Source organism: Stenotrophomonas sp. 22692 (genome assembly GCF_052045015.1).
GTDB classification, from domain to species: Bacteria; Pseudomonadota; Gammaproteobacteria; order Xanthomonadales; family Xanthomonadaceae; genus Stenotrophomonas; species Stenotrophomonas geniculata.
In genome coordinates this window covers 1-52,854 of sequence record NZ_JBQEMR010000022.1, presented here as the reverse complement: position 1 = coordinate 52,854, position 52,854 = coordinate 1, and the positions used below count along the sequence as shown (strand labels likewise).

The 52,854-nt window shown below is 66.4% G+C and carries 50 protein-coding genes; 21 read left to right on the top strand and 29 right to left on the bottom strand.

The window, feature by feature from the left end:
- Window positions 1-119: 119 nt before the first annotated feature.
- Together ACTJJM_RS14895 and ACTJJM_RS14890 are read right to left on the bottom strand one after the other, a co-directional pair.
- The gene (locus ACTJJM_RS14895) at window positions 120-2,216 is read right to left on the bottom strand and encodes a prolyl oligopeptidase family serine peptidase (protein WP_262088744.1); all 2,097 of its coding nucleotides are present in this window, start codon (window positions 2,214-2,216) and stop codon (window positions 120-122) included.
- Between the two features lie 69 nt (window positions 2,217-2,285).
- Window positions 2,286-2,612: a hypothetical protein gene (locus ACTJJM_RS14890; protein ID WP_010481372.1), complete on the bottom strand. Its 327-nt coding sequence runs from the start codon at window positions 2,610-2,612 to the stop codon at window positions 2,286-2,288.
- Between the two features lie 127 nt (window positions 2,613-2,739).
- Between ACTJJM_RS14890 and ACTJJM_RS14885 the strand changes: the two genes are divergently transcribed.
- Entirely contained in the window at window positions 2,740-3,342 is a 603-nt protein-coding gene (locus tag ACTJJM_RS14885) for a lipocalin family protein (RefSeq protein ID WP_049452851.1), read from the top strand.
- A gap of 70 nt (window positions 3,343-3,412) precedes the next feature.
- On the opposite strand, the gene ACTJJM_RS14880 is transcribed toward ACTJJM_RS14885, so the two are convergent.
- The 3 genes from ACTJJM_RS14880 to ACTJJM_RS14870 form a co-directional block, all read right to left on the bottom strand.
- Window positions 3,413-4,102, bottom strand: a complete 690-nt coding sequence (locus ACTJJM_RS14880; protein ID WP_005411104.1) for a methionine ABC transporter permease — start codon at window positions 4,100-4,102, stop codon at window positions 3,413-3,415.
- Entirely contained in the window at window positions 4,099-5,106 is a 1,008-nt protein-coding gene (locus tag ACTJJM_RS14875) for a methionine ABC transporter ATP-binding protein (RefSeq protein ID WP_010481369.1), read from the bottom strand. The genes ACTJJM_RS14880 and ACTJJM_RS14875 overlap by 4 nt, the downstream gene beginning before the upstream one ends.
- A gap of 185 nt (window positions 5,107-5,291) precedes the next feature.
- Window positions 5,292-6,188: a DMT family transporter gene (locus tag ACTJJM_RS14870; protein ID WP_010481368.1), complete on the bottom strand. Its 897-nt coding sequence runs from the start codon at window positions 6,186-6,188 to the stop codon at window positions 5,292-5,294.
- A gap of 91 nt (window positions 6,189-6,279) precedes the next feature.
- Between ACTJJM_RS14870 and ACTJJM_RS14865 the strand changes: the two genes are divergently transcribed.
- Complete coding sequence (locus ACTJJM_RS14865; RefSeq protein WP_010481366.1) at window positions 6,280-6,762, top strand: YajQ family cyclic di-GMP-binding protein; 483 nt, start codon at window positions 6,280-6,282, stop codon at window positions 6,760-6,762.
- Window positions 6,763-6,783: 21 nt separating this feature from the next.
- Here the strand turns inward: ACTJJM_RS14865 and ACTJJM_RS14860 are convergent, their stop codons facing one another.
- The 3 genes from ACTJJM_RS14860 to ACTJJM_RS14850 form a co-directional block, all read right to left on the bottom strand.
- Complete coding sequence (locus tag ACTJJM_RS14860; RefSeq protein ID WP_313412796.1) at window positions 6,784-7,878, bottom strand: helix-turn-helix domain-containing protein; 1,095 nt, start codon at window positions 7,876-7,878, stop codon at window positions 6,784-6,786.
- Window positions 7,879-8,252: 374 nt separating this feature from the next.
- A complete protein-coding gene (locus ACTJJM_RS14855; RefSeq protein ID WP_043401040.1) occupies window positions 8,253-9,380 on the bottom strand; it encodes an NAD(P)-dependent alcohol dehydrogenase in 1,128 nt (375 codons plus the stop codon).
- Window positions 9,381-9,397: 17 nt separating this feature from the next.
- Window positions 9,398-10,864 carry a benzaldehyde dehydrogenase gene (locus ACTJJM_RS14850; protein ID WP_049411019.1) on the bottom strand — a complete coding sequence of 489 codons (1,467 nt, stop codon included), beginning with the start codon at window positions 10,862-10,864 and terminating at the stop codon, window positions 9,398-9,400.
- 193 nt (window positions 10,865-11,057) lie between these two features.
- On the opposite strand from ACTJJM_RS14850, the gene ACTJJM_RS14845 reads away from it, so the two are divergent.
- Both ACTJJM_RS14845 and ACTJJM_RS14840 read left to right on the top strand, forming a co-directional pair.
- Window positions 11,058-11,624: a DUF1415 domain-containing protein gene (locus ACTJJM_RS14845; protein WP_313311868.1), complete on the top strand. Its 567-nt coding sequence runs from the start codon at window positions 11,058-11,060 to the stop codon at window positions 11,622-11,624.
- The gene (locus ACTJJM_RS14840; protein ID WP_019338850.1) at window positions 11,621-12,424 is read left to right on the top strand and encodes an SDR family oxidoreductase; all 804 of its coding nucleotides are present in this window, start codon (window positions 11,621-11,623) and stop codon (window positions 12,422-12,424) included. Before ACTJJM_RS14845 ends, ACTJJM_RS14840 begins: the two co-directional genes overlap by 4 nt.
- 82 nt (window positions 12,425-12,506) lie before the next feature.
- Here the strand turns inward: ACTJJM_RS14840 and ACTJJM_RS14835 are convergent, their stop codons facing one another.
- Complete coding sequence (locus ACTJJM_RS14835) at window positions 12,507-14,537, bottom strand: M3 family metallopeptidase (protein WP_440865786.1); 2,031 nt, start codon at window positions 14,535-14,537, stop codon at window positions 12,507-12,509.
- A 170-nt stretch (window positions 14,538-14,707) separates the two neighbouring features.
- On the opposite strand from ACTJJM_RS14835, the gene ACTJJM_RS14830 reads away from it, so the two are divergent.
- Complete coding sequence (locus tag ACTJJM_RS14830; protein ID WP_010481352.1) at window positions 14,708-15,112, top strand: hypothetical protein; 405 nt, start codon at window positions 14,708-14,710, stop codon at window positions 15,110-15,112.
- Window positions 15,113-15,160: 48 nt separating this feature from the next.
- On the opposite strand, the gene ACTJJM_RS14825 is transcribed toward ACTJJM_RS14830, so the two are convergent.
- Window positions 15,161-16,273, bottom strand: coding sequence for a PLP-dependent cysteine synthase family protein (locus ACTJJM_RS14825; RefSeq protein WP_010481349.1), 1,113 nt, complete (start codon window positions 16,271-16,273; stop codon window positions 15,161-15,163).
- Window positions 16,274-16,398: 125 nt separating this feature from the next.
- On the opposite strand from ACTJJM_RS14825, the gene gloA reads away from it, so the two are divergent.
- Both gloA and ACTJJM_RS14815 read left to right on the top strand, forming a co-directional pair.
- Window positions 16,399-16,917, top strand: a complete 519-nt coding sequence (gloA, locus tag ACTJJM_RS14820) for a lactoylglutathione lyase (RefSeq protein WP_241877662.1) — start codon at window positions 16,399-16,401, stop codon at window positions 16,915-16,917.
- Window positions 16,918-17,038: 121 nt separating this feature from the next.
- On the top strand, window positions 17,039-17,467 hold the full coding sequence (locus ACTJJM_RS14815; RefSeq protein WP_049404183.1) for a VOC family protein: 429 nt from the start codon (window positions 17,039-17,041) through the stop codon (window positions 17,465-17,467).
- Window positions 17,468-17,534: 67 nt separating this feature from the next.
- Here ACTJJM_RS14815 and ACTJJM_RS14810 read toward each other — a convergent pair whose 3' ends face one another.
- Together ACTJJM_RS14810 and glmS are read right to left on the bottom strand one after the other, a co-directional pair.
- On the bottom strand, window positions 17,535-17,966 hold the full coding sequence (locus tag ACTJJM_RS14810; protein ID WP_053450852.1) for a CBS domain-containing protein: 432 nt from the start codon (window positions 17,964-17,966) through the stop codon (window positions 17,535-17,537).
- 437 nt (window positions 17,967-18,403) lie between these two features.
- Window positions 18,404-20,242 (bottom strand): glutamine--fructose-6-phosphate transaminase (isomerizing), encoded by a 1,839-nt coding sequence (gene glmS, locus ACTJJM_RS14805; RefSeq protein ID WP_071305882.1) that lies wholly within the window; start codon window positions 20,240-20,242, stop codon window positions 18,404-18,406.
- 203 nt (window positions 20,243-20,445) lie between these two features.
- On the opposite strand from glmS, the gene ACTJJM_RS14800 reads away from it, so the two are divergent.
- From ACTJJM_RS14800 to ACTJJM_RS14770, 7 genes are all read left to right on the top strand, one after another.
- On the top strand, window positions 20,446-21,723 hold the full coding sequence (locus ACTJJM_RS14800) for an efflux RND transporter periplasmic adaptor subunit (protein WP_019338855.1): 1,278 nt from the start codon (window positions 20,446-20,448) through the stop codon (window positions 21,721-21,723).
- A 35-nt stretch (window positions 21,724-21,758) separates the two neighbouring features.
- Entirely contained in the window at window positions 21,759-22,484 is a 726-nt protein-coding gene (locus ACTJJM_RS14795) for an ABC transporter ATP-binding protein (protein ID WP_010481339.1), read from the top strand.
- 10 nt (window positions 22,485-22,494) lie between these two features.
- On the top strand, window positions 22,495-23,793 hold the full coding sequence (locus tag ACTJJM_RS14790; RefSeq protein WP_049411040.1) for an ABC transporter permease: 1,299 nt from the start codon (window positions 22,495-22,497) through the stop codon (window positions 23,791-23,793).
- Window positions 23,794-23,813: 20 nt separating this feature from the next.
- A complete protein-coding gene (locus ACTJJM_RS14785; protein WP_010481336.1) occupies window positions 23,814-25,031 on the top strand; it encodes an ABC transporter permease in 1,218 nt (405 codons plus the stop codon).
- 16 nt (window positions 25,032-25,047) lie between these two features.
- Complete coding sequence (locus ACTJJM_RS14780) at window positions 25,048-25,425, top strand: PDZ domain-containing protein (protein WP_019338856.1); 378 nt, start codon at window positions 25,048-25,050, stop codon at window positions 25,423-25,425.
- A 123-nt stretch (window positions 25,426-25,548) separates the two neighbouring features.
- Window positions 25,549-26,895: a sigma-54-dependent transcriptional regulator gene (locus ACTJJM_RS14775; RefSeq protein WP_010481334.1), complete on the top strand. Its 1,347-nt coding sequence runs from the start codon at window positions 25,549-25,551 to the stop codon at window positions 26,893-26,895.
- Entirely contained in the window at window positions 26,892-28,244 is a 1,353-nt protein-coding gene (locus tag ACTJJM_RS14770) for a sensor histidine kinase (protein WP_010481333.1), read from the top strand. Before ACTJJM_RS14775 ends, ACTJJM_RS14770 begins: the two co-directional genes overlap by 4 nt.
- Window positions 28,245-28,291: 47 nt before the next feature.
- Here ACTJJM_RS14770 and ACTJJM_RS14765 read toward each other — a convergent pair whose 3' ends face one another.
- On the bottom strand, window positions 28,292-28,825 hold the full coding sequence (locus ACTJJM_RS14765) for a GNAT family N-acetyltransferase (protein ID WP_029379747.1): 534 nt from the start codon (window positions 28,823-28,825) through the stop codon (window positions 28,292-28,294).
- Entirely contained in the window at window positions 28,794-30,161 is a 1,368-nt protein-coding gene (glmU, locus tag ACTJJM_RS14760) for a bifunctional UDP-N-acetylglucosamine diphosphorylase/glucosamine-1-phosphate N-acetyltransferase GlmU (RefSeq protein WP_010481330.1), read from the bottom strand. The genes ACTJJM_RS14765 and glmU overlap by 32 nt, the downstream gene beginning before the upstream one ends.
- Before the next feature lie 83 nt (window positions 30,162-30,244).
- Between glmU and ACTJJM_RS14755 the strand changes: the two genes are divergently transcribed.
- Complete coding sequence (locus ACTJJM_RS14755) at window positions 30,245-30,631, top strand: GtrA family protein (protein WP_010481329.1); 387 nt, start codon at window positions 30,245-30,247, stop codon at window positions 30,629-30,631.
- A gap of 164 nt (window positions 30,632-30,795) precedes the next feature.
- On the opposite strand, the gene ACTJJM_RS14750 is transcribed toward ACTJJM_RS14755, so the two are convergent.
- The 9 genes from ACTJJM_RS14750 to ACTJJM_RS14710 form a co-directional block, all read right to left on the bottom strand.
- Entirely contained in the window at window positions 30,796-31,218 is a 423-nt protein-coding gene (locus ACTJJM_RS14750) for a F0F1 ATP synthase subunit epsilon (protein WP_005419509.1), read from the bottom strand.
- 113 nt (window positions 31,219-31,331) lie between these two features.
- A complete protein-coding gene (gene atpD, locus ACTJJM_RS14745) occupies window positions 31,332-32,738 on the bottom strand; it encodes a F0F1 ATP synthase subunit beta (protein ID WP_010481327.1) in 1,407 nt (468 codons plus the stop codon).
- Window positions 32,739-32,776: 38 nt separating this feature from the next.
- Complete coding sequence (gene atpG, locus ACTJJM_RS14740; RefSeq protein ID WP_010481324.1) at window positions 32,777-33,640, bottom strand: F0F1 ATP synthase subunit gamma; 864 nt, start codon at window positions 33,638-33,640, stop codon at window positions 32,777-32,779.
- A gap of 83 nt (window positions 33,641-33,723) precedes the next feature.
- Window positions 33,724-35,271, bottom strand: coding sequence for a F0F1 ATP synthase subunit alpha (gene atpA, locus ACTJJM_RS14735; protein WP_005411130.1), 1,548 nt, complete (start codon window positions 35,269-35,271; stop codon window positions 33,724-33,726).
- Window positions 35,272-35,315: 44 nt separating this feature from the next.
- The gene (locus tag ACTJJM_RS14730) at window positions 35,316-35,843 is read right to left on the bottom strand and encodes a F0F1 ATP synthase subunit delta (protein ID WP_010481321.1); all 528 of its coding nucleotides are present in this window, start codon (window positions 35,841-35,843) and stop codon (window positions 35,316-35,318) included.
- A gap of 2 nt (window positions 35,844-35,845) precedes the next feature.
- The gene (locus ACTJJM_RS14725) at window positions 35,846-36,316 is read right to left on the bottom strand and encodes a F0F1 ATP synthase subunit B (RefSeq protein WP_005419512.1); all 471 of its coding nucleotides are present in this window, start codon (window positions 36,314-36,316) and stop codon (window positions 35,846-35,848) included.
- A 106-nt stretch (window positions 36,317-36,422) separates the two neighbouring features.
- Entirely contained in the window at window positions 36,423-36,728 is a 306-nt protein-coding gene (gene atpE / locus ACTJJM_RS14720; protein ID WP_005411133.1) for a F0F1 ATP synthase subunit C, read from the bottom strand.
- A gap of 73 nt (window positions 36,729-36,801) precedes the next feature.
- Complete coding sequence (gene atpB / locus ACTJJM_RS14715) at window positions 36,802-37,602, bottom strand: F0F1 ATP synthase subunit A (protein ID WP_010481316.1); 801 nt, start codon at window positions 37,600-37,602, stop codon at window positions 36,802-36,804.
- A 31-nt stretch (window positions 37,603-37,633) separates the two neighbouring features.
- Window positions 37,634-37,999 carry a hypothetical protein gene (locus ACTJJM_RS14710; protein ID WP_006394654.1) on the bottom strand — a complete coding sequence of 122 codons (366 nt, stop codon included), beginning with the start codon at window positions 37,997-37,999 and terminating at the stop codon, window positions 37,634-37,636.
- Between the two features lie 459 nt (window positions 38,000-38,458).
- Between ACTJJM_RS14710 and ACTJJM_RS14705 the strand changes: the two genes are divergently transcribed.
- Window positions 38,459-39,277, top strand: coding sequence for a hypothetical protein (locus tag ACTJJM_RS14705; RefSeq protein WP_010481314.1), 819 nt, complete (start codon window positions 38,459-38,461; stop codon window positions 39,275-39,277).
- A 443-nt stretch (window positions 39,278-39,720) separates the two neighbouring features.
- Here the strand turns inward: ACTJJM_RS14705 and lpdA are convergent, their stop codons facing one another.
- From lpdA to ACTJJM_RS14690, 3 genes are all read right to left on the bottom strand, one after another.
- Window positions 39,721-41,529, bottom strand: coding sequence for a dihydrolipoyl dehydrogenase (gene lpdA, locus ACTJJM_RS14700; protein WP_043401095.1), 1,809 nt, complete (start codon window positions 41,527-41,529; stop codon window positions 39,721-39,723).
- 106 nt (window positions 41,530-41,635) lie between these two features.
- Entirely contained in the window at window positions 41,636-43,339 is a 1,704-nt protein-coding gene (aceF, locus tag ACTJJM_RS14695; RefSeq protein WP_338712950.1) for a dihydrolipoyllysine-residue acetyltransferase, read from the bottom strand.
- A 167-nt stretch (window positions 43,340-43,506) separates the two neighbouring features.
- Window positions 43,507-44,022 carry a DNA-deoxyinosine glycosylase gene (locus ACTJJM_RS14690; RefSeq protein ID WP_029379745.1) on the bottom strand — a complete coding sequence of 172 codons (516 nt, stop codon included), beginning with the start codon at window positions 44,020-44,022 and terminating at the stop codon, window positions 43,507-43,509.
- 186 nt (window positions 44,023-44,208) lie between these two features.
- Here ACTJJM_RS14690 and ACTJJM_RS14685 point away from each other — a divergent pair, with 186 nt between their 5' ends.
- The 3 genes from ACTJJM_RS14685 (at window position 44,209) to glpK (ending at window position 48,198) form a co-directional block, all read left to right on the top strand.
- Window positions 44,209-44,844 (top strand): OmpW/AlkL family protein, encoded by a 636-nt coding sequence (locus ACTJJM_RS14685; RefSeq protein ID WP_053443555.1) that lies wholly within the window; start codon window positions 44,209-44,211, stop codon window positions 44,842-44,844.
- Between the two features lie 245 nt (window positions 44,845-45,089).
- Window positions 45,090-46,592: a glycerol-3-phosphate dehydrogenase gene (gene glpD, locus ACTJJM_RS14680; RefSeq protein ID WP_440865785.1), complete on the top strand. Its 1,503-nt coding sequence runs from the start codon at window positions 45,090-45,092 to the stop codon at window positions 46,590-46,592.
- 106 nt (window positions 46,593-46,698) lie between these two features.
- Window positions 46,699-48,198, top strand: a complete 1,500-nt coding sequence (glpK, locus tag ACTJJM_RS14675; protein WP_197597962.1) for a glycerol kinase GlpK — start codon at window positions 46,699-46,701, stop codon at window positions 48,196-48,198.
- A gap of 100 nt (window positions 48,199-48,298) precedes the next feature.
- On the opposite strand, the gene ACTJJM_RS14670 is transcribed toward glpK, so the two are convergent.
- Together ACTJJM_RS14670 and ACTJJM_RS14665 are read right to left on the bottom strand one after the other, a co-directional pair.
- Entirely contained in the window at window positions 48,299-49,093 is a 795-nt protein-coding gene (locus ACTJJM_RS14670; protein ID WP_010481303.1) for a MetQ/NlpA family ABC transporter substrate-binding protein, read from the bottom strand.
- 26 nt (window positions 49,094-49,119) lie between these two features.
- Window positions 49,120-50,091 (bottom strand): helix-turn-helix transcriptional regulator, encoded by a 972-nt coding sequence (locus ACTJJM_RS14665; RefSeq protein WP_010481302.1) that lies wholly within the window; start codon window positions 50,089-50,091, stop codon window positions 49,120-49,122.
- A gap of 81 nt (window positions 50,092-50,172) precedes the next feature.
- Here ACTJJM_RS14665 and ACTJJM_RS14660 point away from each other — a divergent pair, with 81 nt between their 5' ends.
- Together ACTJJM_RS14660 and ACTJJM_RS14655 are read left to right on the top strand one after the other, a co-directional pair.
- A complete protein-coding gene (locus ACTJJM_RS14660) occupies window positions 50,173-50,775 on the top strand; it encodes a LolA family protein (protein ID WP_010481299.1) in 603 nt (200 codons plus the stop codon).
- 107 nt (window positions 50,776-50,882) lie between these two features.
- Window positions 50,883-51,659: a DUF481 domain-containing protein gene (locus ACTJJM_RS14655; RefSeq protein WP_010481298.1), complete on the top strand. Its 777-nt coding sequence runs from the start codon at window positions 50,883-50,885 to the stop codon at window positions 51,657-51,659.
- A 128-nt stretch (window positions 51,660-51,787) separates the two neighbouring features.
- Here ACTJJM_RS14655 and hemC read toward each other — a convergent pair whose 3' ends face one another.
- Window positions 51,788-52,699: a hydroxymethylbilane synthase gene (gene hemC / locus ACTJJM_RS14650; protein WP_019338866.1), complete on the bottom strand. Its 912-nt coding sequence runs from the start codon at window positions 52,697-52,699 to the stop codon at window positions 51,788-51,790.
- Window positions 52,700-52,854 lie beyond the last annotated feature (155 nt).

The following is a 52,854-nucleotide window of genomic DNA, read 5'->3' as shown; positions in this document are numbered from 1 at the left end:
GCCGGGCCATGCCCGGCGAGCGCGCAGCGCGGCAAAGGAGCCGCCGGGCATGGCCCGGCGCTACCGTTCAACGAATGCCCAACGAAAAACGCCGCCCGAGGGCGGCGTTTTTCATTTCATCATTTACCGCCCAACCGCTCCCACAGGAAGCTGTAGGCCAGCGCCGACATGTGTGCGGCCTGCGCGTTGTTGGCTGCACCGCCGTGGCCACCTTCGATGTTCTCGTAGTAGGTCACGTCCTTGCCGGCGTCGATCATCTTCGCCGCCATCTTGCGGGCGTGGCCCGGGTGCACGCGGTCATCGCGGGTGGAGGTGGTGAACAGCACCGGCGGGTAGTTCTTCTTCGCGTTGAACAGGTGATACGGCGAGAAGGTCTTGATGAACTCCCAGTCGCTGGTATCCGGGTTGCCGTACTCGGCCATCCACGAGGCACCGGCCAGCAGATGGCTGTAGCGCTTCATGTCCAGCAGCGGCACCTGCACCACCACCGCACCGAACAGTTCCGGGTACTGGGTCAGCATGTTGCCGGTCAGCAGGCCACCGTTGCTGCCGCCCTGCACGCCCAGGTGCTTGGCGCTGGTGATCTTGCGCTTGACCAGATCGCGCGCCACCGCGGCCATGTCTTCATAGGCCTTGTGACGGTTCTGCTTCAGCGCTGCCTGGTGCCAGCGCGGGCCGTACTCGCCACCACCACGGATGTTGGCGACCACGTACACGCCGCCCTTCTCCAGCCAGGCGCGGCCCATGCCACCGGAGTAGTTCGGGGTCAGCGAGATCTCGAAACCACCGTAGCCGTACAGCAGGGTCGGGTTGGAGCCATCCAGCTTCATCGCCTTGTCGTGCACCACGAAGTACGGCACGCGGGTGCCGTCCTTGCTGGTGGCGAAGTGCTGCTCGATCACCTTGCCCTTGGCATCAAAGAAGGCCGGCATGGTCTTCAGCGTTTCCGGCGCCTGGCCGATCTCGGCCAGTGCCAGCGTGGTCGGGGTCAGGTAGTCGGTAGCGGTCAGCCACACCGCGTCGCTGTCGTTGCTGTCCACCGCGGCCACGCCCAGCGTGCCAAAGGCCGGCGCGCCGACGAAACGGCTGGTCTGCCAACCATCGGCGCCCGGGGTCAGCACCGACAGGCGGTTCTTGACGTCATCCAGCACGTTCAGCACCAGATGGCTCTTGGTCCAGGTGGCGCTGGCCAGCGAGGTGGTCGCGGTCGGGGTGAACAGCACCTCGAAGTCGCGCTTGCCCGCCAGGAAGTCATCCAGCTTGGTGGCCAGCAGCGAACCGGAGGCATAGGTCTTGCCGCCCACGGTCCACGGGTCGCGCAGCTCCAGGGTCAGCCACTGCTTGTGCAGGCCCTTCTCGGCCGAGTTCGGCGCATCAATCTTGGTCAGCGTGCCGTCGTCGCCGCGCAGGTAGATCTCGTTGTTGTAGAAGGCCAGGGTGCGGCTGACCAGGTTGCGCTCGAAGCCCGGGGTGTCATCGTGCATCGCCGCGATGTACATGTCTTCCGGCTTGCCTTCGTACACGGCCGTGGCCGAGGCCATCGGCGTGCCGCGCTTCCACAGCTTGGCCACGCGCGGGTAGCCGGAGGTGGTCATCGAACCGGTACCGAAGTCGGTGTAGACGAACACCGTATCGCGATCGATCCAGCTGAGGCCGCCCTTCGACTCCGGACGGAAGAAGCCGTCCTTGATCCAGCTCTTGTTGGACAGGTCGAATTCGCGGGTGACATCGGCGTCGGCGCCACCGCGCGACAGCGCGATCAGGCAGCGGCTGTAGTCCGGACGCAGGCAGTCAGCACCGTGCCAGACCCAGTTCTCGCCTTCGGCCTTGTTCAACGCATCCAGGTCAAGCACGGTTTCCCACTGCGGCGAGGCCTTGCGGTACTCGGCCAGGGTGGTGCGGCGCCACAGGCCACGCTCGTGCTGCTGGTCCTTCCAGAAGTTGTAGTAGTAGTCGCCGATCTTCTGCACGCCGGGAATCTTGGCATCGGAGTCGAGCACCTCGCGGATGCTGGTCTCCATCTGCTTGAAGGCCGGGGTCTGCGCCAGGCGCGCCTCGGACTTGGCGTTCTGTTCCTTGACCCAGGTCAGCGGCTTGTCGCCGGTGACGTCTTCGAGCCAGGCGTAACGGTCGGTGTCTTCAGCGGCCACGGCGGTCCCCACCGAGGCAGCGGTCATCATGCCGGCCAGCAGGCAGGCGGAAGCGAGTCGTGACATTGCAGCTCCAGGCAGTCATAAGCCTTGGAACGCTAGCACGGAATGTCGCGGTCTCCCCCGTGTCGAAGGTCAGGCCGTGGCCGCGGGGCTGCGCCGGCCACGGGTCGTGCCGCCGGTGCGGCGACGGGCCTGTCCACCGGTACGCCGGGCCAGCCGCAGCCACGACAGTCCAGGCAGCGGGAAGCGCAGCAACGCCCACCAGGCCACCAGCGGCATGCCCACCAGCCACATCGGCAGCCAGCCCAGCCAGGCGTTGCTGCCGCGCGCGGCTGGCCAGACCAGCACCAGTGCCAGGCCGGCCAGCGCCACCTGCTGCACGCTGCGCAGCAGGCGTGGATCGGCGCGTTCAATGATGACGCGTTCAGTTGCAGGGCGGCGAACGGAACGTGCGTACATGGGGCTTCTCCGGTGGACAATGCAACACAGTTTGGGCAAGGCCCTTCTCACAGGTTGCGACACCATTGACGGATCGCGTGCACACAGTCGACCATGCGCGTGCAAGCCCACTGGAGCCCGCTCCCGCATGACTTCGATCCGCCCGCTCTGCGCCGCGCTGCTGGCCCTTTCCCTGGCCGGCCCCGCCGTGGCCGCCAGTGAGCCGCCGTCGCCCCGTACCAGTGCCTCTGGTGCAGCTGCCCTGGACGCACCGATCGACCTGAAGCGCTTCATGGGCACCTGGTATGTGATCGGCCGCGTGCCGAACTTCATCGAACGTGGCCATGTCGCCAGCGTCAACGAGTACGAGCTGCGCGACGCGCACAAGGTCGGCATCACCTACCGCTACCGTGATGGCTTCGGCGAACCGCTGCAGGAAGTGCGTGCCCGCGCCAACGTCGACCCGGACAGCGGCAACCACGGCTGGCGCACCTGGTTCTACCGCGTCGTGCCGACCCATTCGCGGGTGCTGGAAGTGGCGCCGGATTACTCGTGGGCGCTGATCGGCTACCCCGGCCGCGAAATGGCCTGGATCTTCTCGCGCACGCCGGACATGGACAAGGCGCTGTACAAGGAGCTGGCCGAACGCCTGCGCGACGAGTACGGCGTGAACACCGACAAGCTCAAGCGCGTACCGCAGCACCCGGAACAGGTCGGGAAGCTGGGCTACGAAGTGCCGAACGTGCGTTGATCGCACGTGGGATTGCCGGCCAGCGGCCGGCACTACCCGAACGAGATGCCGGGCGCCGCCCGGCATTCTGTTATCTGCGGCTGTAATGCGCGACCAGGCGGTCGCCGAGCATCTGCAGCAGCTGCACCAGGATCAGCAGCAGGACCACGGTGACCAGGGCCACATCGGTGTGCGAGCGCTGGTAGCCGTCGCGGAAGGCCAGGTCGCCAAGGCCACCGGAGCCGATCGCACCGCCCATCGCGGTGAAACCAATCAGCGCTACCGTGGTGACCGTCGCACCGGCAATCAGGCCGGGGCGCGCTTCGGGCAGCAGCACGCGGGTGACCAGCTGCCAAGTGGTGGCACCCATCGCCTGGGTCGCCTCGATCACGCCCCGGTCGACTTCACGCAGCGCGGTCTCGACCAGGCGCGCATAGAACGGTGCAGCACCGATCACCAGCGGCACGATCGCACCGCGTACACCCAGCGACGTCCCCATCAGGAACAGCGTGACCGGAATCAGCACGATCATCAGGATGATGAAAGGCACCGAGCGCAGCAGGTTCACCACCAGCGCCAGCACGCCATAGGCGAACGGCCGGCGCTTCATCTGCGGCGCGCCGAACAGATACAGCAGCACGCCCAGGGGCAGGCCGATGGCCAGGGTCAGCGGCAGCGAACCGAGCAGCATCAGCAGGGTGTCGATGGTGGCCTGGCCGATGTCGGCCCACTTGCCCGCATCCAGGTGACGGAAGAAGCCGCCGGCAGTAGCGATGATCATCGACGCAGCTCCTCAACATGCACGCCGGCGGCCACGAACGCGGCCTGCGCGGCGGACTGGTCGCCGCCCACCAGGGCGACCACCAGCTGGCCATACGGGGTGTCCTTGATCCGGTCGATACGGCCGGACAGGATGTTGTAGTCGACCCCGGTCTGGCGCGCGACGCTGCCGAGCAGGGGTTCGTAGGTGTCGCCGCCGAGGAAGGTCAGGCGCACGATGCGGCCGCCCACCACGTCGAAATCGCGGTGCAGCGCGCCCTCGTCCACATGCTCCGATTCGCTGACGAAACGGCGCGTGGTCGGGTGCTGCGGGTGCAGGAACACGCGGGTGACCGGCCCGGTCTCGACCATCTGGCCGGCGTCGAGCACGGCCACGCGGTCGCACACACGGCGGATCACATCCATCTCGTGGGTGATCAGCACGATGGTCAGGCCCAGCTCGCGATTGATCTTCGACAGCAGCGACAGCACCGAGGCCGTGGTCTGCGGGTCGAGCGCACTGGTCGCCTCATCGCACAGCAGGATCTGCGGGCGGGTCGCCAGCGCGCGGGCGATGCCGACGCGCTGCTTCTGACCACCGGACAGCTGCGCCGGGTACTTCTGCGCGTGCGCCTCCAGGCCCACGGTCTGCAGCAACTCGGCCACGCGCGCGTCGATCTCCGCCTTCGGTGTGCCGGCCAGCTCCAGCGGGAAGGCGACATTGCCGGCCACCGTGCGCGAGGACAGCAGGTTGAAGTGCTGGAAGATCATGCCGATGCGCCGGCGCAGTGCGCGCAGGCCGTCCGCATCCAGTGCGGTGACATCCTCGCCACCGATCAGCAGGCGACCACCGCTGGGCTCTTCCAGGCGGTTGATCATGCGGATCAGGGTCGACTTGCCGGCGCCGGAATGGCCGATGATGCCGAAGACCTCACCGGCCTCGATGGTCAGGTCCAGCGGCTGCAGCGCGCTGACTTCGCGGCCGGCAACGGCATAGGATTTGTGCAGGCGCTGGAACTCGATCACGGGCGTGGCTCACCGGCTGGGTGACGGAAGGGGGCGTGCAGCCTACCAGCGCAGGCGGTCGCGCGCCCGCGCCATGGGCCAGAATGTTATTCCTTTTGGTTCTAAGTCGCCCGCGCCGACGCATTGGCTGGGGTTAGAGCCCCTGCGGGGACCCGACCCCGGGGTCGGATCCTGGCCCAACCGGCTCAGGGGTGATCCAGCGGCTTCGGCGGCTCCTGCCGGTTCACCCGCTCGCGGTGCAGCAGGTACAGCCCCGAAGCCACGATGATCGCCGCGCCCACCCAGGTATAGCCATCAGGCAGCTGGCCCCAGAAGGCCAGGTCCCAGCCAATCACCCAGACCAGCCCGCTGTACTCCAGCGGCGCGATCATCGAGGCCTCGCCCAGCTGGAAGGCCTTGGTCAGGGCGATCTGGCCCAGTGCCCCGGCCAGTCCCATGCCGGCGATCAGCGGGGCATGTGCCAGCTGCAGCGGCACCCAACCGGGAATGGACAGCAGCCCGGCACCGATGGCCATGATCACCAGGAACCAGACCACCATCGACTGCGAGGTATCGGTGCGGGTCAGCAGGCTGACCGTGATCGCGGCCACGGCATAGGCGGTGGCCGCAGCAAGCACCATCAGCCCCGGCACCGAGATGAAGCCATCCACGCCCGGCCGCAGCACCACCAGCACGCCCACCAGGCCGATGCCGATGGCAACCCAGCGCCGCGGCCCGACCCGTTCACCGAGCAGCGGCACCGAGAGTGCAGCGATCAACAACGGGGCGACGAAATAGATGGTGTAGGCGGTGGACAGCGGCAGGTCGCGCAGGGCGAACACGAAGCAGCCGATCATCGCCATGCCCAGCCCGCCACGCAGCAGGTGCAGGCCCCAGCGGCGCGGGATCAGCGAGCGCGGGCCGGCGCTGACCAGCACCCACACCAGCACGAACGGCAACGAGGCCGCACCACGCAGGAAAGTCACTTCCAGCGTGGGATAGCTGGCCGACAGCTGCTTCATGCCAGCGTCCATCAGCGAGAAACAGGCGACCGCCGCGACCATCCAGGCCACCGCGCGCGAAGGGGAGCGTTGCACGTTCATGGCCCATTATCGCCGACCGCGCGCCCCGCCGGGCGCCGGGCATGGGCGCCGCGATAGAATGGCGGCCACTGAATTCCGCGGAGCCACGCCCATGCCTTCCTTCGACGTCGTGTCCGAAGTCGACACCCACGAGCTGACCAACGCCATCGACCAGGCCAACCGCGAACTGGCCACCCGCTTCGACTTCAAGGGCGTGGACGCCAAGTTCGAGCGCGATGGCGATGTCATCAACCAGACTGCGCCGACCGAGTTCCAGCTCAAGCAGATGAACGACATCCTGCGTGCCCGCCTGGCCGCGCGCGGCATCGATGTGCTCAGCCTGGAGTTCGGCGACATCGAGACCAACCTGGCCCAGGCCCGGCAGAAGATCACCGTCAAGCAGGGCATCGAGCAGAAGATCGCCAAGAAGATCGCTGCCGCGCTGAAGGAAGCCAAGCTGAAGGTCGAAAGCCAGATCAACGGCGACAAGCTGCGCGTGCAGGGCAAGAAGCGCGACGACCTGCAGGACGCCATTGCCGTACTCAAGGCAGGCAAGTTCGAGCTGCCGCTGCAGTTCAACAATTTCCGCGATTGATCTGCCCGGCGGGCTGCAACGTCAACCGCGCAGCAGCTTGTACAGCGTAGTACGCGAGATGCCCAGCTGGCGAGCGGCCAGGCTCAGATTGCCGTCCGCCGCCTGCGCCGCACGGCGCGCCGCTTCACGCTGCTGATCACGCAGCAGCGGTGCATTCATCGTCGCCGCTGGAGGGCTTTGCGCGCTGCGGCCAGCGACCTTGCGCGGCGCCTGCAGGTGCTGCAGGTAAACCGCACTGCCCTCGCCTACCCGCACCCGATGCGGCGCCCCGGGTTGCAGCAGGCGCCGCCGCTGCGCGGCACTGGCGCCGGCAAACACGCTTTCCAGGTTCAACAACGGCAATGGCCCCCGACGCGGCAGGCCCAGCAGGCGCCGCGCAACACGGTTGGCCGCGCGCAGCTGGCCATCCTCCTGCACCGCCAGCAGCCCCTGCAATGGCGACGCCAGCCAGCGCGGATCATGCTGCAGCGCCAGCAGGTGCACGTCGGCAAGCGCGTGGAACAACCGGTTCTCGCTGGCCAGCGCGGCCTGCCGGAAGTAGCCCTGCAGCAACGAGGGATCGCGCTCACCCAGGCCGGTGATATCGATCACCCCGCATACCTGCCCCTCAAGATCATGCAGCGGCTCGCTGAGGCAGAACACCGGCGCAAAGCGCTGCAGGTAGTGCTCGTTGCCGCGTACCAGCGCCGGCACATCGTCAGCCAGGCTCACCGCCGGGGCGGTAGTACCGATCTCCGTCTCCCCCAGTCGCCGACCGATCTGGATCGGTCGCAGCAGGGGCGCATCTTCCAGGCCATGGGCCTGTTGCGCGATCACCACGCCTTCGCGATTGGCGCAGAACATCGTCCATCCACGCCCACCAAAGGCGGCCCACAACTGTTCCAGCTCCGGCCGCACGCAGCGCGCCAGCCGGCGGTCGCCGGGATCGGAAAGATGCCGGCCATCACCCAGCAGCGGACGGTAGTCCGGCTCCTGCCCGGGCAGCAGGCCCGCCGCGCGCGAACGCAGCCATGACTGCTGCAGCGGCAGCGGCAACACGCCCAATGAGCGCGCATCGCCCTCGGCGAAAGCGGCACGTGCCGCCACCAGTTGTTGCTGCCCGACTGTCGTGGCCATCATGGACGCAGCGTACACCCGCCAGCGGCAACGCCACGTTACGTTCCGACAACGGAATGTTTCCGCCAGCGGTTCAAACAAGGGGTCAAACAAGGGGTCAGAGCCGTTTCCCTTTGGAAAACGGATCCGACCCCGTGCCGACCAACGGTCGGCATCCACCAACAGCAGCGGGAAATTGTCGCAGGCGGGGTGGGTCCGGTTGCGGGGGCGTGAGCGCCATGGATGGCGCGACCGAACTTACATGGACGTACTTGCAGCGGCCCCCGCAACCGGACCCACTCCGCCAACCTCAAGAATCCAGCTTCTGCTGTTGCTCTGGCGTTTGTCATTGCTTCGGCGGGTGAAGGGCGCAGCCCTGCAACCCCACCCTCTGCTCAGGCCGCGATGCGCAGGATCGGCTTGAGCGTGATTCCCTTCGTACTGTCCTCCGCCGCCTGGTTGATCTGTTCCAGCGGGTAGAACTTCACCAGCTTGTCGAACGGGAAGCGGCCCTGCAGGAACAGCGTGACCAGCTGCGGAATGAACACCTGCGGCACGCTGTCGCCTTCCACGATGCCGCGGATGCTGCGACCACCAAGCAGCAGGTTGTTCACATCGAAACTGGCGGTGGTGCCCAGCTTCGGTGCGCCGACCACGCCCATCATGCCCAAGCCGCCCAGCGCCTCGATACCCGCCGACAGCACCTCGGGGCGACCGGTCGATTCCAGCGCGAAGTCCGCACCACCGCCGGTGATCGCGCGTACGGCCTCGATCACGTCGGTCTCGCGGCTGTTCACCACGTGGGTGGCGCCCAGTTCCAGCGCGAGCTCCAGCCGCGAGGGCACTACGTCGATGGCGATGATGGTGGTGGCACCGGCCACCTTCGCCGCCATCACCGCACTCAGGCCCACCGCGCCGGCACCGTAGCTGGCGAAACTGCTGCCCGAGCGCACCTGCAGCGAATTGAGCACCGCACCGGCACCGGTCTGGATGCCGCAGCCCAGCGGGCCCAGCAGTTCCAGCGGCGCATCGTCGGGTACCTTGATCGCGTTGATCTCGCGCGCGATGGCGAAGGTGGCAAACGAAGACTGCGCGAAGAAATGGTCGTGCAGCGGCTGACCCTGCGCATCGGTGATCGCGGTATGGCCGTGGCCATCGTCGCCACCAAAGTTCAGCGCAAAGAAGTCCTTGCAGTAGGCACCGTGGCCGCCCCGGCAGGGATTGCAGTGACCGCAGGCGCCATAGGTCAGCACCACATGGTCGCCCACCTTGAGGTCGCGCACGTTCGGGCCCACCGCCTCAACGATGCCAGCCCCCTCATGGCCGAGCACTGCCGGCAGCGGCACCGGGTAGTACTGGTCGCGCACGATCAGGTCGGTGTGGCACAGGCCCGTCGCCACCACCTTCACCAATACCTCGTCGTCCTGCGGGCCACGCAGCCGGGCCTGCTCGATGACGAAGGGCTGTTCTTTGCCGCGGACCACGGCGGCGGTGATCTCGTGGGTTGTGGTCTTGTCGTTCATCGTGATGGCTCCTTCGATCAGATCGGGTAAGCGGGCGCTTCGCCCTTGACGGTCAACCACTGCCACTGGGTGAACTCTTCCCCGTTGGCGGGGCCACCGATGCTGGTGCCGTTGCCGGACGCACCGACGCCGCCGAAGGGATTGATCACCTCGTCATTCACGGTCTGGTCGTTGATGTGCAGCAGGCCGGTACGCAGGCGCTCGCCGATCTTCAGCGCGCGGCCGACGTTGCTGGACACGATCGCCATCGACAGCCCGTACTCGCTGTCGTTGGCCAGGCGCACGGCATCGTCGTCATCGTCGAACGGCACGACCACCGCCACTGGCGCGAAGATCTCTTCGTTGAAGGCTGGATTGTCGGCAGAGACGTTGCCAAGCACGGTCGGCGCGAAGAACAGATCGCGGTGCGTACCGCCTGCCTCCAGCGAAGCACCGGCCTGCAGCGCCTGCTCGACCACGCGCGCGGCGTGGTCACGCTGGCCGGCATTGATCAGCGGGCCGATGGCCACCTCTTCGCGTGCCGGATCCCCCACCTTCAGCGAATTGGCCTTGGCCACCAGCTTCTGCAGGAATGCGTCATGGATCTTCCGCTGCACCAGCACGCGGCCGGTCGCCATGCAGATCTGGCCCTGGTGCAGGTAGACGCCCCACGCGGTGTTGGCCACCGCCAGGTCGAGGTCGGCATCGTCGAGAATGATCAGCGAGTTCTTGCCGCCCAGCTCCAGCGAGACCTTCTTCAGGTGCTTGCCCGCCGCTTCGCCGACCTTGCGTCCAGCGGCGGTGGAACCGGTGAACTGGATCATCGCCACGTGCGGATCGCTGGTCAGCGCTGCACCGGCCGCGCCATCGCCGGGCAGCATGTGCAGCACGCCGGCCGGCAGACCGGCCTGTTCGAACAGGCGTGCGATCACCGCGCCGCCGCACACCGCCGTGCGCGGGTCCGGCTTGAGCACCACTGCATTGCCCAGCGCGATGGCCGGCGCCACCGCGCGCATGGCCAGGTACAGCGGGAAGTTGAAGGGCGAGATGACGCCGACCACGCCCAGCGGCCGGCGTCGCGCCAGGTTCAGCCGACCCGGCTCGGAGGGCAGGATCTCGCCGGTGCTGCGCGACGGTAGCGCCGCAGCTTCGTGCAGCGCCTTGATCGTCACCTTCGCTTCGAAGCCGGCCTTGAGCCGTGTCGAGCCGCTTTCGCGCACCAGCCACTCCACCAGGGTGTCGATGTGTTCCTCGGCCAGGCGTGCCGCGTTGCGCAGCACCTCCGCGCGCTGCTCGTAAGGCGCTGACGCCCACGCCTGTTGCGCCTGTGCAGCGGCCGCCGCCGAACGCGCTACCTGCGCCGGGTCGGCCAGGCCGATTTCGCCGAGGGTGTTGCCGGTGGCCGGCTCGATCACCGGCTGCCGTTGCTCGGCCGCCTGCCAATGACCATCGAAGAAGGCGCCGGCCCAAAGGGCATCCGGCAGCCACGGGGAAGATGCAGTCATGGGTGTCCTCCTGTGTCGTGCGTCCATTCCACGCCCGCCGTCCGCGACAGGCAATCGGCCATCCAGCGGTCGCCCGCAAGGGCTTGAATCGGCGGGAATTTCCAGCATGGCGACTGTCCAGTTCCTGCACAGTGAACAGCGCGGCAGCGGCACACTGCCTACAATGTCCGCCCCGCCAGCCGACGTGCCCGCCATGACCGACACCCACCTGCCCACCGATGACCCGATCGCCGCCACCCGCCTGTGGCTGGAGCGCATCGTCATCGGCCTGAACCTGTGCCCGTTCGCCAAGGCGGTGTACGTGAAGGACCAGGTCCGTTTCGTGCTCAGTGATGCGACCACGCCCGAAGCGCTGGTCGAACAGCTGGCCGAGGAGCTGGTGCTGCTGCGCGATACGCCGGCCGAGCAGATCGACACGACGCTGATCGTGCATCCGCAGGTGCTGACCGACTTCCTCGACTACAACGATTTCCTCGACAACGCCGACGCGGCAATCGAAGCGCTGGAGCTGCAGGGCATCCTGCAGGTGGCGAGCTTCCATCCGGACTACCAGTTCGAAGGCGTGGCCGCCAACGACGCCAGCAACTACACCAACCGTGCGCCCTTCCCCACCCTGCACCTGCTGCGCGAGGACAGCGTGGCACGCGCGGTGGACGTCTATCCGGACCCGGACGTGATCGTCGAGCGCAACATCCAGACCCTGGACCGCATCGGCGTGGACGGCTGGCATCGCCGCCTGCGTGGCGAAGACCTGACGTGAGCACGGTGCCGCCGATTGCCGCATGGCCGGCCGCGCCGCTGTCGGGCAAGGTGGCGCTGATCACCGGGGGCGCCAACGGTATCGGTCGCGGTATTGCCCAGGCCGTGCTCGGTGCCGGGGGCCGCGTGCTGATCGGCGACCTGGACGTGGAGGCCGGCGAGGCGTGCCTGGCGGAATGGCAGCGCGGTGATGACGCCGCGTTCCAGCGCCTGGACATCACCGACGAAGCCAGCGTGCGCGACTTCATCGCCGTGGCGCTGCAGCGTTTCGGCCGCATCGACGGACTGGTCAACAACGCGGGCATCGCCGGCCCGCACGGCACGCGGCTGCAGGACATGGCGTGGGATGAGTGGCAGCGCCGGCTGTCCTCGCTGCACGGCGCGTTCCTGTGCAGCAAGCATGCATTGCCCGCGCTGACCGCCAGCGCTGCCGGTGCGATCATCAACATCGCCTCCACCCGCGCCTGGCAATCCGAAGCACATAGCGAAGCCTATGCCGCGGCCAAGGGCGGACTGGTGGCCTTTACCCATGCGCTGGCGATCAGCAGCGGCCCGGCGGTGCGGGTGAACAGCATCAGCCCTGGCTGGATCGGCACCACTGCGTGGCAGGCACCCTCACGGCGTCATGAGCCTGAGTACTCGGCCATCGACCATGCGCAGCACCCGGTCGGCCGGGTCGGCCAGCCCGAGGACATCGGCGCGTTGGCGGTGTACCTGCTGTCGTCACTGTCCGGCTTCACCACCGGCCAGGACTTCGTCGTCGACGGCGGCATGACCCGGAAGATGATCTACGCCGAATAAGCACCGCTTTCCGGTGGGTGCGGACCTTGGTCCGCACCATTGCCAGGAAGTGCCAACCAAGGTTGGCACCTACCAGAGCGGTTTACGCCATGCCCGAATGGCGCAGCAGCGCGTCGATCTGCGGTGCGCGGCCGCGGAAGGCCTTGAAGTTCTCCGCCGCCGGGCGGCTGCCACCCCGCGACAGGATCTCATCGCGGAAGCGTGCACCGTTTTCCGCGAGCGCCTGCGGCGCTTCCTCGAACGCGGCGTAGGCATCGGCGCTCAGCACCTCGGCCCACTTGTAGCTGTAGTAGCCGGCCGCATAGCCCCCCGCGAAGATGTGGCTGAACTGGTGCGGGAAGCGGTTCCAGGCCGGCGGATGGTTCACCGCTACCTCCGCGCGCACCCGATCAAGCAGCGCCAGCACGCTGTCCTGCGCCGGTTCGAACTGGCTGTGCAGCAGCATGTCGAACAGGCCGAACTCCAGCTGGCGCACGGTCGCCATGCCGCTATGGAAGTTGCGTGCAGCCAGCATGCGTTCGTACAGCGCGCGTGGCAGCGGCTCGCCACTGTCCACATGCGCGGTCATCGCCTGCAGGTGCTCCCATTCCCAGCAGAAGTTCTCCATGAACTGGCTCGGCAGCTCGACCGCGTCCCACTCCACGCCGTTGATGCCGGCCACGCCCAGCTCGCCGATGCGGGTCAGCAGCTGGTGCAGGCCATGGCCCATCTCATGGAACAGCGTGGTCACTTCGTTGTGGCTGAAGGTAGCCGGCTTGCCATTGGCACCGCGACCGAAGTTGCACACCAGGTAGACCAGCGGCGTCTGCACACTGCCGTCCGCGCGCACGCGGCGGTTGCGGCAATCGTCCATCCACGCGCCACCACGCTTGCCTTCGCGCGCGTACAGGTCCAGGTAGAACTGGCCAACCAGTGCACCCTGCGCATCGACCAGACGGAAGAAGCGCACATCCTCGTGCCACACTGGCGCGCTGTCCTCCTGCACACGCAGGCCGTACAGCTGCTCGATCACCGAGAACAGGCCGCCCAGCACCTTCGGTTCGGTGAAATACTGCTTCACTTCCTGCTCGGAATAGCTGTAACGCGCCTGCTTCAGGCGATCGGCGGCGAACGCCAGGTCCCAGGCCTGCAGCTGCTCGATACCCAGTTGCTCGCGCGCGAACTGCTCCAGCTCGGCACGGTCCTTGGCCGCGAACGGTTTGGCGCGCGAGGCCAGGTCACGCAGGAAACCGAGCACTTCGGCCGGGTCCTGCGCCATCTTGGTCGCCACCGAATAATCACCATACGAACCGAAGCCGAGCAGCGCGGCCAGTTCCGCGCGCAGGGCCAGGATGCGGTCGATGTTGCCGCTGTTGTCCAGCGCGTCGTCGCCGAACTCGGACGCACGCTGCGCACTGGCGCGGTACAGGATCTCGCGCAGGTCGCGGTCCTCGCCCCAGGTCTGCACCGGCAGGTAGCACGGCATCTGCAGGGTCAGTTTCCAGCCGGCCTTGCCATCCTTCTGTGCTGCGGCATGCGCGGCGGCCTTCACATCTTCCGGCAGGCCCCTCAGTCGCGCTTCGTCCTCGATGATCAGCGACCACGCATCGGTAGCGTCCAGCACGTTCTGCGAGAACTTCGCCGACAGTGCCGACAGCTCCTCCTTGATCGCCGCGAAGCGCTGCTGCGCCTCCGGCGCCAGCTCGGCACCACCGAGGCGGAAATCACGCAGGGTGTTGTCCAGCACCTTGCGCTGGGATTCGTCAAAGCCTGCGGCTTCCGGGCTGTCGGCCAGCGTCTGGTACTGCCGGTACAACGCCAGGTTCTGGCCCAGCGCGCTGGCGAAGCGGGTCACCCGTGGCAGGTTGCTGTTGTAGGCCTCACGCAGTTCCGGGGTGTTGACCACGCCCTGCAGGTGGCCGACCAGGCCCCAGGCACGCCACAGCCGCTCGGTGGCATCGTCCAGCGGGGCAACGAAGGTCTGCCAGGTGACCGGCTGCACCTGCTCGGCCGCGCTGACGGCGGCTTCGGCCGCGGCCAGCAGCACGTCCAGCGCCGGCGCCACGTGCTCGGGGCGGATGGCCTCGAAGCGCGGCAGGCCGGAAAAATCGAGCAGGGGGTTGGCAACGGTCACGGCAGATCTCCAGGGTACGGGCCCGGCAGGCGGGCAGCCCAGTAGATATGGCGCTAGCAGGCGGGGCTGACAAGGGGGCGCGGCCCGGTATTCACGTCGGCCTTACGGTCGCGGTTCGAAGCTCTGGCTGCGGGGGAGTCCGCAGCGGTACGCACCGAACGAGGCCCTACATGGAAGGTCTGGCTGCAGTTGCATCCGCCTCACCGGCCCGGTCACTGGCATTGTCCGCCAGCCCGGCCGAACTGACCTGGATCGCCGCATTGTGCGATGCCGACGACGACGCCCCGCGTCACCTGCAGCAATTGCAGGCTGTGCTGCAGCAGGGCGGCACGTTCAGCGATGCCCAGGAGTGGTACCCGTTCGAAGTGATCGAACGCGGCGCCAGCCAGCTGCGGCTGGGCCATGAGCGCGAGTTCGTGATCTGCGTGCTGCTGTGGCTGCAGGCGCTGGCCCAAGGCCGCGCCAGCATGCTGGACCCGAGCCTGCACCTGGATGATCGCGCGATGGACATCGAGGCCTTGCCCGATGCGCTGCGTGATGCGGTGCTGGATGCGTTCACCGCGGCGGGGTATTGAGACGCCCTCGTGATCGCCGGGCGTGGCCCGGCGACAACGTCGACCGACCTACAGCGCCTCCAGGCTGCACCACGGCAGTTCCGGCAACCCCTGCCCGGCCACTGCGGCGGCCAGCTGTGCATCGGCGCCCTCAACATCAATGCCCTGCCGCGCGTACCATGCCGGGTCGTAGTAACTCTGCGCGTAACGCTCGCCGCTGTCGCACAGAATGCTGACGATGCTGCCCTGATGGCCCGCCTCGCGCATCCACTGCGCGGCCTGCAGCACACCAATGAAGTTGGTGCCGGTGGAGCCACCGACGCGGCGGCCGAGCTGGCGGCTGACATGGCGCATCGCGGCCAGGCTCAGCGCGTCGGGCACCTTCACCATCGCATCCACACTGGTCGGGATGAAGCTCGGCTCCACCCGCGGCCGGCCGATGCCTTCCACGCGCGAACCGCCGCTGCAGGTCAGGCCACGCCAGTCCTGCTCACCGGCCACGGCGGACTGGTATCCGTCGAAGAACACCGATACTTCCGGGTCTGCACAGAGGATGCGGGTGTCATGCCGGCGGTAGCTGACATAGCGGCCCAGCGTCGCTGCGGTACCGCCGGTGCCGGGGCTGCACACGATCCATTCCGGAACCGGGCTCGGCTCTTCCGCCATCTGCTTGAAGATGGACTCGGCGATGTTGTTGTTGGCCCGCCAGTCGGTGGCGCGCTCGGCATAGGTGAACTGGTCCATGAAGTGGCCGCCGGTTTCACGGGCCAGCTTCTCCGATTCACCGTTGAGGTCGCAGGCACGCTCGACCAGATGGCAGCGACCGCCATGGAATTCGATCGCCGCGATCTTCTCCGGCGAGGTCGTGGCCGGGATCACCGCAATGAACGGCAAACCGAGCAGTCGCGCGAAATAGGCTTCGGAGACAGCGGTCGAGCCGCTGGACGCCTCGATCACCGGTCGCCCTTCGCGCAGCCAGCCATTGGCCAGCGCATACAGGAACAGCGAGCGCGCCAGCCGGTGCTTGAGGCTGCCGGTGGGATGGCTCGACTCATCCTTCAGGTACAGGTCGATGCCCTCGAACCCGGGCAGCGCCAACGGGATCAGGTGGGTATCGGCGGAACGGTTGAAATCGGCTTCGATCTTGCGGATGGCGGCGGCCACCCATTCACGCTGCGACATGGCGGGCAATCGTTGTCAGGACGGAACGGTGCGATCCCCCCATTGTACGTCGCGGTGCCGTCAGGTGACGGCCGGTAGAATGACCCCATCCGGCCTGCAACGGCCCTGTCTGAAGGACCTCCCCCATGACCATTCCCGCCCTGCGCGATGTCCCCGGCGTCGCCGCCCAGGCACCGGCCGAAACCACCGGCTTCGTGTTCAACCACACCATGCTGCGGGTCAAGGACATCACCGCCTCGCTGGACTTCTACACCCGCGTGCTCGGCTACCAGCTGATCGACAAGCGCGACTTCCCGGACGCCCAGTTCAGCCTGTACTTCCTGGCCTACGTACCGGCCGGTACGGTGGTGCCGGAAGACGATGCCCAGCGCCGCCTGTGGATGGCCGGCCTGCCGGGCGTGCTGGAGCTGACCCACAACCACGGCACCGAGACCCAGGACGGTGCGGTCTACCACGACGGCAACAGCGACCCGCGCGGCTTCGGCCACATCTGCGTGTCGGTGCCGGACATCGAGGCCGCCTGCCAGCGCTTCGAGGACCTGGGCGTGACCTTCCAGAAGCGCCTGACCGACGGCCGCATGAAGAACCTGGCCTTCATCAAGGACCCGGACGGCTACTGGGTCGAGATCATCTCCAACGTCTGACCCGGAAAGGGGCACAATTCCGGTAGCGCCGGGCCATGCCCGGCGGCCTTGAGCAGGCCGCGCTGCGCGCTCGCCGGGCACGGCCCGGCGCTACCGACTCCGTCCCCTTTTTGAGGTTCGTATGGAAACGATGGAACTGCACCGTGGGCGATTGATCGACCACATCCAGCTGGTGGTGCGTGACCTGGCCGCCAGCCGCCGCTTCTATCAGGCGGTGTTCGATACGATCGGCATTCCAATCGCCGGCGAAGGCGATGATTACTTCTGGGCCGATGAGCTGTTCATTTCCAGCGCCAGCAGCGAGGCTGCCGCCGGCCAGCTGACCGGCCGCCACCACCTGGCGTTCCAAGCGCGCGACAGCGCCACCGTTGATGCCTTCCACACTGCAGCCATCGCCGCCGGCGGCACCGACAACGGTGCACCGGGCGAACGCCCCTACCATCCGGGCTACTACGGCGCGTTCGTGCTCGATCCCGATGGCAACAACATTGAAGTGGTCTACCACGGCCCAGCCAACTACAGCGCCGACTCGGTGAAGGTCACTTTCTGATTTCACCGATGCCGTGAACGAAGAAGCCGGGCAATGCCCGGCTTCTCTGCGTCCAAGGATCCAGCCCTCAGTGCGCCGCCATGTAGATGTCCTGCAGCACGGCCTTTTCCAGTTCCAGCTCGCCCAGCAGGTTCTTCACGATGTCGCCCAGGCTGAGGATGCCGACCAGACGGGTACCTTCGGTGACCATCAGATGACGGCGCCGCGAGTACGTCATCAACGACATGGCCTGCTTCAGGGTGGCCTCCGGCGCGATACCTTCCAGGCCGGTGGTCGGCACGCTGGAAATCACCCGGCGGCCCGCCTGCGGGCCGTCGTCGGCCAGGGTGCGCACGATGTCCTTTTCGGAAATGATGCCGACCGGGGCATCGTCCTTCATCACCACCAGCGCAGCGATCCTGTTCGCGCTCATCTTGTGGGCGGCGGCACCGATGGTGTCTTCGGCGTCGATGGTGATGACAGCTTCTTTCTTGGATTGCAGGAGTTCGCGGACGTTCATTCTTGTTTCCTGGTGCAGGTCACTAAGTCAAAAAGTGTGCTCTTCCGATACGCCCCCTCCCCGGGAACAGACCTTTCAGCGCACGTCTGGCGCACCCGGCTGCCGCTTGGAATGGATCGGCAGACGACGTGCTGCAACGCGAACGAGGTGGGCTCAACCCGGACCTCGCTCGAATCGATTCTACGACTGCGACCATCGGTCACTACCGGCATCGATGGGACAGTTCGTCGTGGGAACCAACTGACGATCCAGAGAATGGCACCGCGGCTGAAACCGCCGCTGAATACTGGCGGTGCCACGCGTTAAAGATTGAGTGCGCCCTGCCGAAGGCGGACAAAGCACGCGGCGGCCGTCCCACTTTCCACAGCTACCGACGCAAACGAAAGGGGCCGCGCAGGCCCCTTTCGCATACAGCATCCAACAGCGCCGGGAGTGCTTTACTCCACCGTCACGCTCTTGGCCAGGTTGCGCGGCTTGTCCACGTCGGTGCCGCGTGCCAGCGCGGTGTGGTAGGCCAGCAGCTGCACCGGGATGGTGTGCACGATCGGGCTGAGCACGCCGGCATGACGCGGCGTACGGATCACGTGCACGCCTTCGGACTCATTGAAGTTGCTGTCCTGGTCAGCGAACACGAACAGCTCGCCGCCACGCGCACGCACTTCCTGCATGTTCGACTTCACCTTCTCCAGCAGGCTGTCGTTGGGCGCGATCACCACCACCGGCATATCCTCGTCCACCAGCGCCAGCGGGCCATGCTTCAGTTCACCGGCCGGGTAGGCCTCGGCGTGGATGTAGGAGATCTCCTTGAGTTTGAGCGCGCCTTCCAGTGCGATCGGGTAATGCAGGCCACGGCCGAGGAACAGCGCGCTGCTCTTGCGCGCGAAACGCTCGGCCCAGGCAGCGATCTGCGGTTCCATGTTCAGCGCGTGCTGCACGCTGCCCGGCAGGAAGCGCAGCTGCTCCAGGTAATCCGCTTCCTGCGCCGCGTCGATGCGGCCATGCAGCTTGCCCAGCACCACGGTCAGCTGGAACAGCGCGGCCAGCTGGGTGGTGAAGGCCTTGGTCGAGGCCACGCCGATCTCGGCGCCGGCGCGGGTGTAGCAGACCAGTTCGCTGGCGCGCGGAATCGCGCTTTCCGGCACGTTGCAGATCGACAGCGTGTGCTTATGGCCCAGCGACTTGGCGTACTTCAGCGCTTCCATCGTATCCAGCGTTTCGCCGGACTGCGAGATGGTCACGATCAGATGCTTGGGGTTCGCATAGGCCGCGCGATAGCGGTACTCGCTGGCGATTTCCACGCTGCACGGCAGGCCGGCGATGGCCTCGATCCAGTAGCGCGCGGTCAGGCCGGAGTAATAGCTGGTACCGCAGGCGATGATCTGCACGCCTTCAATGCCCGACAGCACGGCTTCGGCGTTCTTGCCGAACAGCTCGGCCGGGAAACCACCGGCGTCGATCGCCGCTTCGATGGTGTCGCCCAGCGCGCGCGGCTGCTCGTGGATTTCCTTCTGCATGAAGTGGCGGTACGGGCCCAGCTCCAGCGAAGCCAGCGACACATCGGACAGATGCACGTCGCGCTCGATGGGCTGGTCATGCTCATCGAAGATGCGCACGCCGTCACGGCGGATTTCGGCGGTGTCGCCTTCCTCCAGGAAGATCACCTTGCGCGTGGCCGAGATCACCGCCGAGACGTCGGAGGCGACGAAGTTCTCACCCTCGCCCAGGCCGACCAGCAGCGGGCAGCCCATGCGCGCACAGACGAAGCGCTCCGGCTCGGCACGGCTGACCACGGCCAGCGCGTAGGCGCCGGTCAGTTCCTTCACCGTGTGCTGCAGCGCCACCAGCAGGTCGTCGCCGTCCTTCAGGTGATGGTGGATCAGGTGCGCGATGACTTCGGTGTCGGTCTGCGACTCGAAGGTGTAACCCAGCGCGCGCAGTTTCTCGCGCTGCTCTTCGTGGTTCTCGATGATGCCGTTGTGCACCAGCGCCACGCCGTGGCTGATGTGCGGATGCGCGTTGGCCTCGGTGACACCGCCATGGGTGGCCCAGCGGGTGTGGCCGATGCCCAGCACCGCGTTGAAGCCCTCGGCCTCGGCCGCAGTGGCCATTTCCGACACACGACCGGTACGACGCACACGACGCACATCGCGGCGCTCACCCTGGTCGATCACCGCGATACCCGAGGAATCGTAACCACGGTACTCAAGGCGCTTCAGACCCTCGATCAGCACCGGCACTACGTCGCGATCAGCGATCGCACCCACGATTCCACACATGTCACGCGTTTCCTTGAAGACGATCGGCGCATTCTAGCCTGCGGGCCCGCGCTCCCCCTCCTGTCCGCTTAATGAAAGTGTCCGGAAAGGTGTCCGCGGACACCCGGACACTTCAGCACGCCGCCCAACTCATTGACCTGAAAGGAAATAAACTTGGCACGCTACGTGCTTGGTACTGGCTACCACCGTCAGGCACGCACCCGATGATCCGCGACACTTCCGCACAGGACCAGATCGTTTCCTCCGCCCCGGCCGGCACCACCCGCGCCAACTGGCAGCGCTACCGCTGGCCGGCACTGGGCGCCATCGTGCTGCTCGCCGGCATCGGCTGGGCCGTGCACGCCTGGTCCAACGCCAGCCGCTCCTTCGACAGCAGCCGCGTGCGCATCGCCGAAGTGAAGCGCGGCGACCTGGTCCGCGACATCGCCGCCGACGGCCGCGTGATCGCCGCCAACAGCCCGATCCTGTACGCCATCTCGGCCGGTACCGTGGACCTGAAGGTGGTCGCCGGCGATGTGGTGAAGAAGGGCCAGGAGCTGGCCATCATCGACAGCCCGGAACTGCGCAGCAAGCTGGCCCAGGAACAGGCCACCCTGGCCGGCCTGGAAGCCGAGGCCAGCCGCGCCGCGCTGGACGCCACCCTGGCCCGCGCCAAGTCGCGCAAGGAAACCGACCAGGCCACCATCGAGCGGCAGGCCGCCGACCGCGACCTGCAGCGCTACCAGCGCGGTTACGACGGCGGTGCAGTACCGCAGATCGATCTGGCCAAAGCCAAGGACTCGCTGAAGAAGGCCGACATCACCCTGGCCAACGCCACCACCGACGCACGCCTGCAGAGCCAGGGCGCCGACCTGGATGCCCGCAACAAGCGCCTGCTGGCCGACCGCCAGAAGGCCGTGGTGGCCGAGGTGCAGCGCCAGGTCGATGCACTGACCCTGCGCGCCCCGTTCGATGGCCAGGTCGGCCAGGTGCAGGCCGTCCAGTCCACCAACCTGGCCGCCAATGCGCCGGTGCTGGGCGTGGTCGATCTGTCCAAGTTCGAGGTCGAGATCAAGGTGCCGGAAAGCTTCGCCCGCGACCTGGCGATCGGCATGCCGGCACAGCTGACCGGCGGCAATGGCCAGCCGTTCCCGGGTGAGATCAGCGCGGTGTCGCCGGAAGTGGTCAATGGCGAGGTCAATGCCCGCGTGCGCTTCGCCAGCGCGCAGCCGGAAGGCCTGCGCCAGAGCCAGCGGATGTCGGTGCGCGTGCTGCTCGATACCCGCAAGAACGTGCTGAAGGTCGAGCGCGGTCCGTTCGTCGAACAGGGCAACGGCGTGGCCTACGTGATGGATGGCCGCACCGCCGTGCGCCGTCCGGTCGAACTGGGCGTCAGCAGCCTGGGCGAAGTGGAAATCAAGTCGGGTGTGCAGCCGGGCGACCGCATCGTGGTCTCCGGCAGCGACCTGTTCAAGGACGCCGAACGCGTCTCCGTCAACTGATACCTGAACCCTGAATCCTGGAGAGAGGACACCCCATGTACATGCTCGAAATGCGTTCGGTCGCCAAGGTCTTCCGCACCGAACAGGTGGAAACCCACGCACTGCGCTCACTGGAACTGCAGGTCAAGGAAGGTGAGTTCGTCGCGGTCACCGGCCCGTCAGGCTCCGGCAAGACCACCTTCCTCAACATCGCCGGCCTGCTGGAAACCTTCACCAGTGGCACCTACATGCTGGACGGCCAGGACGTGAGCACGCTGGGCGACGACGCCCGCAGCCGCCTACGCAACCAGAAGATCGGCTTCATCTTCCAGGGCTTCAACCTGATCCCCGACCTGAACCTGTTCGACAACGTCGACGTGCCGCTGCGCTATCGCAAGATGAGCGCCAACGAGCGCCGCGAACGCATCGAGAAGGCGCTGACCCAGGTCGGCCTCGGCTCGCGCATGAAGCACTACCCGAACGAGCTGTCCGGCGGCCAGCAGCAGCGCGCGGCGATCGCACGTGCCCTGGCAGGCAGCCCGCGCCTGCTGCTGGCCGACGAACCGACCGGCAACCTGGACACGCAGATGGCCCGCGGCGTGATGGAGCTGCTGGAGGAGATCAACGCTGCCGGCACCACCATCGTGATGGTCACCCACGATCCGGAACTGGCCGCGCGCGCGCAGCGCAACGTGCACATCGTTGATGGCCAGGTGACCGACCTGGTGCGCGAGCCGGTGCTGGTCACGCCGCCGCGCCACATCGTCGCCGTCAACGAGTGAGGGCCCCACCATGTTCGCCTACTACGCCCGACTGGCGGTGCGCAGCTTCCGCCGCAACAAGGTCCTGACCGCGCTGATGGTGGTTGCCATCGCGCTCGGCATCGGCGCCTCGATGACCACCCTGACCGTGTTCCACGTGCTGTCCGGTGACCCGATTCCCGGCAAGAGCGACCGCCTGTTCTACGTCCAGCTCGACGCCGCGACCGGCGCCTACGTCGCCGGCGAGGAACCGGAAACCCAGCTGACCCGCTTCGACGGTGAAGCCCTGCTGCGCGAAGCCAAGGGCGAGCGCCAGGCGCTGATGAGCGGCGGCGGCGGCACCATCGAACCGGACAACAGCACCCTCAAGCCCTTCAGCATCGACACCCGCTGGACCTCGGCCGACTTCTTCCCGATGTTCGAGGTGCCCATGCAGTACGGCCGCCCCTGGACGCGCGAGGACGATGAAGGCCGTGCGCGCGTGGTGGTCATCTCCAAGGCGCTCAATGACAAGCTGTACCAGGGCGCCAACAGCGTGGGCCGCGACCTGCGCATGGAAGGCCAGAGTTACCGCATCGTCGGCGTGATGAAGGAATGGAGCCCGGAACCGCACTTCTACGACCTGACCACCGGCAGCTACGGCAAGAACGAAGACCTGCTGCTGCCGATCTCCACCTCCTTCGACCTGAAGCTGGGCAGCAACGGCAACATGAACTGCTTCGGCGAGAATCCCGACGGCAACAGCTATTCGCTCAACGCACCGTGCGCGTGGCTGCAGTACTGGGTGGAGATGGACCCGGCCAAGGCTGGCGACTACCGTCGTTACCTGGAGAACTACTCGACCCAGCAGCGCGAGGCCGGCCGCTTCAAGCATCCGCCGAACGTGCGCCTGCGCACCGTGATGGAATGGCTTGACTTCAACGGCGCGGTGCCCAGCGACGTGCGCCTGCAGCTGTGGCTGGCGTTGGGCTTCCTGGGTGTCTGCCTGGTCAACACGGTGGGCCTGCTGCTGGCCAAGTTCCTGCGTCGCAGCGGTGAGATCGGCGTGCGCCGCGCGCTCGGTGCCAGCCGCGGCCAGATCTTCCTGCAATGCCTGGTGGAAGCAGGTGCGGTCGGCGTGGTCGGTGGCGTGCTGGGTATCGGCCTGGCGCTGCTCGGCCTGTTCGCGGTGCGCCAGCAACCGGTGGAATACGCCAAGCTGGCCCACCTGGACGGCAACATGCTGCTGCTCGCACTGGGCCTGACCCTGCTCGCCAGCCTTGCTGCCGGTTTCCTGCCCGCCTGGCGCGCCATGCAGGTCACCCCGGCCATCCAGCTCAAGTCGCAGTAAGCACCCGAACGAGGACTCCCATGGACATCCGCCCCATCCTCAGCACGCTGCGCCGGCACAAGACTGCCGCTGCCCTGATCGTGCTGGAAGTCGCACTGACCTGCGCCATCGTCTGCAACGCGCTGTTCCTGGTCAGCCAGCGCGTGGAGAAGATCAGCATGCCCAGCGGCATCGCCGAGAGCGAACTGGTGATGCTGCGCGTCAGTGGCATCGGCAAGCAGACCGACGCCATGGCCCGCACCCGCGAGGACCTGGCATCGCTGCGCGCGATTCCTGGCGTCAGCAACGTCACCATCATCAACCAGGTTCCCTTCCGCAACGGCTCCTCCAGCAGCAGCATCTCGCGCGAGGTCGACCAGGAACGGCCGACCACCAACGCCTCGATGTACACCCTGTCCGAGAACGGGCTGGCCACGATGGGCATCAACCTGATCGCAGGCCGCGATTTCCTGCCCGACGAATACCAGAACTTCGAAGACGCCAGCAAGGGCGGCGCCAAGGAAAAGGCGATTCCGGTGATCTTCACCCAGGCCACCGCCGCCAAGATGGAACCCAACGGCAGTGCGCTGGGCAAGACCTACTACATGGGCAAGCAGCCGCTGCATGTGGTCGGCATCGTCGACACGCTCAGCACGCCCAATGGCTGGAATGACAACTGGACCAACTCGATGCTGCTGCCCATGCGGCGCACCTTCGATGAAGGTGGCACCTATGTGCTGCGCACTTCGCCAGAGCGCCGCCAGGAGGTCCTCGATGCCGGTGCCGCCGCGCTGGAACGCAACGATCCCAACCGGCTGATGCGCGACAAGCTGACCTATGAAGACCAGCGCAAGGACTTCTTCAAGAACGACCGCGCGATGGTCGGCCTGCTGATCACCGTCAGCATCTCGCTGCTGGTGGTCACTGCGCTGGGCATCATCGGCCTGGCCAGCTTCTGGGTGCAGCAGCGCAGCAAGCAGATCGGCATCCGCCGTGCGCTGGGCGCGACCCGCGGGCAGATCCTGCGCTACTTCCAGACCGAGAACTTCCTGCTGGCCTCGCTGGGCATCGTGCTGGGCATGCTGGCGGCCTACGCGATCAACCTGGCGCTGATGAACCTGTACGAGCTGCCGCGCATGCCGCTGTACTACCTGCCGCTGGGTGCGCTGCTGCTGTGGGTGCTGGGCCAGATCGCGGTGTTCGGTCCGGCACGGCGTGCGGCGGCGGTACCGCCTGCGGTCGCCACGCGGGGCGCCTGAGATGCGTGCCTGCGCGATGTGCCTGATGCTGCTCCTGCCGCTGCCGGCGCTGGCCGGCGGTGGCAACGCGCAGACACTGGAATGGCGCCAGGATGCCGCGCGGCTGTCACTGCGCTCGACCGAGGGCCAAGTGCGCGTGGAGGCTGCCAGCCCGGAAGCACGCTTCGGCGTGCGCAGCGGTGATCGCATCCTCCGCGTGGACGACACGGCGGTGCGCCGGGTCGAACATCTGGCCGAGGCACTGCGCCATTCCCACGCCGCCACCGCCTATCTGTTGCTGCGCCGCGACAGACGCGAACTGACGGTGGCGGTCGACGCCGCAGCCTGGCGCCAGGCACTGGAAGTGCCGCCGCCACCTGCGCCGCCAGCGCCCCCGGCGCCTCCCCGGCGCTGAGCAGGGGCCGCTCCTGCACAGCCACGGGTTTGGCTATGCTTGATGGGTGGCGCCGGGCTCTCCCGGTGCGTGGACACGAACGGCTCCAACGGCGCCGCCCATCCCTTTCTGCAGAACCGTTTGATGCCTGCGATCCTGATCATCGACGACAACGCCAGCGTGGGTACCGCGCTGGACGTACTGTTCTCCCTGCACGACATCGACACCCTGCAGGCGCAGACGCCCGCCGACGGGCTGGCGCTGCTCGAATCTCAGCCGGTCGACCTGGTCATCCAGGACATGAACTTCAGCGAGGACACCACCTCCGGCGAGGAAGGCGAGGCCCTGTTCGCGCAGATCCGCGCGCGCCATCCGGACCTGCCGGTGATCCTGCTCACGGCGTGGACCCATCTGAGCAGCGCCGTGGACCTGGTCAAGGCCGGCGCCGCCGACTACCTGGCCAAGCCCTGGGACGACCGCAAGCTGATGACCACGGTCAACAACCTGCTGGAACTGTCCGAGGCGCGCCGCGAACTGGACCGGCGCCGCAGCCGTGAACTGCACCAGCGCAACGCACTGGAAGAGAAGTACGACCTGTGCGGTGCGGTCTTCGCCGACCCCGCCAGCGAGCGCGTGATCGCGCTGGCCTGCCAGGTCGCACGCTCGGAACTGCCGGTATTGATCACCGGCGCGAACGGTGCCGGCAAGGAAAAGATCGCGCAGATCATCCAGGCCAATTCCCTGGTGGCCAAAGGGCCGTTCGTGGCAGTCAACTGCGGCGCGCTGCCCTCGGAACTGATCGAAGCCGAACTGTTCGGTGCCGAAGCCGGTGCGTATACCGGCGCCAACAAGGCCCGCGAAGGCAAGTTCGAGGCCGCCGATGGCGGCACCCTGTTCCTGGATGAGATCGGCAACCTGTCACTGGGCGGGCAGATGAAGCTGCTGCGCGTGCTGGAAACCGGCCGCTTCGAGCGCCTGGGCTCCAACCGCGAGCGCCAGGTCAAGGTCCGCGTGGTCAGCGCGACCAATGCCGACCTGCCGGCGATGATCCGCGACGGTACCTTCCGCGAAGACCTCTATTACCGCCTCAACACGGTAGAACTGGTGCTGCCGCCGCTGGCCGAACGACCGGGCGACATCGTGCCGCTGGCCGAGCGCTTCCTGACCGCTGGCAAGCCGTTGTCCACTGCGGCCACCGCGGCCTTGCAGCGGCACCCCTGGCCGGGCAACGTGCGCGAGCTGCGCAACGTGATCCAGCGCGCCGAGCTGCTGGCCACCGGCAACCGCATCGAAGTGGCCGATCTCAACCTGCCGCGCGCAGCCGCCACACCGCGCCCGGCCCCCAGTGCGGGCAATGATCCCGACCGTGCACGCATCGAGGATGTGCTGGCGCGCAACCATGGCGTCATCGCCCAGGCCGCCGCAGAACTCGGCCTGAGCCGCCAGGCGCTGTACCGGCGCATGGACCGCCACGGTATTCCCCGCGAATGAAACGGCGCTCGTTCACTTTCCGCCTGTTCCTGCGCCTGCTGCCGGTATTGGCACTGGCGGCGGCACTGCCGTGGCTGCTGGCCTACTGGATGGACCATGGCTGGGTGGTGACCACGGTGTCGGCGTTGATCCTGCTGTCGTTGATGTGGTGGACCCTGCGCCGGGCGACCGCCCCGGTGCGATCTCTGATGCGGGCCCTGGCGGGTACCACCAGCAGCTATCGCGACGGCGAGTACAACTTCGGCGTGCACTGGCCGGGGAACGACGAGCTGGGCGACCTGGTGCAGGCCCACCGCGAACTGGGCGATGTACTGCGTGAGCAGCGGCAGGGCCTGGTGCAGCGTGAACTGCTGCTGGACACAATGGTGCAGAACACGCCGGTGGCGATGCTGCTGATCGCCTCGGGCGGTGATGGCATCGCCCGGGTGGTGTTCTCCAATCTGGCGGCACGCAAGCTGCTGCATGGCGGCTGGAAGCTGGAAGGCCAGCGCCTGGAGGACGTGCTGGAACAGGTGCCGGTGGAACTGCGCGATGCCATCGCCCGTGGCGGTGACAGCCTGTTCGCGGTGCATGCCGAGGGCGAGGACGGCGACGAGGATGACGAGCAGGTCTACCACCTCTCGCGCCGCGCGTTCCAGCTCAACGGCCGCCCGCACGACCTGTTGCTGGTGCGGCTGCTGACCGCCGAACTGCGCCGCCAGGAAGTGCAGACCTGGAAGAAGGTGATCCGGGTGATCAGCCACGAGCTCAACAACTCGCTGGCGCCGATCGCTTCGCTCGCCCATTCCGGCGGCGTACTGGTGCAGCGTGAGCGCTTTGACCGGCTGCCCGAGATCTTCACCACCATCGAGGACCGGGCGCGTCACCTGGAAGGCTTCATCCGTGGCTACGCACGCTTTGCCAAGTTGCCGCAGCCGCAACTGCAGACCGTGCACTGGGCCCCCTTCCTGTCCAGCCTGCGCCAGCAGATCCCGTTTACCATGGAGCGCGAGCCGGACGAAGAACTGAGCAGCCGCATCGACATCGCGCAGTTCGGGCAGGCGCTGCTGAACCTGTTGAAGAACGCGCACGAAGCCTGCGCCGAAGCAGAGCCCCCAAACGATGACGTACAGGTGCAGCTGACGCGGCTGCCGCAGTGGCTGCGGCTGGACGTGCTGGATCGTGGCAAGGGCATGAACGAGCAGGTGCTGCAGAACGCACTGATGCCGTTCTATTCGACCAAGCGCAATGGCACCGGGCTGGGGCTGGCCCTGACCCGCGAGATCGTAGAGGCCCACGGTGGTCGGGTGTCGTTGCAGAACCGCGGCGATGGCGGGCTGTGCGTGTCGATTCTGTTGCCGGTGGGCTGAGCGGGCAGATCCACGCCATGCGTGGACGTGCCGACCAAGGTCGGCACCTACCAGACCTGCCGCATCGCCACCCGCAGGTGCATCGGGAACCCAAGCGCGGCTTCTTCGGCCATCACCGCACGCAGGCCATCGTTCCACTGCGCCTCGGGCACTACCTCGAACCCTTCACTGGCATAGAAGGCCGCATTCCACGGCACGTCGGACAACGTGGTCAGCACCGCTGCTCCGTAGCCGCCAGCCCTGGCCTGTGCCAACGCATGGCGCAACAACACGCGACCATGACCGCGGCGCGCGTGCGCGGGATCCACGTCCATCTGCAGCACATGGAAGTCACCGCACAGCTCACCGGCCAGCAGGTAGCCCGCGATGCCACCGTCAGCCGCATCCACCACCCACAACTGGCCACGTTGAAGGCCATCCTGCAGCGTCGGCAGGTCCAGGCCATGCCCGGCAAATACCGGGTAGGCCTGGTGCCCCTTCAGCAGTTCACCGGCACGTTGCTCAATTGCCGGCAGCATGCCGAGTTCGTCGGCGTGCGGAATGCGTGGCTCAGGACTTCTTGAGCGGGCGCTTCCAGCCATCGATGGTTTCCTGTCGTGCACGTGCCAGCGTCAGCTTGCCATCCGGGGCGTTGCGGGTGATGACCGAACCGGCAGCGATGGTGGCGCCCTCACCGATCAGCACCGGTGCCACCAATGCGCTGTTGGAACCGATGAAGGCGTTGTCGCCGATGGTGGTGGTCGACTTGTTCACGCCGTCGTAGTTGCAGGTGATGGTGCCGGCACCGATGTTCACCTTGCTGCCGATCACCGCGTCGCCCAGGTAGGTCAGGTGATTGGCCTTGCTGCCAACACCGAGGGTGACCTTCTTGGTCTCGACGAAGTTGCCGACATGCACGCCATCGGCGAGCACTGTACCCGGGCGCAGCCGTGCGAACGGCCCCACCAATGCAGCACCTTCGGTGACCACGCCTTCCAGGTCACAATGCGCGCGCACTTCGGTGCCCGGGCCAAGATTGACGTCCTTCAGCCGGTTGAACGGGCCCACGGTGACGCCGTCGCCGAGCACGATATTGCCTTCCAGAACGACGTCGACATCGATCAGCACGTCGCTGCCCACGGTGACGGTGCCACGGATATCCAGGCGTGCCGGGTCACGCACGCGCGCGCCCTGCGCGCACAGGGCCCGAACCGCACGGCGCTGCCAGGCACGCTCCAGCTGCGAAAGCTGCCAGGGATCATTTGCCCCTTCGGCTTCCTGCGCGTCGGCCACCAGCGCCATCTCGGCCGGGGTGTACTCGTGCGCTGCAAAGGCGAACACGTCGGTCAGGTAGTACTCGCCCTGCGCGTTGCTGTTGGACAGCTGCGACAGCCAGCGCCGCAGCGCGGTCGACTCGGCGGCAATGATGCCGGTGTTGATCGTGCGCACACGCAGTTGGTCGTCGGTGGCGTCCTTCTGTTCGACAATCGAGCCGACCTTGCCTTCGGCATCGCGCAGCACGCGGCCGTAACCGGTCGGGTCATCGACATCGGCGACCAGCACCGCCAGTCGACCCGGCTGTGCCAGCAGGTCGCGCAGGGTCTGCGCGCGGATCAGCGGCACGTCGCCGTACAGCACCAGCACCTGCGCGGCGTCGGGCACCTGCGGCATCGCCTGCGCGACGGCGTGCCCGGTACCGAGTTGCTGTGCCTGCTCGGCCCATTGTAGATCGGGCTGGTCGGCAAAGTGCTGGCGCACCGCTTCACCACCATGGCCGTAGACCACGTGGATCGCGGCCGGCTGCAGCTCGCGGGCGGCATCGATCACATGCGCCAGCATCGGCTGCCCAGCGATCGGCTGCAGCACCTTCGGCAGCACCGACTTCATGCGCTTGCCCGCGCCGGCGGCGAGGATGATGACGTGCAGGGCTTGGGTCATGGGAGCAGCAGTCCGTAGTTCGTTGCCGGTGATTCTAGAGCGTGGGCCGTTAACATGGGGATCTGCCCGCCCACACTCCGGCCATGAGCCTGCTCCGCCAGGGAAGCGCCTACCTCATCATCGGCGTGCTGCAACTGCTGCTCGACTGGGCGGTGTTCGTGCTGGTCACGGCCGCCGGCCTGCCCGTGGTGCAGGGCAACCTGGCCGGGCGCGTGGCCGGCATGCTGCTGGGGTTCTGGTTGAACGGGCGAATCACCTTCGCCACTGCCGACGGCGAGCAACGGCTGGGCTGGCGACGCTTCGCACGCTTCCTGCCGCTGTGGTTGCTGCTCACCACCGCCAGCACGCTGCTGGTCTCGAGCGCCGACCATGCATTGGGCCTGCAGTACGCCTGGTTGGCCAAGCCACTGGTGGAGGGCGGCCTGGCCGTGATCTCCTTCCTGCTGCTGCGGCACGTGGTGTACCGCTGATACGACGTCAGGATCGGGATCGGGATCGGTAGCGTCGACGGTCAATCGACTGCCCTTCCATCAGACCGCGGAAATCCCACGCTGCGCGCGACAGTCGACTCGACCCGCCGCCCAAACAAAAACGCCGGCACAGGGCCGGCGTTCTCGTGGGTGCAGCGCGAACCTCAGTGCTTGAGGTTCTTGCGCAGGCGCTCCAGCGCCTGCAGCTGGACAACGGCTTCAGCCAGCTTCTGCTGGGCCTCAGCCACTTCCATCGCCTCGCCGCGGTTGGCCAGGATGCGCTCGGCTTCTTCCTTGGCCTTGCGGACCGAGGCTTCGTCGATGTCCTGCGCGCGGATCGCGGTGTCGGCCAGCACGGTCACCACCTGCGGCTGCACTTCCAGGATGCCGCCGGAAATGGCGAAATCCAGCTGCTCGCCGTTCGGCGTGGTCACCACCACCTTGCCCGGCTTCAGGCGGGTGATCAGCGGCGCGTGCTTGGGCGCGATGCCCAGTTCGCCCAGCTCACCGGTGGCCACGACCAGGGTCGCTTCGCCACGGAAGATTTCCTGCTCGGCGCTGACGATGTCGCAACGGATCGTGCTCATGCAAATCTCTTCGCTGTTCGCGGCGGCGCAATGCCACCGTGGGGGTCCACCGGCGCGGGCGGTTGCCCGGCGCCGGCGTCAGGTCGGGCAGGATCGCTCCCGCCCGTCCCGGATCAGGCCTTCTCGGCCATCTTCTTGGCCTTCTCGACCGCTTCTTCGATGCCGCCGACCATGTAGAACGCCTGCTCCGGCAGGTGGTCGTACTCGCCATCAACGATGGCCTTGAAGCCACGGATGGTGTCCTTCAGCGGCACGTACTTGCCCGGCGAACCGGTGAACACTTCGGCCACGTGGAACGGCTGGCTGAAGAAGCGCTCGATCTTACGGGCGCGCGACACGGCCTGCTTGTCCTCTTCGGACAGCTCGTCCATGCCCAGGATCGCGATGATGTCCTTCAGTTCCTTGTACTTCTGCAGGGTCTGCTGGACGCGCTGGGCGGTGTCGTAATGCTCGTGGCCGATGACCAGCGGGTCCATCTGGCGGCTGGTGGAGTCCAGCGGATCGACGGCCGGGTAGATACCCAGCGAGGCGATCGAACGCGACAGGGTGACAGTCGAGTCCAGGTGGGCGAAGGTGGTCGCCGGCGACGGGTCGGTCAGGTCGTCCGCGGGAACGTAGACGGCCTGGATCGAAGTGATCGAACCGTTCTTGGTCGAGGTGATGCGCTCCTGCAGGACGCCCATTTCCTCGGCCAGGGTCGGCTGGTAACCCACGGCCGACGGCATACGGCCCAGCAGTGCCGACACTTCGGTACCAGCCAGGGTGTAGCGGTAGATGTTGTCGACGAACAGCAGGACGTCCTTACCCTTGCCGTTTTCGTCCTTCTCGTCGCGGAAGTACTCGGCCATGGTCAGGCCGGTCAGGGCGACGCGCAGACGGTTGCCCGGCGGCTCGTTCATCTGGCCGTACACCATCGCCACCTTGTCGAGGACGTTGGAGTCCTTCATTTCGTGGTAGAAGTCGTTGCCCTCACGGGTACGCTCACCCACGCCGGCGAACACGGACAGACCGCTGTGCGCCTTGGCGATGTTGTTGATCAGTTCCATCATGTTGACGGTCTTGCCGACGCCGGCGCCGCCGAACAGGCCGACCTTGCCGCCCTTGGCGAACGGGCACATCAGGTCGATGACCTTGATGCCGGTTTCCAGCAGTTCGGTGGCCGGGGACTGGTCTTCGTACGACGGGGCCGCACGGTGGATTTCCCAGCTGTCGCTGGCGGCCACCGGGCCGGCTTCGTCAATCGGACGGCCGAGCACGTCCATGATGCGGCCCAGGGTGCCAGCGCCGACCGGCACGGAGATGCCGCGGTTGGTGTTGGTGGCAACCAGGTTGCGCTTCAGGCCGTCGGTGGAACCGAGGGCGATGGTACGCACCACGCCGTCACCCAGCTGCTGCTGGACTTCGAGGGTGATTTCGGTGTTGTCGACCTTCAGTGCGTCGTACACCTTCGGCACCGACTCACGCGGGAATTCGACGTCGACGACCGCGCCGATGATCTGAACGATCTTGCCCTGACTCATTGCTGCATCCTCTAAATGTGTGCTTTGAACGAACGCGGTCAGACTGCTGCCGCGCCGCCGACGATTTCGGAGATTTCCTGGGTGATCGCTGCCTGGCGCGCCTTGTTGTAGACGAGCTGGAGGGTGCCGATCAGCTTGTTGGCGTTGTCGCTCGCCGCCTTCATCGCAACCATGCGTGCGGCATGCTCGGAGGCGACGTTTTCCAGCAGTGCCTGGTACACCAGCGACTCGATGTAACGCGTCATCACGTGCTCCAGCACGGTCGCGGCATCGGGTTCGTACAGGTAATCCCAGTCGTGGTGAGCGACCTGCTTCTCAGCCGGCGGCAGCGGCAGCAGCTGATCGAAGCTGGCCTTCTGCACCATGGTATTCACGAAGCGGTTGTAGACCAGGTACACGCGGTCGACCTTGCCTTCGGTGAAGGCGTCGAGCATGACCTTGATCACACCGATCAGCGATTCCAGCTTCGGCACATCGCCGATGTGGGTCACGCTGCCGACCATGTTGACCTTCACGCGGCGGAAGAAGGTCGATGCCTTCTGGCCGATGGTCACCAGGTCCACTTCCGCACCCTTGTCCTGCCATGCCTTGGCTTCGCCCAGCATCTTGCGGAACAGGTTGTTGTTCAGGCCGCCGGCCAGGCCGCGATCGGAGGAGATCACGATGAACCCGACCCGCTTGACCTGCTCGCGCTCGACCAGGAACGGATGCTGGTAGTCGGTGCTGGCCTGGGCCAGGTGGCCGATCACCTGCTTCATCGCCTGCGCGTACGGACGCGAGGTCTTCATCCGATCCTGCGCCTTGCGGATCTTGGAGGCCGAGACCATTTCCAGGGCGCGCGTCACCTTGCGAGTGTTCTGCACGCTCTTGATCTTGGTTTTGATTTCGCGTCCGCTTGCCATCTCTTGTTTCCCGTGGCGCGGGGCTGATGCCCCGCGTTGTTCAACCGTTTGAGCGGGGCGAGCCCCGCTCTACGAGCGCTGGATTACCAGCTGCCGGTGGTCTTGAACTCGGCGATGCCCTTCTTGAAGGCACCTTCGATGTCGTTGTCCCAACCGCCGGTGGCGTTGACCTTGCTGACCAGTTCGCCCTGGGTGTTGGCGAAGTGGGCGTGCAGGCCTTCTTCGAACGCCAGCAGCTTGTTGACCGGCACGTCGTCGAGGTAACCCTCGTTGACGGCGTAGATCGACAGCGCCTGGTTGGCGATCGACATCGGCGCGTACTGCTTCTGCTTCATCAGCTCGGTGACGCGCTGGCCACGCTCCAGCTGCTTGCGGGTCGCCTCGTCCAGATCCGAGGCGAACTGCGCGAACGCAGCCAGCTCGCGGTACTGGGCCAGCGAGATACGGATGCCGCCCGACAGCTTCTTGATGATCTTGGTCTGGGCCGAGCCACCGACGCGCGACACCGAGATACCGGCGTTCACGGCCGGGCGGATACCGGCGTTGAACAGGTCGGTTTCCAGGAAGATCTGGCCGTCGGTGATCGAGATCACGTTGGTCGGAACGAAGGCGGACACGTCGCCGGCCTGGGTTTCGATGATCGGCAGCGCGGTCAGCGAACCGGTCTTGCCGGTGACCTTGCCTTCGGTGAACTTCTCGACGTATTCCTCGGACACGCGGGCAGCGCGCTCGAGCAGGCGGGAGTGCAGGTAGAACACGTCACCCGGGTAGGCTTCACGGCCCGGCGGGCGCTTCAGCAGCAGCGAGATCTGGCGGTAGGCAACGGCCTGCTTGGACAGATCGTCGTACACGATCAGCGCATCTTCGCCGCGGTCCATGAAGTACTCACCCATGGTGCAGCCCGAGTAGGCGCTGATGTACTGCATGGCAGCCGATTCGGAAGCGGTCGCGGCCACCACGATGGTGTGGGCCAGCGCGCCGTTCTCTTCCAGCTTGCGCACGATGTTGGCGATGGTCGAAGCCTTCTGGCCGATCGCAACGTACACGCACTTGATGCCGGTGCCCTTCTGGTTGATCACCGCATCGATCGCCATCGCGGTCTTGCCGGTCTGGCGGTCACCGATGATCAGCTCGCGCTGGCCACGGCCGATCGGGATCATCGAGTCGACCGACTTGTAACCGGTCTGCACCGGCTGGTCGACCGACTTGCGCCAGATCACGCCCGGAGCAACACGCTCCACCGGAGCGGTCAGGTCGGTGCCCAGCGGGCCCTTGCCGTCGATCGGTTCGCCCAGCGCGTTCACGACGCGGCCCAGCAGCTCCGGACCAACCGGCACTTCCAGGATGCGGCCGGTGGTCTTGGCGACGTCGCCTTCGCGCAGGTGCTCGTAGTCACCCAGCACCACGGCGCCGACCGAGTCGCGCTCCAGGTTCAGGGCCAGGGCGAAGGTGTTGTTCGGCAGTTCGATCATTTCGCCCTGCATCACGTCGGCCAGACCGAAGATGCGCACGATGCCGTCGGACACGCTGGTCACGGTGCCTTCGTTGCGCGATTCCGCGGCCAGCTTGACCTTCTCGATGCGGTTCTTGATCAGTTCGCTGATTTCGGAGGGGTTGAGCGTGGTTGCCATCGTCAAGTCCTAGTGCCGGCAGCGGGGCCGGACGTTAAATGAATTCAGTTAGCGAGCGCGGTCTGCAGACGGGCCAGCTTGCCCTTCAGCGAACCATCGATGACCACGTCGCCGGCGTCGATCACGGCGCCGCCGATCAGCGAGGCATCGACCGCAGTGGTCACATCGACCTCGCGGTTGAAGCGCTTGCGCAGCGCGACCTTGATCGCGTCCAGCTCACTGGCCGACAGTTCGGCGGCCGAGGTGACGGTGGCCTTGACCACGTGCTCGGCTTCGGCGCGCAGGGCGTCGAACATGCCGGAGATTTCCGGCAGCAGCGGCAGACGATGCGATTCGGCCAAGATGGCCAGGAAGCGCGAGTAGGTCTCGCCGTGCGACACCGGCGCCAGCAGGGCGACGGCGTCGTCACGACCCAGCTCCGGGTTGGCGAGCAGGGCCGCCACGCGCGGGTCGGCGGCGACGTGGGCGGAGAACGCCAGGGCGTCCGACCACGGCGCGAACGCGCCTTCGTCGCGCGCGGTCGCGAACGCGGCGCGGGCGTACGGGCGGGCAAGCGTGAGGGCCTGGCTCATCCTTAGATCTCCGAGGCCAGCTCGTCGAGCAGCGCCTTGTGGGCGTTGGCGTCGATTTCGCGCTTGAGCAGCTTTTCGGCACCGGTCACGGCCAGCGCGGACACCTGCTTGCGCAGATCTTCACGGGCACGGTTGGCGGCGGCGTCGATTTCAGCCTGGGCCAGTTCCTTCTGACGGGTGGCTTCGGTGATCGCTTCGTTACGGGCAGCATCAACGATCTGGTTGGCACGTGCGTGGGCCTGATCGATGATCTCGTTGGCCTTGGTGCGTGCTTCCTTCAGCGCTTCGTTGACCTTCTCCTGCGCCTGGGCCAGATCTTTCTGGCTGCGGTCGGCAGCAGCGAGGCCTTCAGCAATCTTCTGCTGGCGCTCTTCGATCGCGTTCATCAGCGGCGGCCAGATCTTGGTCGCGATGATCCAGATCAGACCAGCGAAGGCCAGCGCCTGCGCAAGAAGGGTGAAATTGATATTCATGGTTAGCTCGATCGCTGGTTTCGGGGTGGACGCGCCGCCGTAGCGGCGCATCCGGCCTTCATCCGAAACCGGGTGCATCAGCACCCGGTCGTCTCAAACCGCTGTATCAGCCGGCCAGAGCCTTGGTGACGGCGCCAGCGAAGGCAGCCGACAGCGGGTTGGCGAAGGCCAGCAGCAGGCCGACGGCGACCGAGATGATGAACGCGGCGTCGATCAGGCCGGCGGTGATGAACATACGGACCTGCAGGACCGGGATCAGTTCCGGCTGGCGGGCGGCCGACTCCAGGAACTTACCAGCCATGATGGCCAGACCCAGACCGGCGCCCAGCGCGGCCAGGCCGATCATGATGCCGACGGCAAGGGCGGTGGAGCTCTGAATCTGCGCGAAGTTGGTCAGGACGGCGAAGTACATGGTTATCTCCAGGAACTTAAGTTGCTAAGGGTGATGAAACGGATGAAGGTTGAAACGCGTTGAAGCTTGAAACTCAGTGAGCGTCTTCCGACAGGCTCAGGTACACGATCGACAGCATCATGAAGATGAAGGCCTGCAGCGGGATCACCAGCAGGTGGAACAGCATCCAGCCGAGGCCGAACACACCACCGGCAATGGCACCGAAGAAACCGGCACCACCCAGCACCCAGATCAGCAGGAACACGATTTCGCCGCCGAACATGTTGCCGAACAGTCGCATCGCCAGCGAGATCGGCTTGCTCAGCCACTCGACGATGTTGAGGATCAGGTTGAACGGCATCATCCACTTGCCGAACGGCGCCGTCAGGAATTCCTTGATGAAGCCACCCAGGCCCTTCGACTTCAGTGCGAAGAACAGCATCAGGAAGAACACGCTGATGGCCATGCCCAGGGTGGCATTGACGTCAGCGGTCGGGACCGGCTTCCAGTAGTGCACGCCCACCCATTCCAGCGGCTTGGCGATGAAATCGGCCGGGATCATCTTCAGCAGATTCATCAGCAGAATCCAGAAGAAGATGGTGATGGCGATCGGCGTGACCAGCTTGCTCTTGCCGTGGTAGGTGTCCTTGGCCTGGCGGTCGACGAACTCCAGGCAGATCTCGACGAAGGCCTGCCACTTGCCCGGCACGCCGGCGGTGGCCTTGCGGGTCCCCAGCCAGAACGCGACAACGATCACCAGGCCCATCAGGACCGCAGTGAGGAAGGTATCGACGTGGATATGCCAGAACATACCCTCACCCTTGCCGACCGGTGCGGTCAGGTTGTGCAGGTGATGCTGGATGTAGCTGGTAGGGGTTAGAGCCTCGCCCGCCATGTGTCCGGAACCTTCAGTTAATTGAATTCTGTCAACGCCTGGCCATGGCCAGGACCTGGAACATCAAGCCGACGGCGATACCGGCCAACAGCGCCAATGCAGGCAGCTTGAAGACCAGGAACCCCACCAGCAGGACGCCGAAAACCACCACCCACTTGGCCACGATCGCAATGATCAGGCGAGCCATCGCCGATCCTGCGGCCAGTGCCCCACCACCCAGTGCCATCCGTGCCGCCACCCAGCCACCGGCCGAAATGGCCACACCGGACGCCAGCGCGCCGAGGGCATATTTCGGACCTACCAGCAGGAAGGCCAGGGCCAGGACAGCCACTGCGGCCAGCGGGTAGACCGCGGCGCGCAGCATCAGTCGCCGACCCGCATCAACGGAGTTCAGCACAGGACGTCCCGCGTGGTTGCAAGTGGAGGGCTGAGGCGGCTACAGCAGGGGGGCCTCATCGAGCCGCCAAATTATAGCAATGGGACAATTTGCGAGACAACCGCTGCCTGTTCATCCCGGGAAGCCGCAAGTTGCGGTAACGGTTACATTTTTGCGTGCCACCCGGGGGACAATGACGTCCGTATGATGCTGCGGCGCAATATTGAACTTTGGTCGCATCCGGCGGAACTTTCGCCGAATGCGCCGGTCCGATCTTTCGACCTGCCTGCAGCAACCTCGTCGACGCTCCGCCCCGCAGGTCCCACGATGGCCCCGAAGCCCGTCTCCGGGGCCATCTTTTTGCATCGTCGCGACAGCGCTGAACCGTGCACACGCCGTGGACCATACGTTCACGGATGGTGGACGGGCCTGTCCGGCACAGTGGTCTTCATTCTGATGAACCACTGCAAGGACTCTTCGATGCGCCCTGTACCCACCCTGCTCGCCCTCTCCCTGCTCGCCGCCGGCGCCTCGTTCGCCACTGCCGCCCACGCCGCTGAAGGCGACGACCGCTTCGCCCTGCGCCTGGGTGCGATGAACATCGACTCGGACAATACCCTCCGCGGCAAGACCAACGTGGCCGGCCAGGACATCGGTTTCTCCGAGGACTTCAAGCTGGGTGGCAAGGAGTGGGAACCACGCATCGACGGCATGTTCCGCATCAGCAACCGCCAGCGCCTGCTGTTCAACTACTTCAAGTACGACAAGGACCGCCGCGAGACTCTCGGCCAGGACATTTCCTTCGGTGACGTCAACGTGCCGTCGGGCAGTTTCGTCAAGGGCGAGCTGAAGTACCAGGTCGCCAGCCTGGTCTATGACTACTCGGTGGTGGACACCGACACCTTCGACCTCGGCCTGCAGCTGGGTGCCGAGTACGCCAAGGTGAGCACCAAGGCCTACGCCGATCTGGGCACCGTCTACGAAGGCCAGTTCCTCAACGAGAAGACCGACGGCGTGGCACCGGTGGTCGGTGCGCGACTGAGTTTCACCCCGTCCGAGAAGTGGATGATCACGCTGCAGGGCCAGTACCTCAACACGCGCTGGGGCAGCTTTGATGACTACAAGGGCGACCTGAGCCGCGCCAACGCCATCGTCGATTACCGCTTCACGAAGAACTTCGGCGTGTTCGCCGGCTATGACTGGTTCAAGCTGGACGCGGACAAGAAGGGCAGCGACGGCACCATCGGCCTGAAGCAGGAATTCAAGGGCCCGGTGGCCGGCGTCAGCTTCGTGTTCTGACACCCGCCCCTTCCACGGCATTCTCTCTCCTGGCGCGGCCTCCGGAACATCGGGGCCGCGCTTTTTTGTTTGCACGGTCAAGCAGAAGCGGGTTGGTCGAGCGCGGGGGGAGAGGGGCTTGCGAGCGAATGTCCCCCGGCGCCGGCCTGCGGCCGTCACCTCCTCCTTTACTTCGCACGCAAGCCCCTCTCCCCCCGCGTGTCAGGCATCCGGGCGGCTTTGGCACTGGCTCTTACTATCCGCAAGCCGAGCCGCTGCGTGGGTGGCAGGCGTTTGGACAAAGTAAAGGAGGAGGCGACCGCCACAGGCGGGCGACGGGGGACATTTGTCCAAATGCCTGCCACCCGCGCTGCGGCCCGAACGCTCGCAATGAGAGTGATCGAGGCTCAACAAAAAAACCCCGGCAAATGCCGGGGCTTTTCATTTGGAACGGCGCTGACGCCTTACTTCTTCTTCGGCATGTACAGATCGGTGATCGTGCCGTCGTAGATTTCCGAGGCCATTGCCACCGATTCGCTCAGTGTCGGGTGCGCATGGATGGTGTGGCCGATGTCTTCGGCTTCGGCACCCATCTCGATCGCCAGGCCGATCTCGGCCAGCAGGTCACCGGCATGCACGCCGACGATCGCGCCGCCGATGATGCGGTGGGTCTCCTCGTCGAAGATCAGCTTGGTGAAGCCCTCGGTGCGACCGATGCCGATCGCGCGGCCGCTGGCGGCCCACGGGAACTTGGCCACGCCGACCTTCAGGCCCTTGGCCTTGGCTTCGGTCTCGGTCACGCCGACCCAGGCGATTTCCGGGTTGGTGTAGGCCACCGACGGAATCACACGGGCCACCCACTCCTTCTTGTGGCCGGCAGCCACTTCGGCGGCCAGCTTGCCTTCGTGCGTGGCCTTGTGGGCCAGCATCGGGTTGCCGACGATGTCGCCGATGGCAAAGATGTGCGGCACGTTGGTGCGCATCTGGCGGTCGACCGGAATGAAGCCGCGGTCGGTGACCTGCACGCCGGCCTTTTCCGCATCGATCTTCCTGCCGTTCGGCGAGCGGCCCACGGCCACCAGCACGCGGTCGAAGGTGCCCTGCGCCAGCGCAGGCGCCTGGCCTTCCTCGGCAGCTTCGAAGGTCACGGTGATGCCCTTGGCATCGGCGGTGACGCCCGAGGCCTTGGTCTTCAGGTGCACTTCGATGCCCTGCTTCTTCAGGCGGTCAGCCAGCGGCTTGACCAGGTCCTTGTCGGCGCCCGGCATCAGCTGGTCCATGAACTCGACCACGGTGACCTTGCTGCCCAGCGCACCGTACACGGTGGCCATTTCCAGGCCGATGATGCCGCCGCCGACGACCAGCAGCGAAGCCGGCACTTCAGCCAGCTCCAGCGCGTCGGTGGAATCCATCACGCGCTTGTCGTCCCACGGGAAGTTCGGCAGCTTCACCGCCTGCGAACCGGCGGCGATGATGCACTTCTGGAAGCGCAGCAGCTGGGTGCTGCCGTCAGCTGCGGTGATTTCCAGTTCGTTGGCGGAAACGAACTTGCCGACGCCCTGCACGTTGCGGACCTTGCGCTGCTTGGCCATGCCGGCCAGGCCCTTGGTCAGCTGGTTGACGACCTTTTCCTTGTACTGGCGCAGCTTGTCCAGGGTGATGGTCGGCTTGCCGAACTCGACGCCGAAATCACCGGCGTGGGCGACCTCGTCGATCACCGCAGCAGCATGCAGCAGTGCCTTGGACGGAATGCAGCCAACATTGAGGCAGACGCCGCCGAGGCTGGCGTAGCGCTCGACCAGCACCGTATCCAGGCCGACGTCTGCGGCGCGGAACGCCGCCGTGTAGCCGCCCGGACCGGAGCCCAGCACAACCATCTCGCATTCGATGTCGGCCGGCTTGCCACTGGACAACGCCGGCTTCGGTGCGGCCGGTTCGGCCGGGGCGCGGTGCGACGGGGTCACCGGCGGCTTGCTGGCCGGAGCAGCTGCTGCCGGAGCCGGCGCAGCGGCCTTGGCTGGGGCTTCGGCGACGCCTTCAGCGTCCAGCACCACGACCACGGCACCCTCGGACAGGGTGTCGCCCAGCTTGACCTTGATTTCCTTGACCACGCCAGCAGCCGAGGACGGCACTTCCAGAGTGGCCTTGTCCGATTCCAGGGTCACCAGACCCTGATCCTTCTTCACCGTGTCGCCAACGGCGACCAATACTTCGATCACCGGCACATCGCTGTAATCGCCGATGTCGGGAACCTTGACTTCAATCGTGGCCATGGTGGTTTTCCTCGTGCCCGCCCGGCATGGCCGGCGGACTGTCACTGCATCTGTTCACGCGGCCGCGCCAGGGGCTGCGGCCGCACGGTGGGGGCGAAGCGGTGCCTTACAGCAGCACGCGGCGCATGTCGGCCAGTACCTGCGACAGGTACGTGGTGAAGCGTGCGGCCAGGGCGCCGTCGATGACGCGGTGGTCGTAGCTCAGCGACAGCGGCAGCATCAGCTTCGGCGCGAATTCCTTGCCGTTCCAGACCGGCTGGATGGAGGACTTGGACACGCCCAGGATGGCCACTTCCGGTGCATTGACGATCGGGGTGAACGCAGTGCCACCGATGCCACCCAGCGAGCTGATCGAGAAGCAGCCGCCGCTCATGTCGGCCGGGCCCAGCTTGCCGTCGCGCGCCTTCTTGGCCAGTTCGCCGGTTTCCTGCGCGATCTGCACCACACCCTTCTTGTCCACGTCGCGGATCACCGGCACGACCAGGCCGTTCGGCGTATCGGCGGCAAAGCCGATGTGGAAGTACTTCTTCAGGGTCAGGTTTTCACCGCTGGCATCGAGCGAGGCGTTGAACTCCGGGAACTTCTTCAGCGCCGCGGCGCTGGCCTTGATCAGGAAGGCGAGCATGGTCAGCTTGATGCCGGCCTTCTCGTTTTCCTTGTTCAGCGCCACGCGCAGGCCTTCCAGATCGGTGATGTCAGCCTGCTCGAACTGGGTGACGTGCGGGATCATGGCCCAGTTGCGGGCCAGGTTCGCACCCGAGATCTTCTTGATGCGCGACAGCGGCTGGACTTCGGTCTCGCCGAACTTGCTGAAGTCGACCTTCGGCCACGGCAGCAGGTTCAGGCCACCACCGGCAGCGACGGCAGCACCGCCGGCAGCCGGCACGCCACCGCTGAGTGCGGCCTTGACGAACTTCTGCACGTCACCCTTGGTGATGCGGCCACCCTTCTCGGTGCCGTTGATCTGCAGCAGGTCCACGCCCAGTTCGCGGGCGAACACACGCACCGCCGGGGTGGCATACGGCACCTTGGCCGGCAGCACGCCATCGGCGTTGAACTGCACCGGCGGGCTGGACGGGGTACCGGCCGAGGCGATCTCGCGGGCCGCCAGCTTGTCCGGCTGCGCCGGCACAGCGACCGGCTCGACCTTGGTGGCGGTCTCGGCGGTAGCCGGAGCGGCGGCTGCGGTAGCCTTGGTCGGCGCCGGTGCGCCAGCGCCCTCGGCTTCGATGATGGCGACCACATTGCCCTGCGACAGATTGTCGCCAACCTTGACCTTGATCTCCTTGACCACACCGGCCACCGACGACGGCACTTCCATGGTGGCCTTGTCGCTTTCCAGCGTGACCAGGCCCTGGTCCTTCTTGACCGTGTCGCCGACGGCGACCAGCACTTCGATGACCGGGATACCGGAGTAATCGCCGATGTCCGGCACCAGCGCCTCCACCGCGCCACCGCTGGCGGCCGGGGCAGCAGCGGCCGGAGCCGGCGCGCTCTGGGTAGCGGCAGCCGGGGCAGCGGCCTTGGCCGGTGCCGGAGCAGCAGCGGCCGGCTTGGCGGCTTCGCCTTCGGCCACTTCGATCAGCGCCACGACCTTGCCTTCGGACAGGCTGTCGCCGACCTTGACCTTCAGTTCCTTGACCACGCCAGCCACCGACGACGGCACTTCCATGGTCGCCTTGTCACTTTCCAGCGTCACCAGGCCCTGGTCCTTCTTGACCGTGTCGCCGACGGCGACAAGCACCTCGATTACCGGGATATCGCTGTAGTCACCGATATCGGGGACAAGTGCTTCCTTGATTTCGGCCATGGGGATAACTCCGGCAATCTGGTGTAGGGAAACGTCTATTGTGCGGCCAGCGGGGGCCAGCGCCAACCGTTACAGGTGTTTTCAGTACTCACGCAGCCGGGACACGCTGTTGCTCATGGGTTGCGGCCGCGACCAGTCGGTAGCGTATTGTCCGGACGATGTCCGCTTCATGTCGCCAGTGCGTCGGCTACCGGCTGCCAGGCCTGGCGCAGCCGCGGCAGCGACCAGGCCGCGTTGGCCGGGCTGGTGGACGGCAGTGCCAGCAGCCTTGGCGGAGTCTCCAGGCAGGGCAGCACCCAACGCTGGAATGCCTTCAGCGAAGCGGCACCGTTGCAGCCGATCAGCTCCAGCTCAGGAAGCGAAGCGATCAATGCCGGCAGCGCATTGGGCACTTCCGTGCCACGCACGATGTCGGCATCCAGGCTGCCACGCCGCTCGCACTGGCCGATCACATCCCACAGGCCGATACCTGCCGCCTGTAGTGCCTGCAGTCGCTGCGCATAGGGCAGACCCGCGTCGAAGCCACAGATATCGGCCAGCACAGGCCAGAAGCGATTGCGCGGATGCGCGTAGTAGCGCTGCTCCTGCAATGACGCAACGCCGGGCATCGAACCCAGCAGCAGCACCCGGCACTTCATGTTCACCTGCGCTTGCAGGCCGATGCACACCGTTGCTTCGCTCACATCTTCTCCAACTGCATGAATGTCGCCGAAGGCCGAAAAGCCCATGAAAACAGGCTTTTCGCTCCGGTCGCTGAACAAGGAAAACTATTTTTTAACGTGCGTCGGATTTGATTCATGTTGGGGCGACTACGGTGTGCTCGCCCCGCAACCGGGGGCCCAAAACAAGAAACATTAGGAGATACCCCCATGCGCTCCATCCGTATCCTGAGTCTCGCCCTGCTGACCTCCGCCGCCTTCGCGCCGGCCGCTTTCGCCCAGGACAGCAGCAGCACCGACACCGCTTCGGGCAAGCATTTTGCCGTTGTTGGCGGCATCTCGCTGCTGGAACCGAAGAACGACCCGATCACCGGCGTGAAGAAGACCGATGGTGGCCCGGCGCCGACCGTCAGCTTCAGCTACTACATCAACGACAACTGGGCCGTTGAGCTTTGGGGCGCTGCCGACAAGTTCGACAACAAGTTCAAGGGCCCGGGCAACGCCCGCCTGGGCTCGGTCGAGCAGCAGCCGATCGCGCTGAGCGGCCAGTACCACTTCGGCCAGGCTGACAACGTGTTCCGCCCGTTCGTGGGCGTGGGCTACTACCAGTCGAGCTTCAGCAACGAGAAGCTGGGCAACGGCGCTGACACCGACATCCGCTTCAAGGATGCCAAGGGCGTGATCGGTACCGTCGGCGTGGACATGAACATCAACTCCACCTGGTTCGCCCGTGCCGACGCCCGCTACATGCGCGCCCGCCCGGACGTGAAGGTTGGCGGCGAAAAGATCGGCGAAGCCAAGATGGATCCGTGGACCGTCGGCTTCGGCATCGGCGCCCGCTTCTGATCCAGGCTGCACCTGCTTCACTGATGTAACGCGACGGGCCCTTCGGGGCCCGTCGTCGTTTCCGTCACCCGCGTTCCACCTGTAGAGCCGAGCCCATGCTCGGCTGCTTTTATGTAGAGTCGAGCCAAGCCCCTATCCCGAGTCGACCGGCGGGCTCCGCGCGCATTGCGATGCGTTACGTTCAATGGCGCCCACGGTCAATGGTGGCGCGGCTCGGCTCTACATAAACAGGATGCGGAGGCACGATGCACGACGTCGACCTGCTGGTGATCGGTGGCGGCATCAACGGCGCCGGCATCGCCCGTGATGCCAGCGGCCGCGGCCTGCGCGTGCTGCTGTGCGAACAGCACGACCTGGCCGCGCATACCTCCAGTGCCAGCAGCAAACTGGTCCACGGCGGCCTGCGTTACCTGGAACAGGGCGAGCTGGGCCTGGTGCGCAAGGCGCTGGGCGAACGCGAGGTGGTACGCCGGCAGGCGCCCCATCTGGTCCATCCATTGCGCTTCGTACTGCCGTGGGAGCCCCACCTGCGCCCGCGCTGGATGCTGCGCATGGGACTGTGGCTGTACGACCACCTGGGCCGGCGCAGCCCGGCATTTCCCGCCTCGCACGCCCTGGACCTTCAGCGTGATCCGCTCGGCCCTTGGCTCTCTCCGGACCTGCGGCAGGCCTTCAGCTACGCCGACGCGCAGGTCGATGACGCGCGCCTGGTGCTGCTCAACGCCCTGGACGCTGCCCAACGTGGCGCGCAGGTACATGTGCGCAGCCGCTGCATCGAGCTGCGCCCTGTACAGGGCCGTTGGCAGGCCCTGCTGGAATCTGCCGACGGACAGCAGCATGTGACCGCGCGCGCCGTCGCCAATGCGGCCGGCCCATGGGCCGGCGGCCTGCTGGAGCAGATGGAGGCACGCAGCGGCGGCCCGTCACTGCGGCTGGTACAAGGCAGCCACATCGTGCTGCGCTGTCCCTGGCCCGATGACAGTGCCTGCCTGCTGCAGCAGCCCGATGGCCGCGTGGTGTTCCTGCTGCCGTTCGCCCACGATCATCTGCTGGTCGGCACCACCGACACCGACTACCGCGGTGACCCGGCGCGCTGCGGCGTACTGCCCTCCGAGGTGAGCTACCTGTGCGCGGCCGCCAACCGTTATCTGCGCGAGCCGATCACTGCGCAAGACGTGGTCTGGCAGTTCGCCGGTGTGCGCCCACTACTGGCCGACCCGGACCCGCGTGCGGCAAAGCTGAGCCGAGACTACCGCCTTCAGCTGCAGTCCGACCCGGCGCCGGCGCTGCATGTGCTGGGCGGCAAGCTGACCACCTACCGGGTGCTGGCCGAAGAAGCGCTGAACCTGCTGCGGCCAGCTCTGCCACAGATGGGACCGGCCTGGACGGCAGATGGAGACCCGCTGCCGGGCAGCGACTGGGGTGACGCCGCACAGGCGCGCTCCCGCCTGCGGGCGCTGGCACCGTGGTTGCCCGAGGAAATCGCACGCCGCTGGGCCGGCGCCTACGGCAGCCGCAGCGCGGAGCTGCTGCATGGCCTGCAGGGTGTGAACGATCTTGGCGAGGACTTTGGCGGCGGCCTGCATGCGCGGGAAGTCGCCTTCCTGCGTGAGCACGAATGGGCCCTGGATGCCGAGGACGTGCTGTGGCGGCGGAGCAAGCTGGGGTTGCGGCTGGATGCGGCGCAGGTGGCGCGGCTGCAGGCGTGGATGGGGGGGCGGATCCCTTTCTCACGGAACGGGCTCTGACCCCCCGTGTTGCCACGTGTGCCAACCAGGGTTGGCAGCTACCAGGGCGGCCGCGCGCGACGCGATCGATGCATTAGGATCTCCCCATCGCTACCGGAGACGCTGCATGACGCCCCGCTACGTGCTGGCCATCGACCAGGGCACCACCAGTTCGCGCGCGATCCTGTTCGACCGTGCCGGCGACATCGTCGGCAGTGCACAGCGCGAATTCGCACAGATCTTCCCCCAGCCCGGCTGGGTCGAGCATGACCCGCGCGAGATCCTTACCAGCGTCTATGCCACGCTGACCGAACTGCTCAGCCGCGGGCAGATCGACCCGCGCCATATCGCCGCACTGGGCATCACCAACCAGCGCGAAACCACCGTGGTCTGGGACCGTGCCACCGGCCAGCCGATCCACAATGCCATCGTCTGGCAATCGCGGCAGAGCCACGCCATCTGCGAGCGGCTGAAGTCCGACGGGCATGAAGCGCTGATCCGCGAGCGTACCGGTCTACTGATCGACGCCTATTTCTCCGCCACCAAGGTGCGTTGGATTCTTGATCACGTGGAGGGCGCGCAGCAGCGCGCCGAGCGCGGCGAACTGCTGTTCGGCACCATCGACAGCTGGCTGGTGTGGAACCTCAGTGGTGGCCAGGCGCACGTGACCGATTACAGCAATGCCGCGCGCACGCTGCTATTCAACATCCACACGCTGGACTGGGATGACGACCTGCTGGCGCTGCTGGACATCCCGCGCGCGATGCTGCCGCAGGTGCGCGATTCCAGTTCGGTGTATGCGCACACCCGGCCGCAGTTCTTCTTCGACCACCCGATCCCGATTGCCGGCATCGCCGGTGACCAACAGGCGGCACTGTTCGGCCAGGCCTGCTTCCAGCCAGGCATGGTCAAGAACACCTATGGCACCGGCTGCTTCATGCTGATGCACACCGGCACGCAGGCGGTGCGTTCGCGCAACGGCCTGCTGACCACCATCGCCTGGGGCCTGGACGGGCGCGTGGAATATGCACTCGAGGGTTCGATCTTCATCGCCGGCTCGGTGGTGCAGTGGCTGCGCGACGGCCTGCGGATGATCGAGCGCGCCAGTGACAGCCAGGCGCTGGCGGCGCAGGTGCCCGACAGCGGCGGCGTCTATCTGGTTCCCGCCTTCGTCGGCCTGGGGGCGCCGTACTGGCGCAGCGATGTGCGCGGCGCGATGTTCGGCCTGACCCGCGGCACCCGCAAGGCACACTTCGTGCGCGCGGCGCTGGAAGCGATGGCCTACCAGACCCGCGACGTGCTCGATGCGATGCAGTCCGATGCCGGTATCGCGCTGACCGAACTGCGCGCCGATGGCGGCGCGATCGGCAACGACTTCCTGGCCGGCTTCCAGGCCGACATCCTTGGGGTGCCACTGCTGCGGCCGCGGCTGACCGAGACCACCGCACTGGGCGCGGCCTACCTGGCCGGGCTGGCGGTGGGGTTCTGGTCCAGCCGCGAGCAGATCGCCGCGCAGTGGGGCCTGGACCGGCGCTTCGAGCCACAGATGGACGAGGTCCGGCGTGAAAAACTGTATGCAGGATGGCAGCAGGCCGTTGCCGCCACCCTCGCCTTCCACGTCGACTGACTTTGTAGAGCCGAGCCATGCTCGGCTGCCGTTGGTGGGGCGCCACAAAAAAGCAGAGCCGAGCATGGGCTCGGCTCTACAGGGACATTGGCGCCGGCAATCAGAACGCCGGCAGCACCGCGCCCTTGTACTTCGTCTCGATGAAGGCCTTCACCTGCGGGCTGGTCAGGGCCTTGGCCAGCTTCTGCACGCGGGCGTCGTCCTTGTTGTCCGGGCGCGCGACCAGGAAGTTCACGTACGGCGAGTCCTTGCTCTCGATCGCCAGTGCATCCTTGGTCGGGTTGAGGCCGGCGTCCAGCGCGTAGTTGGTGTTGATCAGGGCCAGGTCAACCTGGTCCAGCACGCGCGGCAGCATCGCCGAGTCCAGCTCGCGGAACTTCAGGTTCTTCGGATTGGCGGTGATGTCGCGCAGGGTCGACAGCGCGTTGGTCGGATCCTTCAGCTCGATCACGCCGGCCTTGTGCAGCAGGATCAGCGCACGGCTGTTGTTGCTCGGGTCGTTCGGGATCACCACGTCGGCGCCTTCGCGCAGCTCGGCCAGCGACTTGATCTTGCGCGAGTACGCACCGAACGGCTCGATGTGCACGCCGATCACCTTCACCAGATCGGTCTTGCGGTCGCGGTTGTAGGCGTCCAGGTAAGGCTCGGTCTGGAAGTAGTTGGCGTCCACCTGCTTCTGCACCAGCTGGTCGTTGGGCTGCACGTAGTCGTTGAATACGCGCACGTCCAGATCCACGCCTTCCTGCTTGAGGATCGGCTTGACCACTTCAAGGATCTCGGCATGCGGCACGGCCGTGGCGGCCACCACCAGCTTCTGCGAGGGCTCGCCGGACGTGCCGCAGGCGGTCAGGGCCAGCGCAGCGGCGAGCAGGGGCAGCAACAGGGTCTTCTTCATGGGCGGGAGGGTTCTCGGGGGGAGTGTCAGGAGTTGTCGTAGTTGCTCAGGGCGAGCTCAAGCAGCGCCTTGGCCTGCTCGCGCAGCATCACCGGTTCGACGATCTCGGCATCCGAGCCGTAGTGCAGCACGTCCATCAGCAGCTCGCGCGAGACACTGTACGGCACCTTCAGTTCATAGCGGCCGTCGGCCAGGAAGCGGCCCTGCTGCTTGGAATGCCAGTGCTCGTCGGCCACCCAGCGCGCGGCCTTGGCGCTGAACAGGATGGTCGCCCAGCCCTTCGGCGCGCCGGAGAAGATGCCGTAGCTGGCCCCCAGCTGCTCGTCCAGTTCGCTGTCGGCCACGTCGCGGGCGGTGCTGTCGATCACCCGCGCCTTGTGGATGCGATCCACGGCAAAGCTGCGCAGCGCCTCGCGGTCATGGTCCCAGGCATCCAGGTACCAGTTGTCGCGGTAGTGGGTCAGGCGCTGCGGCGAAACGGTGCGCTTGGTCGGCTCGTCGGTGGAGCGGGCGCGGTACTCGAACGCCAGCTGGCGGCGCTCCAGCACCGCCGAAGCCACGCTGCGGAAGCTGCCTTCATCGAACTTGCGGCCACGGTGCGGAATTACCCGCACGCGGTCCACCGGCCAGCTGGAAACACCAGCCTGGGCTGCCAGCAGGCTCTCGATGCGCTGCTGCAGAGGTGCCAGCACCGAGGACAGCACGCCGCCGCCGGTCCGCGCCAGCAGGTGCTGCGAGGCCAGCAGGGCATGCAGTTCCTCCGAGCTCAGCCACAGGCCGGGCAGCTCGAAGCGGTCGCTCTCGTCGGCCTGGTAACGGAAGCCGGCCTCGCCGTCGCCCTCGATCGGTGCCATCAGCGCGTCGCGCAGGAAGGCCAGATCGCGGTAGACGGTGGCACGGGAGCAACCGAGCTTGTCCTGCAGGGTCGCCACCGTCACCGGATAGCGTGCGGACTTGAGCAGACGATGCAGGGCGGTGATGCGTTCGTATCGGTCCATACCCCCGATTATGTCCGAGTCGCGGGTCTTGTGTGGGACGTTTGGGCTATCGTGGTCGCCCCCACCCCTCTGGAACACCCGATGCGCCGGTTGCCTGCCCTGTCCCTGCTGGCCTGCCTGCTGCTGGCCGCCTGTGATCGCGCCCCCGCGCCGGCCAGCACCGACGCGCCCGTGCCTGCGGCGGATCCGGCGCAGGCGGTACTGGGCGCCAGCCAGCGCTTCTCGGCCCTGCGCAGCTTCCACGCCGAACTGGAGGTGCTGGGTGCACCGCAGCCGGTGCGCAGCGCCATGGACTTCGTCGCCCCCGACCGCTTCCGGGTGCAGACCCCGGCCGGTCCGCAGACGATCATCGGCGACACCATGTTCCTGCAGGCCGACGACGCGATCCGGCAGGTGCCGACCCCACCGGGTCTGCTCGAGCAATGGCGCAACCCGCTGCCGGCCGATGCCCTGCCTGCCGATCTGCAGGCCGAAGACCTGGGCAGCCAGTCGCTGGACGGGGTCGAGACGCGTCACTACCGCCTGCGTGGCGCGCAGCCCGGCGAACGCCTGGAGTACTGGGTGGACGCGCAGGGCCTGCCGCGGCAGATCGTCCGCAGCGGCAGCAGCAATGGCCGCAGCTTCCAGCTGCGCCTGCGCTATTCGCGCTTCAACGACCCGGCATTGCGCGTCGATCTGCCCTGAATAGGCGATCGCGGCAACGTCTGCTGAAGAAACCGTTTGGATCGATTCGGACCGCCATCACGCTTCCAGTATCATCACCGGCTGTCAACCGCTTCGGAGAAGCCCCGATGTCCCTGCGCGTGTCCCTGCTGATCCCCCTGCTGCTGTGCGCACCGCTCGCGTATGCGCAGGATGCCTCCGAACTGGCGGCGATGTCCTCGCCGTGGAGCGGCAGTGGCGGCGAGCTCGGCTTCGCTTCGGCACGCGGCAACAGCAGCACCGAGAGCTTCAACGGCCGCCTGCGCCTGCGCTACACCGATGGCGACTGGGTGCACAGCATGGACCTGGCCGGCCTGCGTTCCAGCTCCAAGGTGATCGAGACCCGTGACGACGGCTCCACCAGCCGCCGCAACAACACCACCGCCAACCGCTACACCGGCAGTGCCGGCAGCGCGCTGCAGCTGGGCGAGCACCGCCAGCTGACGGCCACGGTGCGTACCGAGCGCGATGACTTCGCCACCTACGACCGCCAGAGCTCGTTCGGTCTGGGTTACGGCACCCGCCTGTGGAACACCGAGCGTTTCTCGTTCGACGCACAGATCGGCCCCGGTGTGCGCCGCACCCACAGCACCGAGGACGACCGCACCCGCACCGGCATGATCGGCCGCGGCCTGTTCGACATGAAGTACTCGCTGACCGACAACACCGACCTGGTCAACACCCTGCTGGTCGAATCGGGTTCCTACAACACCTTCGGCCAGAACGACTTCGGGGTTTCGGTGAGCATGAACGAGCATCTGGCGCTGAAGGCCGGCTGGCAGGCGCGTTACAACAGTGACGTGGCCGAGGACAAGCGCAAGACCGATACGCTGACCACGATGAACGTGGTCTACAAGTTCAAATAAGCAGAACGGGCGCCGAGGGCGCCCGTTTCGTTTTTGTAGAGTTGAGCCATGCTCGACTTGAGCGCGAAGCCCGGGATTTTCCCGGCGAAGAGCAGCCGAGCATGGCTCGGCTCTACAGACATCGGGGCTCAGGCGTTCAGCAGTTCGCCGGCGCCATCGTCCAGCAGCAGCTTCGCCACGCGCTGGCCCAGCGCTTCCGGGGCATTGGCCGGGCCCACCGCCTCGGCACGCACCGCACGGCCATCGCTGGCGCTGCCAACCAGCCCCTGCAGGTGCAGGTCGTCGCCCTGCCACTGCGCGATGGCCGCAACCGGTACATGGCAACTGCCATGCAACGCACGGTTCATCGCCCGCTCGGCTTCCACGCAGGCACGCGTGGTTGCGTCATCAAGCGGGGCGAACAACGCCATCAGGCGCGCATTGCCGCCATCGCACTCCACTGCCACCGCGCCCTGCGCCGGGGCCGGCAGCCACTGCGGCGGTTGCAGGCGCGCGACGATGCGCCCGCCCAGGCCCAGACGCTCCAGGCCGGCCACGGCCAGCACGATGGCGTCGTAGCCGCCGTTGTCGAGCTTGGCCAGGCGGGTGTTGACGTTGCCGCGCAGGTCCAGCAGCTCCAGGTCCGGGCGCAGCGCGCGCAGCTGGGCCTGACGACGCAGCGACGAGGTACCGACCCGCGCGCCGATCGGCAGCGCGTCCAGCGAGGCGTACAGATTGGAGACGAAGCCATCGGCGGGATCGTGGCGAGTCAGCATTGCCGGCAACGCGAACGGCGCGTCCAGTTCCATCGGCACATCCTTCAGCGAATGCACGGCGCAGTCGGCCTCGCCACGCAACATGGCCAGCTCCAGTTCCTTCAGGAACAGGCCCTTGCCACCAATCGCGGCCAGCGAACGGTCGAGCACCTCGTCGCCGCGGGTGCTCATCGGCACCAGTTCCACATGCAGGCCGGGGTGGGCCTGGCGCAGGCGGTCGGCGACGTGTTCGCTCTGCCAGAGGGCGAGCGGGCTCTTGCGGGTGGCGATGCGGACGGTTTCCATCCGGTCATTATCGCGCCTCCGGCGGGGATACGGCCAACGGCGGAGCCCCTCGTGGCTGGCGCGAACGGCTGGTTCATTGCGCTAGGCCGGGCGGGGTGGGTTCGCGGGGGACGCCGTAAACCCATCCTTGGGGGCTTGGCCGCGGCATCCATGCC

Bases quoted from the DNA above. Each gene is read 5' to 3' on its own strand.
- ACTJJM_RS14895 (WP_262088744.1), bottom strand. From the start codon at position 2,216: ATGTCACGACTCGCTTCCGCCTGCCTGCTGGCCGGCATGATGACCGCT.
- ACTJJM_RS14890 (WP_010481372.1), bottom strand. From the start codon at position 2,612: ATGTACGCACGTTCCGTTCGCCGCCCTGCAACTGAACGCGTCATCATT.
- ACTJJM_RS14885 (WP_049452851.1), top strand. From the start codon at position 2,740: ATGACTTCGATCCGCCCGCTCTGCGCCGCGCTGCTGGCCCTTTCCCTG.
- ACTJJM_RS14880 (WP_005411104.1), bottom strand. From the start codon at position 4,102: ATGATCATCGCTACTGCCGGCGGCTTCTTCCGTCACCTGGATGCGGGC.
- ACTJJM_RS14870 (WP_010481368.1), bottom strand. From the start codon at position 6,188: ATGAACGTGCAACGCTCCCCTTCGCGCGCGGTGGCCTGGATGGTCGCG.
- ACTJJM_RS14865 (WP_010481366.1), top strand. From the start codon at position 6,280: ATGCCTTCCTTCGACGTCGTGTCCGAAGTCGACACCCACGAGCTGACC.
- ACTJJM_RS14860 (WP_313412796.1), bottom strand. From the start codon at position 7,878: ATGGCCACGACAGTCGGGCAGCAACAACTGGTGGCGGCACGTGCCGCT.
- ACTJJM_RS14855 (WP_043401040.1), bottom strand. From the start codon at position 9,380: ATGAACGACAAGACCACAACCCACGAGATCACCGCCGCCGTGGTCCGC.
- ACTJJM_RS14850 (WP_049411019.1), bottom strand. From the start codon at position 10,864: ATGACTGCATCTTCCCCGTGGCTGCCGGATGCCCTTTGGGCCGGCGCC.
- ACTJJM_RS14845 (WP_313311868.1), top strand. From the start codon at position 11,058: ATGACCGACACCCACCTGCCCACCGATGACCCGATCGCCGCCACCCGC.
- ACTJJM_RS14830 (WP_010481352.1), top strand. From the start codon at position 14,708: ATGGAAGGTCTGGCTGCAGTTGCATCCGCCTCACCGGCCCGGTCACTG.
- ACTJJM_RS14825 (WP_010481349.1), bottom strand. From the start codon at position 16,273: ATGTCGCAGCGTGAATGGGTGGCCGCCGCCATCCGCAAGATCGAAGCC.
- gloA (WP_241877662.1), top strand. From the start codon at position 16,399: ATGACCATTCCCGCCCTGCGCGATGTCCCCGGCGTCGCCGCCCAGGCA.
- ACTJJM_RS14815 (WP_049404183.1), top strand. From the start codon at position 17,039: ATGGAAACGATGGAACTGCACCGTGGGCGATTGATCGACCACATCCAG.
- ACTJJM_RS14810 (WP_053450852.1), bottom strand. From the start codon at position 17,966: ATGAACGTCCGCGAACTCCTGCAATCCAAGAAAGAAGCTGTCATCACC.
- glmS (WP_071305882.1), bottom strand. From the start codon at position 20,242: ATGTGTGGAATCGTGGGTGCGATCGCTGATCGCGACGTAGTGCCGGTG.
- ACTJJM_RS14800 (WP_019338855.1), top strand. From the start codon at position 20,446: ATGATCCGCGACACTTCCGCACAGGACCAGATCGTTTCCTCCGCCCCG.
- ACTJJM_RS14795 (WP_010481339.1), top strand. From the start codon at position 21,759: ATGTACATGCTCGAAATGCGTTCGGTCGCCAAGGTCTTCCGCACCGAA.
- ACTJJM_RS14790 (WP_049411040.1), top strand. From the start codon at position 22,495: ATGTTCGCCTACTACGCCCGACTGGCGGTGCGCAGCTTCCGCCGCAAC.
- ACTJJM_RS14785 (WP_010481336.1), top strand. From the start codon at position 23,814: ATGGACATCCGCCCCATCCTCAGCACGCTGCGCCGGCACAAGACTGCC.
- ACTJJM_RS14780 (WP_019338856.1), top strand. From the start codon at position 25,048: ATGTGCCTGATGCTGCTCCTGCCGCTGCCGGCGCTGGCCGGCGGTGGC.
- ACTJJM_RS14775 (WP_010481334.1), top strand. From the start codon at position 25,549: ATGCCTGCGATCCTGATCATCGACGACAACGCCAGCGTGGGTACCGCG.
- ACTJJM_RS14770 (WP_010481333.1), top strand. From the start codon at position 26,892: ATGAAACGGCGCTCGTTCACTTTCCGCCTGTTCCTGCGCCTGCTGCCG.
- ACTJJM_RS14765 (WP_029379747.1), bottom strand. From the start codon at position 28,825: ATGGCTGGAAGCGCCCGCTCAAGAAGTCCTGAGCCACGCATTCCGCAC.
- glmU (WP_010481330.1), bottom strand. From the start codon at position 30,161: ATGACCCAAGCCCTGCACGTCATCATCCTCGCCGCCGGCGCGGGCAAG.
- ACTJJM_RS14755 (WP_010481329.1), top strand. From the start codon at position 30,245: ATGAGCCTGCTCCGCCAGGGAAGCGCCTACCTCATCATCGGCGTGCTG.
- ACTJJM_RS14750 (WP_005419509.1), bottom strand. From the start codon at position 31,218: ATGAGCACGATCCGTTGCGACATCGTCAGCGCCGAGCAGGAAATCTTC.
- atpD (WP_010481327.1), bottom strand. From the start codon at position 32,738: ATGAGTCAGGGCAAGATCGTTCAGATCATCGGCGCGGTCGTCGACGTC.
- atpG (WP_010481324.1), bottom strand. From the start codon at position 33,640: ATGGCAAGCGGACGCGAAATCAAAACCAAGATCAAGAGCGTGCAGAAC.
- atpA (WP_005411130.1), bottom strand. From the start codon at position 35,271: ATGGCAACCACGCTCAACCCCTCCGAAATCAGCGAACTGATCAAGAAC.
- ACTJJM_RS14730 (WP_010481321.1), bottom strand. From the start codon at position 35,843: ATGAGCCAGGCCCTCACGCTTGCCCGCCCGTACGCCCGCGCCGCGTTC.
- ACTJJM_RS14725 (WP_005419512.1), bottom strand. From the start codon at position 36,316: ATGAATATCAATTTCACCCTTCTTGCGCAGGCGCTGGCCTTCGCTGGT.
- atpE (WP_005411133.1), bottom strand. From the start codon at position 36,728: ATGTACTTCGCCGTCCTGACCAACTTCGCGCAGATTCAGAGCTCCACC.
- atpB (WP_010481316.1), bottom strand. From the start codon at position 37,602: ATGGCGGGCGAGGCTCTAACCCCTACCAGCTACATCCAGCATCACCTG.
- ACTJJM_RS14705 (WP_010481314.1), top strand. From the start codon at position 38,459: ATGCGCCCTGTACCCACCCTGCTCGCCCTCTCCCTGCTCGCCGCCGGC.
- lpdA (WP_043401095.1), bottom strand. From the start codon at position 41,529: ATGGCCACGATTGAAGTCAAGGTTCCCGACATCGGCGATTACAGCGAT.
- aceF (WP_338712950.1), bottom strand. From the start codon at position 43,339: ATGGCCGAAATCAAGGAAGCACTTGTCCCCGATATCGGTGACTACAGC.
- ACTJJM_RS14685 (WP_053443555.1), top strand. From the start codon at position 44,209: ATGCGCTCCATCCGTATCCTGAGTCTCGCCCTGCTGACCTCCGCCGCC.
- glpD (WP_440865785.1), top strand. From the start codon at position 45,090: ATGCACGACGTCGACCTGCTGGTGATCGGTGGCGGCATCAACGGCGCC.
- glpK (WP_197597962.1), top strand. From the start codon at position 46,699: ATGACGCCCCGCTACGTGCTGGCCATCGACCAGGGCACCACCAGTTCG.
- ACTJJM_RS14670 (WP_010481303.1), bottom strand. From the start codon at position 49,093: ATGAAGAAGACCCTGTTGCTGCCCCTGCTCGCCGCTGCGCTGGCCCTG.
- ACTJJM_RS14665 (WP_010481302.1), bottom strand. From the start codon at position 50,091: ATGGACCGATACGAACGCATCACCGCCCTGCATCGTCTGCTCAAGTCC.
- ACTJJM_RS14660 (WP_010481299.1), top strand. From the start codon at position 50,173: ATGCGCCGGTTGCCTGCCCTGTCCCTGCTGGCCTGCCTGCTGCTGGCC.
- ACTJJM_RS14655 (WP_010481298.1), top strand. From the start codon at position 50,883: ATGTCCCTGCGCGTGTCCCTGCTGATCCCCCTGCTGCTGTGCGCACCG.
- hemC (WP_019338866.1), bottom strand. From the start codon at position 52,699: ATGGAAACCGTCCGCATCGCCACCCGCAAGAGCCCGCTCGCCCTCTGG.